This is a genomic window from Kitasatospora sp. NPDC127035 (assembly GCF_042726075.1).
Classification (GTDB): domain Bacteria; phylum Actinomycetota; class Actinomycetes; order Streptomycetales; family Streptomycetaceae; genus Kitasatospora.
The window spans coordinates 1-57671 of sequence record NZ_JBHXDN010000017.1 but is presented as its reverse complement, the minus strand read 5'-3'; the positions used below and the strand labels follow the sequence as shown (position 1 = coordinate 57671).

43 protein-coding genes, 1 tRNA gene, 2 pseudogenes and 1 riboswitch (1 of these 47 running past the window's edge) are annotated in these 57671 nt (G+C 74.3%); of the genes and pseudogenes, 34 read left to right on the top strand and 12 right to left on the bottom strand.

What is annotated here, in order from left to right; translation table 11 throughout:
- Positions 1 to 246, top strand: partial view of a LuxR C-terminal-related transcriptional regulator gene (locus tag ACFWIC_RS14720; protein ID WP_329947837.1) — the 3' end only. Its footprint begins 825 nt before the window's first position; 246 of the gene's 1071 nt are visible here — the last part of the coding sequence; its start codon lies off the left edge, out of view; it ends in the stop codon at positions 244 to 246.
- Between the two features lie 61 nt (positions 247 to 307).
- Entirely contained in the window at positions 308 to 1912 is a 1605-nt protein-coding gene (locus tag ACFWIC_RS14715) for a polysaccharide biosynthesis protein (protein WP_380518583.1), read from the top strand.
- A 129-nt stretch (positions 1913 to 2041) separates the two neighbouring features.
- Here the strand turns inward: ACFWIC_RS14715 and ACFWIC_RS14710 are convergent, their stop codons facing one another.
- On the bottom strand, positions 2042 to 2536 hold the full coding sequence (locus ACFWIC_RS14710) for a MarR family transcriptional regulator (protein WP_329879141.1): 495 nt from the start codon (positions 2534 to 2536) through the stop codon (positions 2042 to 2044).
- Between the two features lie 111 nt (positions 2537 to 2647).
- Between ACFWIC_RS14710 and ACFWIC_RS14705 the strand changes: the two genes are divergently transcribed.
- A complete protein-coding gene (locus tag ACFWIC_RS14705; RefSeq protein WP_380518580.1) occupies positions 2648 to 3514 on the top strand; it encodes a methyltransferase domain-containing protein in 867 nt (288 codons plus the stop codon).
- 6 nt (positions 3515 to 3520) lie between these two features.
- Here ACFWIC_RS14705 and ACFWIC_RS14700 read toward each other — a convergent pair whose 3' ends face one another.
- Positions 3521 to 4123 carry a TetR/AcrR family transcriptional regulator gene (locus ACFWIC_RS14700; protein ID WP_327680125.1) on the bottom strand — a complete coding sequence of 201 codons (603 nt, stop codon included), beginning with the start codon at positions 4121 to 4123 and terminating at the stop codon, positions 3521 to 3523.
- 173 nt (positions 4124 to 4296) lie between these two features.
- The gene (locus ACFWIC_RS14695; protein WP_380518577.1) at positions 4297 to 5322 is read right to left on the bottom strand and encodes an acyl-CoA desaturase; all 1026 of its coding nucleotides are present in this window, start codon (positions 5320 to 5322) and stop codon (positions 4297 to 4299) included.
- Between the two features lie 307 nt (positions 5323 to 5629).
- Between ACFWIC_RS14695 and ACFWIC_RS14690 the strand changes: the two genes are divergently transcribed.
- The 8 genes from ACFWIC_RS14690 (at position 5630) to ACFWIC_RS14655 (ending at position 12341) form a co-directional block, all read left to right on the top strand.
- Positions 5630 to 5703, top strand: a tRNA-Gln gene (locus ACFWIC_RS14690).
- A gap of 138 nt (positions 5704 to 5841) precedes the next feature.
- A complete protein-coding gene (glmU, locus tag ACFWIC_RS14685; RefSeq protein ID WP_380518574.1) occupies positions 5842 to 7311 on the top strand; it encodes a bifunctional UDP-N-acetylglucosamine diphosphorylase/glucosamine-1-phosphate N-acetyltransferase GlmU in 1470 nt (489 codons plus the stop codon).
- 205 nt (positions 7312 to 7516) lie between these two features.
- Positions 7517 to 8494 (top strand): ribose-phosphate diphosphokinase, encoded by a 978-nt coding sequence (locus ACFWIC_RS14680; protein ID WP_329879137.1) that lies wholly within the window; start codon positions 7517 to 7519, stop codon positions 8492 to 8494.
- A gap of 307 nt (positions 8495 to 8801) precedes the next feature.
- A complete protein-coding gene (locus ACFWIC_RS14675) occupies positions 8802 to 9386 on the top strand; it encodes a 50S ribosomal protein L25/general stress protein Ctc (protein ID WP_329947832.1) in 585 nt (194 codons plus the stop codon).
- 148 nt (positions 9387 to 9534) lie between these two features.
- Positions 9535 to 10116 (top strand): aminoacyl-tRNA hydrolase, encoded by a 582-nt coding sequence (gene pth, locus ACFWIC_RS14670; protein WP_380518571.1) that lies wholly within the window; start codon positions 9535 to 9537, stop codon positions 10114 to 10116.
- Positions 10117 to 10498: 382 nt separating this feature from the next.
- A complete protein-coding gene (locus ACFWIC_RS14665; RefSeq protein ID WP_329947830.1) occupies positions 10499 to 10771 on the top strand; it encodes a hypothetical protein in 273 nt (90 codons plus the stop codon).
- Positions 10772 to 10870: 99 nt separating this feature from the next.
- Entirely contained in the window at positions 10871 to 11392 is a 522-nt protein-coding gene (locus ACFWIC_RS14660) for a SigE family RNA polymerase sigma factor (RefSeq protein ID WP_380360720.1), read from the top strand.
- Positions 11382 to 12341, top strand: a complete 960-nt coding sequence (locus ACFWIC_RS14655; RefSeq protein WP_329947829.1) for a hypothetical protein — start codon at positions 11382 to 11384, stop codon at positions 12339 to 12341. The genes ACFWIC_RS14660 and ACFWIC_RS14655 overlap by 11 nt, the downstream gene beginning before the upstream one ends.
- 115 nt (positions 12342 to 12456) lie before the next feature.
- Here ACFWIC_RS14655 and ppc read toward each other — a convergent pair whose 3' ends face one another.
- Positions 12457 to 15270 (bottom strand): phosphoenolpyruvate carboxylase, encoded by a 2814-nt coding sequence (ppc, locus tag ACFWIC_RS14650; protein WP_380360718.1) that lies wholly within the window; start codon positions 15268 to 15270, stop codon positions 12457 to 12459.
- A gap of 263 nt (positions 15271 to 15533) precedes the next feature.
- Between ppc and ACFWIC_RS14645 the strand changes: the two genes are divergently transcribed.
- Complete coding sequence (locus ACFWIC_RS14645) at positions 15534 to 16796, top strand: histidine kinase (RefSeq protein WP_329880019.1); 1263 nt, start codon at positions 15534 to 15536, stop codon at positions 16794 to 16796.
- A gap of 122 nt (positions 16797 to 16918) precedes the next feature.
- Here the strand turns inward: ACFWIC_RS14645 and ACFWIC_RS14640 are convergent, their stop codons facing one another.
- Positions 16919 to 17470 carry an SUKH-3 domain-containing protein gene (locus ACFWIC_RS14640; RefSeq protein WP_380360729.1) on the bottom strand — a complete coding sequence of 184 codons (552 nt, stop codon included), beginning with the start codon at positions 17468 to 17470 and terminating at the stop codon, positions 16919 to 16921.
- A gap of 68 nt (positions 17471 to 17538) precedes the next feature.
- On the bottom strand, positions 17539 to 18003 hold the full coding sequence (locus ACFWIC_RS14635; protein ID WP_380360714.1) for a YwqJ-related putative deaminase: 465 nt from the start codon (positions 18001 to 18003) through the stop codon (positions 17539 to 17541).
- A 393-nt stretch (positions 18004 to 18396) separates the two neighbouring features.
- On the opposite strand from ACFWIC_RS14635, the gene ACFWIC_RS14630 reads away from it, so the two are divergent.
- From ACFWIC_RS14630 to ACFWIC_RS14600, 7 genes are all read left to right on the top strand, one after another.
- Positions 18397 to 19611, top strand: a complete 1215-nt coding sequence (locus ACFWIC_RS14630; protein WP_329947932.1) for a Gfo/Idh/MocA family oxidoreductase — start codon at positions 18397 to 18399, stop codon at positions 19609 to 19611.
- Positions 19608 to 20588 carry an NAD-dependent epimerase/dehydratase family protein gene (locus ACFWIC_RS14625; RefSeq protein WP_329880016.1) on the top strand — a complete coding sequence of 327 codons (981 nt, stop codon included), beginning with the start codon at positions 19608 to 19610 and terminating at the stop codon, positions 20586 to 20588. The genes ACFWIC_RS14630 and ACFWIC_RS14625 overlap by 4 nt, the downstream gene beginning before the upstream one ends.
- A gap of 152 nt (positions 20589 to 20740) precedes the next feature.
- A complete protein-coding gene (locus tag ACFWIC_RS14620) occupies positions 20741 to 21853 on the top strand; it encodes a DegT/DnrJ/EryC1/StrS family aminotransferase (protein ID WP_329947931.1) in 1113 nt (370 codons plus the stop codon).
- 197 nt (positions 21854 to 22050) lie between these two features.
- The gene (locus tag ACFWIC_RS14615) at positions 22051 to 23163 is read left to right on the top strand and encodes a DegT/DnrJ/EryC1/StrS family aminotransferase (protein ID WP_380518564.1); all 1113 of its coding nucleotides are present in this window, start codon (positions 22051 to 22053) and stop codon (positions 23161 to 23163) included.
- A gap of 134 nt (positions 23164 to 23297) precedes the next feature.
- Complete coding sequence (locus ACFWIC_RS14610) at positions 23298 to 24299, top strand: SMI1/KNR4 family protein (protein ID WP_329880013.1); 1002 nt, start codon at positions 23298 to 23300, stop codon at positions 24297 to 24299.
- Between the two features lie 93 nt (positions 24300 to 24392).
- Positions 24393 to 27056: an SUKH-4 family immunity protein gene (locus ACFWIC_RS14605; protein WP_380518561.1), complete on the top strand. Its 2664-nt coding sequence runs from the start codon at positions 24393 to 24395 to the stop codon at positions 27054 to 27056.
- Positions 27057 to 27320: 264 nt separating this feature from the next.
- Positions 27321 to 28721 (top strand): hypothetical protein, encoded by a 1401-nt coding sequence (locus ACFWIC_RS14600; protein ID WP_380518559.1) that lies wholly within the window; start codon positions 27321 to 27323, stop codon positions 28719 to 28721.
- Positions 28722 to 28929: 208 nt separating this feature from the next.
- On the opposite strand, the gene ACFWIC_RS14595 is transcribed toward ACFWIC_RS14600, so the two are convergent.
- The gene (locus ACFWIC_RS14595) at positions 28930 to 30243 is read right to left on the bottom strand and encodes a nucleotide sugar dehydrogenase (RefSeq protein ID WP_329947927.1); all 1314 of its coding nucleotides are present in this window, start codon (positions 30241 to 30243) and stop codon (positions 28930 to 28932) included.
- Between the two features lie 884 nt (positions 30244 to 31127).
- Between ACFWIC_RS14595 and mfd the strand changes: the two genes are divergently transcribed.
- Positions 31128 to 34760 (top strand): transcription-repair coupling factor, encoded by a 3633-nt coding sequence (gene mfd, locus ACFWIC_RS14590; RefSeq protein WP_329947926.1) that lies wholly within the window; start codon positions 31128 to 31130, stop codon positions 34758 to 34760.
- Positions 34761 to 34891: 131 nt separating this feature from the next.
- Here the strand turns inward: mfd and ACFWIC_RS14585 are convergent, their stop codons facing one another.
- Positions 34892 to 35545, bottom strand: coding sequence for a DUF4352 domain-containing protein (locus tag ACFWIC_RS14585; RefSeq protein ID WP_380518555.1), 654 nt, complete (start codon positions 35543 to 35545; stop codon positions 34892 to 34894).
- A gap of 278 nt (positions 35546 to 35823) precedes the next feature.
- Here ACFWIC_RS14585 and ACFWIC_RS14580 point away from each other — a divergent pair, with 278 nt between their 5' ends.
- From ACFWIC_RS14580 to ACFWIC_RS14560, 5 genes are all read left to right on the top strand, one after another.
- Entirely contained in the window at positions 35824 to 38025 is a 2202-nt protein-coding gene (locus ACFWIC_RS14580) for an N-6 DNA methylase (protein WP_380518552.1), read from the top strand.
- 168 nt (positions 38026 to 38193) lie between these two features.
- Positions 38194 to 38958 carry a hypothetical protein gene (locus ACFWIC_RS14575; RefSeq protein WP_380518549.1) on the top strand — a complete coding sequence of 255 codons (765 nt, stop codon included), beginning with the start codon at positions 38194 to 38196 and terminating at the stop codon, positions 38956 to 38958.
- A complete protein-coding gene (locus tag ACFWIC_RS14570) occupies positions 38955 to 40691 on the top strand; it encodes a protein kinase (protein ID WP_380518546.1) in 1737 nt (578 codons plus the stop codon). Before ACFWIC_RS14575 ends, ACFWIC_RS14570 begins: the two co-directional genes overlap by 4 nt.
- Before the next feature lie 94 nt (positions 40692 to 40785).
- Complete coding sequence (locus ACFWIC_RS14565; protein ID WP_380518543.1) at positions 40786 to 42267, top strand: sensor histidine kinase; 1482 nt, start codon at positions 40786 to 40788, stop codon at positions 42265 to 42267.
- Between the two features lie 7 nt (positions 42268 to 42274).
- Positions 42275 to 43000, top strand: coding sequence for a response regulator transcription factor (locus ACFWIC_RS14560; protein ID WP_329947920.1), 726 nt, complete (start codon positions 42275 to 42277; stop codon positions 42998 to 43000).
- 189 nt (positions 43001 to 43189) lie between these two features.
- Here the strand turns inward: ACFWIC_RS14560 and ACFWIC_RS14555 are convergent.
- Positions 43190 to 43888 (bottom strand): annotated as a pseudogene (locus ACFWIC_RS14555) (phosphatase PAP2 family protein); the annotation flags it as partial.
- Between the two features lie 282 nt (positions 43889 to 44170).
- On the opposite strand from ACFWIC_RS14555, the gene ACFWIC_RS14550 reads away from it, so the two are divergent.
- Both ACFWIC_RS14550 and ACFWIC_RS14545 read left to right on the top strand, forming a co-directional pair.
- A complete protein-coding gene (locus ACFWIC_RS14550; RefSeq protein ID WP_380518541.1) occupies positions 44171 to 44770 on the top strand; it encodes a hypothetical protein in 600 nt (199 codons plus the stop codon).
- Positions 44771 to 44886: 116 nt separating this feature from the next.
- Positions 44887 to 45954, top strand: coding sequence for a MazG family protein (locus ACFWIC_RS14545; protein WP_380518538.1), 1068 nt, complete (start codon positions 44887 to 44889; stop codon positions 45952 to 45954).
- Positions 45955 to 46014: 60 nt separating this feature from the next.
- Here the strand turns inward: ACFWIC_RS14545 and ACFWIC_RS14540 are convergent, their stop codons facing one another.
- Positions 46015 to 46437 (bottom strand): SDR family NAD(P)-dependent oxidoreductase, encoded by a 423-nt coding sequence (locus ACFWIC_RS14540; protein WP_329879998.1) that lies wholly within the window; start codon positions 46435 to 46437, stop codon positions 46015 to 46017.
- Between the two features lie 157 nt (positions 46438 to 46594).
- On the opposite strand from ACFWIC_RS14540, the gene ACFWIC_RS14535 reads away from it, so the two are divergent.
- The 7 genes from ACFWIC_RS14535 (at position 46595) to ACFWIC_RS14505 (ending at position 54771) form a co-directional block, all read left to right on the top strand.
- Entirely contained in the window at positions 46595 to 47893 is a 1299-nt protein-coding gene (locus ACFWIC_RS14535) for a cytochrome P450 (protein ID WP_329947916.1), read from the top strand.
- Between the two features lie 230 nt (positions 47894 to 48123).
- Positions 48124 to 48270: riboswitch (cyclic di-AMP (ydaO/yuaA leader) on the top strand.
- 5 nt (positions 48271 to 48275) lie between these two features.
- Positions 48276 to 49229 carry a transglycosylase family protein gene (locus ACFWIC_RS14530; RefSeq protein WP_380518535.1) on the top strand — a complete coding sequence of 318 codons (954 nt, stop codon included), beginning with the start codon at positions 48276 to 48278 and terminating at the stop codon, positions 49227 to 49229.
- 251 nt (positions 49230 to 49480) lie between these two features.
- On the top strand, positions 49481 to 50767 hold the full coding sequence (gene eno / locus ACFWIC_RS14525; protein WP_329879994.1) for a phosphopyruvate hydratase: 1287 nt from the start codon (positions 49481 to 49483) through the stop codon (positions 50765 to 50767).
- A 110-nt stretch (positions 50768 to 50877) separates the two neighbouring features.
- Positions 50878 to 51369: a septum formation initiator family protein gene (locus ACFWIC_RS14520; RefSeq protein ID WP_329879993.1), complete on the top strand. Its 492-nt coding sequence runs from the start codon at positions 50878 to 50880 to the stop codon at positions 51367 to 51369.
- Positions 51341 to 52003: a DUF501 domain-containing protein gene (locus tag ACFWIC_RS14515; protein ID WP_380355576.1), complete on the top strand. Its 663-nt coding sequence runs from the start codon at positions 51341 to 51343 to the stop codon at positions 52001 to 52003. Before ACFWIC_RS14520 ends, ACFWIC_RS14515 begins: the two co-directional genes overlap by 29 nt.
- Positions 52000 to 52941 (top strand): exopolyphosphatase, encoded by a 942-nt coding sequence (locus ACFWIC_RS14510; protein WP_380518532.1) that lies wholly within the window; start codon positions 52000 to 52002, stop codon positions 52939 to 52941. The genes ACFWIC_RS14515 and ACFWIC_RS14510 overlap by 4 nt, the downstream gene beginning before the upstream one ends.
- 438 nt (positions 52942 to 53379) lie before the next feature.
- Positions 53380 to 54771, top strand: a complete 1392-nt coding sequence (locus ACFWIC_RS14505) for an FAD-dependent oxidoreductase (RefSeq protein WP_329879990.1) — start codon at positions 53380 to 53382, stop codon at positions 54769 to 54771.
- A gap of 193 nt (positions 54772 to 54964) precedes the next feature.
- On the opposite strand, the gene ACFWIC_RS14500 is transcribed toward ACFWIC_RS14505, so the two are convergent.
- Together ACFWIC_RS14500 and ACFWIC_RS14495 are read right to left on the bottom strand one after the other, a co-directional pair.
- Positions 54965 to 57523 carry an ABC transporter permease gene (locus tag ACFWIC_RS14500; RefSeq protein WP_380355522.1) on the bottom strand — a complete coding sequence of 853 codons (2559 nt, stop codon included), beginning with the start codon at positions 57521 to 57523 and terminating at the stop codon, positions 54965 to 54967.
- Between the two features lie 53 nt (positions 57524 to 57576).
- A pseudogene (locus ACFWIC_RS14495) lies at positions 57577 to 57671 on the bottom strand (ABC transporter ATP-binding protein); the annotation flags it as partial.

Here is a 57671-nt window from a genome sequence, read left to right as displayed (position 1 = left end):
CCTCGGGAGAAGCAGATCCTGCGCTGCATGGTCGCCGGCCTCGGCCGGCAGGCCGTCGCCGAGCGGCTCTACCTGTCCCCGCACACCGTGCGTACGCACATGCAGAACGTCCTCGGCAAGCTCGGGGTGCACTCCACCCTGGCCGCTGTCGCGGTGGCCCGCCGGGCGGGTGTCAGTCCGTCCGAGCCCGCCGCTCCCGCGGCCCCGTCGTCCGTCGCCACGACCGCAGCTCCCGGCGCCGGCTGATCCGCCCGTCTCACCGCCGTACCGGCTCAGGTCCGTCAGGTCAGGGAACTCCGGAGGACACATGTCGCCGCACAGCACTTCCGCACGCCCGCACACGGCCGGGGAGGGCGCGAACCAGGGCGAGAGCGCCCAGGACGGGCTCCCGGGCGCCTCACTGCCGGCTTCGCGCGCCCCGGCCGCGCCGCCGACGGGGTTGCGGACCCTGGTGGTGGGCGCCGGTGCGGCGGGCACCGCGCTGGTCCGCGACCTGGGCCGCGCACCCGAGTTCGGTCTCGTGCCGATCGGCCTGCTCGACGACGACCCGGCCAAGGCCGGCCGGTCGGTGGACTCCGCCCCCGTCCTCGGCACCCTCGCGGAGCTGACCGGGCTCGCCGTCGAGTACCGGGCCCAGGTCGTCGCCCTGGCCATCCCCGGCCTCGCCCCGCAGCGCGTCCGCGCCCTGGCCACCGCCGCCGCGGCCGCCGGTGCCGCCGTCCGCTACCTGCCGTCCTTCCTGGCGGCGCTCCGCCGGGAGGTGGTCGGCTCCGACATGCGCAGCCTGGACGTCAACCGGCTGATCGGCCGGCACGAGGTGCACGTGGTCTCGGCCGACGTCCGTGACGTGATCGAGGGCCGGCGGGTGCTGGTGACCGGCGCCGGCGGCTCGATCGGCAGTGAACTCTGCCGCCAGGTCCAAGCGTTCAACCCGAGCGCGCTGTACATGCTGGACCACGACGAGTCCAACCTGCACCGGCTCCAGCTGGACATCTGGGGCGAGGCACTGCTCACCGACGAGTCGCTGGTGATCGCCGACATCCGGGACCGGCCGCGGATCCAGCAGATCTTCCGCGACCTGGAGCCCGAGGTGGTGTTCCACGCGGCCGCGCACAAGCACCTGCCGCTGCTGGAACGGCACCCCAGCGAGGCGGTGAAGTCCAACGTGCTCGGCACCGACCACCTGGTGGAGGCGGCGCTGGCCACCGGGGTGGAGCGGTTCGTGCTGATCTCCACCGACAAGGCGGCCGACCCGACGTCGGTGCTCGGCGCCAGCAAGCGGCTGGCCGAACTGATCGTCCAGGCGAACGCCCGGGACGCGCGCAACCTCGGCACGGGCGTGTTCTCCGCCGTCCGGTTCGGCAACGTGCTCGGTTCGCGCGGCTCGCTGCTCTCGGTGCTGGCCGAGCAGCTGCGCAGCGGCGGCCCGGTGACGGTCACCCACCCCGACGTGACGCGGTTCTTCATGACCATCGAGGAGGCCGTCGGCCTGGTGCTGGAGTCCGGCCGGATGGCGCGCGGCGGCGAGGTGTTCGTGCTGGACATGGGGGAGCCCGTGCGGATCGTCGACCTGGTGCACAACTTCGCCGAGCAGGTGCAGCTGGCCCGGGACGAGGTCGAGATCCGCTACACCGGACTGCGGGCGGGGGAGAAGCTCAACGAGGCGCTGTTCTCCGAGGGCGAGGAGCGGCAGCCGACCGCGCACGCCCGGATCTACGCGACCCTGGCCGAGTCCGGCTCCGGGCCGGAGGACCTGGCGGGCGGCCTGACGGGGCTGTACGAGGCGGCGGCGGTGAACAGCGACGACGAGGTGCGCCGCCGGCTGGCCGAGCTGCTGCCGGGCTACCGGACACCGGATCCCGTGCCCGCCCCGGTGCCGGCGCTCAGCGCGCCCTACCCGGACGGCTTCTGAGCGGGGCCCGTCCCCGCGGACCTCCGGGGTTTCCTCCACCGGGTCGGAAGGCCCGGGTCGGACGGTTCCGGGTCGGAAGGCCCGGGTCGGACGGTTCCGGGTCGGGAGGTCCGGGCCGGACGGTTCGGGTCAGGGGATGTTGTCGAAGGGGGCGACCAGCTGCCGGAGCAGTCCGGCGAGTTCGCCCCGCTGAGTGCCGGTCAACTGGGCGAGCAGCTCGCGCTCGTGCGCGAGCAGTCCGGCGAGTGCCTGGTCGGCGCGGTCGCGTCCGTCGTCGGTGAGGCGGACCAGGACGCCGCGCCGGTCGTCCGGGTCGGGTAGCCGCTTGACCAGGCCCTTGCCGGTGAGGCGGTCGATCCGGTTGGTCATGGTGCCGGAGGTGACCAGGGTCTGGGTGAGGAGTTGGCCGGGGGAGAGCTGGTACGGCGAGCCGGCCCGCCGCAGCGCGGTCAGGACGTCGAACTCCCAGGGCTCCAGCCCGTGCTCGGCGAAGGCCGCCCGACGGGCGCGGTCGAGGTGCCGCGCGAGCCGGCTGACCCGGCTGAGCACCTCAAGTGGTTCCACGTCGAGGTCGGGGCGCTCTCGGCGCCATGCTGCGACCAGCCGATCGACCTCGTCCTCCATGGCGATCAGTGTATCGGGGGTTGTGTCGATGTGAAGTCTCTTGACATCGAGAATTCCAGGGCGGACGCTTCGACTGGATATCTTGATGTCGAGAGACTTGGGAGGTGGGCCATGTCCGCACCCGTCTGGGACCCGGACCAGTACCTGCGCTTCGCCGACGAACGGACCCGCCCGCTGCGCGACCTGCTCGCCCGCGTCCCCTCCGTGCCGAACGAACCCGCCGCCACCGTCCTCGACATCGGCTGCGGCCCGGGCAACTCCACCGCCGTCCTGCGCGAACGCTGGCCCGGGGCGCGGATCACCGGGGTCGACAACTCCGCCGAGATGCTCGCCGCCGCCCGCGCCGGGGGCGGGGAGCCCACCGCCGACTACCTGCTCGCCGACGCGGCCGGCTACGACCCCGCGGCGGCGGCCCCCGACCTGATCGTCTCGAACGCGGCCCTGCAGTGGATCGGCTTCGAGCCGGGCGGCCGGTCCGGGCCCGGGGACTCCCCGGCGGGGGACGGCGGGCGGGGAGCGGCCGGCGGGCACCTCGACCTGCTGCGGCGCTGGGCCGCGGCGCTCAGGCCCGGCGGGGTGATCGCCTTCCAGGTGCCCGGCAACTTCGGGTCGCCCAGCCACGTGCTGCTCGCCGAGCTCCGCCGCAGCCCGCGCTGGCGCGAGTCCGTGGGCGGGAACGCCGTCCGGGCCGGCGTCCACCGACCGGACGAGTACCTCCGGACGCTCGCCGAGGCCGGCTGCACCGCCGACGTCTGGGAGACCACCTACAGCACCCTGCTCACCGGCGACGACCCGGTGCTGGAGTGGGTCAAGGGCACCGCACTGCGGCCCGTGCTCACCCGGCTCGCCGACCCGGCCGACCGTTCGGCCTTCCTGGCCGAGTACGGCGCGCTGCTCCGGGAGGCATACCCGGCCGGGCCGCACGGCACGGTCTTCCCGTTCCGCCGGATCTTCGCCGTCGCGGTCCGGCGGGGCTGAGCGGGCTCAGGCCTTGCGGTCGCCGACCAGCTTGGGGTGCCGCTCCATCCCCTCCAGGCCGTGCCAGGCCAGGTTCACCAGGTGGGCGGCCACCTCGGCCTTCTCCGGCTTGCGCACCTCCAGCCACCACTGGCCGGTCAGTGCGACCATGCCCACCAGCATCTGCGAGTACATCGGGGCGAGCCGGGCGTCGAACCCCCGCGCCTTGAACTCCAGCCCCAGGATGTCCTCCACCTGCGTCGCGATGTCGCTGATCAGCGACGCGAAGGTGCCCGTCGACTGGGCCACCGGCGAGTCCCGGACCAGGATCCGGAAGCCGTCCGTGGACGTGTCGATGTAGTCCATCAGCGCGAACGCGGCCTGTTCCAGCAGCTCCCGCGAGTGCCCCCCGGTCAGCGCCCCGGTCACCATGTCCAGCAGCAGCTGCATCTCGCGGTCGACCACCACCGCGTACAGCCCCTCCTTGCCGCCGAAGTGCTCGTACACCACGGGCTTGGACACCCCGGCCCGCTCGGCGATCTCCTCCACCGAGGTGCCGTCGTAGCCGCGCTCCGCGAACACGATGCGGCCGACCTCCAGCAGCTGCTCCCGACGCTGCTTGCCGGTCATCCGTACCCGGCCGCCACGGCGGCGCGGTGCCGGCGCAGCACCGTCCGCCCCGGCGGCGGCACGCGGACGGGCCTGCGCCGGATCGGGCGCCGCGTCCGTCCGCGTGCTCCGGTGGCCGCCTGTGCTGTCTGCGCTGCTCCCGTTCACCCCTACATCATGCTGCAGGCGGGCCCTCATGCGGCGCGGCGGGCGGCGATCCGCTGTGCGTCCGGCCAGCGGACGTCCCTGGCCCAGCCGGCCAGCTCGAACCAGCGGATCAGCCGGGCCGAGGAGTCGATCTGTCCACGAAGGACGCCGTGCCGGGCCGAGGTCGGGTCGGCGTGGTGCAGGTTGTGCCAGGACTCGCCGCAGGAGAGCACGGCCAGCCACCAGACGTTGCCGGAGCGGTCGCGGGAGCGGAACGGCCGGTGGCCGACCGCGTGGCAGATCGAGTTGATCGACCAGGTGACGTGGTGCAGCAGTGCCACCCGGACCAGCGACCCCCAGAAGAAGGCGGAGAGCGCGCCCTGCCAGGAGAGCGTGACCAGCCCGCCGACCAGCGGCGGGATGAGCATCGAGAGGGCGGTCCAGAGCCAGAACAGCCGGGAGATCCGCCTTATGGCCGGGTCGCGGATGAGGTCGGGGGCGTACTTGAGCTGGGAGGTCTGCTCCTCGTCGAAGAGCCAGCCCATGTGGGCCCACCAGAGGCCCTTGAGCAGCGCCGGGACGGACTCGCCGTAGCGCCAGGGCGAGTGCGGGTCGCCGTCCTTGTCGCTGTACCGGTGGTGCTTGCGGTGGTCGGCCACCCAGCGCACCAGCGGCCCCTCGATCGCCAGCGAGCCGGCGATCGCGAGGGCGATCCGCAGCGGCCGGTTGGCCTTGAAGGCGCCGTGGGTGAAGTAGCGGTGGTAGCCGACGGTGATGCCGTGACAGGTGAGGAAGTACATCACCGCGGCGATCGCGAGGTCGGTCCAGCCGAGTCCCCATCCCCAGGCCACCGGGACGGCGGCGACCAGGGCGGCGAACGGGACGGCGATGAAGAGGCCGAGTGCGATCCGCTCGGCGGCCCCCTGCCGCTCCCCGCCGCGGGTGGCGGAGAGCTGCGGCGGGCCGGGGTCCGGGGAGTCGGCGTCCGGGGAGTCGGAGTGCGGGGGGTCGGCGTGGGGGGTGGCGGTGGAGCGCGTGGAGTCGGCGCGCGCCTCGCCTGCCTGGATGCTCATGGGTGTCCCTTGCGGGGGAGAGGACGGGAGGCTACGTTCGCGTAACCTACGGAATCGTAGGTTGTGCCCCGCCAACAAGGGAATACGCCGCCGGGCGGCGCATGGGTGAATTCACCCGACTGGATGGCTGACGTCCCGATCCGGCCCGTGTCCACCCGCCCGGCCGCGGAACACCGGTGACGCCCACCGCGGCTGCCTGGTCATCACCGCGCGGGGAGGCGCCCGTCCCTGCCGTCGGATCGGGGTCGGAGGATTGGTGCAGCGGATACCCAGGACGAGGTCGACTCGGGTAGGGTTTCAGCGACTGTCCGCCGTGGTGTAATGGCAGCACAGGGCCCTTTGGAGGCCTTTGTCTGGGTTCGAATCCTAGCGGCGGAGCCACCCCGCGCCTCGACTGCGCGTGTCACCCGGCCGCCGGTATTGTCTGGGCTGTCCGGCGGACTGTGCGAAGGCGACCGGCCTGTTGTCCCGGCCGGGCTGCTCTGCCCTCTCTGTGAACCGAATGAGGAGCCTCCCCCCGTGAGTGCCAATTCGCCCGCCGCCGTTGTCGTGCTTGCCGCCGGTGGCGGGACCAGGATGAAGTCGAACAGCCTGCCGAAGGTGCTGCACGAGGTGTGCGGACGGTCCCTGGTCGGCCATGCGGTGGCGGCCGCGGAGGAGCTGACGCCGGGCCAGCTTGTCGTGGTGATCGGCCACCTCCGGGAGAAGGTCCGGGAGCACCTGGCGGCCCGTCATCCGCAGGCCCGAGCCGTCGTGCAGGAGGAGCAGAACGGCACCGGGCACGCCGTGCGGACGGCGCTGGAGGCGCTGGCCGCCGACGGGATCGAGCTGGACGGCACGGTGATCGTCACCACCGGGGACGCGCCGCTGCTGACCGGGGAGACGCTGCGCGCCCTGGCCGACGCGCACGACGCGCAGGGCAACGGCGTCACCGTGCTGACCGCCGTGGTGCCGGACCCCTTCGGCTACGGCCGGATCCTGCGCGACGGCGTGGACGGCGCGGTCGCGGCGATCGTCGAGGAGAAGGACGCCTCGGACGCCCAGCGGGCGATCGACGAGATCAACTCGGGGGTCTTCGCCTTCGACGCCGGGCTGCTGGTGCAGGCGCTCGCCGAGGTGACCACCGACAACTCGCAGGGCGAGGAGTACCTCACCGACACCCTGCAGATCCTGCGCAAGGCGGGCCACCGGGTGGGCGCGGTCGTCGCCGCCGACTACCGGGACATCCTCGGCATCAACGACCGGGTGCAGCTGGCCCACGCCCGCCGGCTGCTCAACGACCGGCTGCTGGACCGCGCGATGCGGGCCGGCGTCACCGTGGTGGACCCGGCGACCACGTGGTTCGACGTCCAGGTGTCGTACGAGCCGGACGCGGTGGTGCTGCCCAACACGCAGCTGCAGGGCGGCACGCACCTGGGCGAGGGCTGCGAGGTGGGCCCCAACTCGACGATCAAGGACACCCGGATCGGCGCCGGCGCGCGTGTGACCAACACCACGGCGGACGGCGCCGAGGTCGGTGACCTCGCCGTCGCCGGGCCGTACGCGTACCTGCGGCCGGGCGCGAAGCTGGCCCGGAAGGCGAAGGTCGGCACCTACGTCGAGGTGAAGAACTCCGAGCTGGGCGAGGGCGCCAAGGTGCCGCACCTCTCGTACATCGGCGACGCCACCATCGGCGAGGGCGCCAACGTCGGCGCGGCCTCGGTCACCGTGAACTACGACGGGGTCCACAAGCACCGCACCGTCATCGGGGCGCACTGCCGTACCGGTTCCGACAACATGTTCATCGCTCCCGTGACGGTCGGTGACGGCGCCTACACCGCGGCCGGTTCGGTGATCACCAACGACGTTCCGGCGGGCGCGCTCGGCGTGGGCCGGGCACAGCAGCGGAACATCCCCGGCTGGGTCGAGCGCAAGCGCCCCGGAACGACATCGGCGCAGGCCGCGGCGGCTGCCACGGCCGCCGGCCGGGAGGGCTCGCCGGAGGCCTGACCGGTCGGGTGCCGGTCCGGCAGATGGTCCCGGGGCGGACGGTTTCTGTGCGGGCGCGTAACCTTGGGGTCATGCGTGCGCCGCAGGGCCTACCGCCCGTGTCCAGGCGTACCGACAATTCCCCGACTCCCTCCCGCAGGCAGGCGCGAGCCTGCCTGTGCGGTGCGGACGGGTTCAGCGTCAGCAACGCGAGGAGACGGTGGCAGTGAGCGGGATCACCACGTCGGGCGAGAAGAAGCTGAAGCTCTTCTCCGGCCGTGCCCACCCCGAGCTGGCGAGGGAGGTGGCCGAATCGCTGGGGACCGAACTCGTCCCGACCAAGGCCCTGGACTTCGCCAACGGTGAGATCTACGTCCGTTTCCTGGAGTCGGCGCGAGGCGCGGACTGCTTCGTGATGCAGAGCCACACGGCTCCCATCAACCAGTGGATCATGGAACAGCTGATCATGATCGATGCTCTCAAGCGGGCCTCGGCCCGGAGCATCACCGCGATCCTGCCGTTCTACGGGTACGCCCGCCAGGACAAGAAGCACCTGGGCCGCGAGCCCATCTCGGCCCGCCTGGTGGCCGACCTGCTGCGCCAGGCGGGCGCCGACCGGCTGATGGCCGTGGATCTGCACACCGCGCAGATCCAGGGCTTCTTCGACGGCCCGGTGGACCACCTGTTCGCGCTGCCGCTGCTGGCGGACTACGTGGGCGGCCGGGTCGACCGGGCGAAGCTCACCGTGGTCTCGCCGGACGCCGGCCGGGTGAAGGTCGCCGACCAGTGGTGCGACCGTCTGGACGCGCCGCTGGCGATCATCCACAAGCGCCGTGACATCACGCAGGCCAACACCATCCTCTCGGCCGACGTGGTCGGTGACGTGCAGGACCGGGTCTGCGTCCTCGTCGACGACATGATCGACACCGCCGGCACGATCTGCGCCGCGGCCGACGCGCTCTTCGAGAACGGCGCCGCGGACGTCCTGGTGGCGGCCACCCACGGTGTGCTCTCCGGCCCGGCGGCCGACCGGCTGAAGAACTCGCGGGTCAGCGAGTTCGTGTTCACCAACACGCTGCCGACCCCGGCCTCGATCCAGCTCGACAAGATCACGACGCTGTCGATCGCCCCGTCGATCGCGGCCGCCATCCGCGAGGTGTTCGAGGAGGGCTCGGTCACCAGCCTCTTCGAGGGCGTGCACTGACCTTCGCGGGTGCGCACCGACCGAGCCCCGTGCAGGCGGCCCCGGTTCCCTCGGGAGCCGGGGCCGCCGCCGATTTCGCGAGAGGCCACCGGTCCGGTTAGACTCGTGAAACTGCTCGGCGAGGGATGCCGTGTGCCTGCTTGCCGGGTGCCCGCTCCGTGATCGACGCGCTGCCGGCGCCGGATTTTCCGGGCACCGGCAGAAGTCGTTGCGCCGCCGAGTGACCCCCGAATGTTACGAGGGTGTGGTCCCGGCGGTTTTTTCGCATTGCCTGCACCCCGCGCCAGCTTTTACGAGGAGTGCAGTCGTGTCCGAGATCCGCATCGCCGCTGAGACCCGTTCCGAGTTCGGCAAGGGTGCCGCCCGTCGCGCCCGCCGTGCCGGCTTCGTCCCCGGTGTCGTCTACGGCCACGGCCTCGCGCCGGTTCACCTGAACCTGCCCGGCCACGACCTGATGATGGCCCTGAAGACCCCGAACGCCCTGCTGGTCGTGCCGATCGAGGGCAAGGACGAGTTCGTCCTGCCGAAGGCCGTCCAGCGTGAGGCCATCAAGCGCACCATCGAGCACGTCGACCTGCTGCTGGTCAAGCGCGGCGAGAAGGTCACCGTCGAGATCCCGGTCCAGGCCGAGGGCGAGCTGGCCCCGGGCGGCAACCTGCTGGAGCACGTCCTGCAGGCCCTGCCGGTCGAGGCCGAGGCCACCCACCTGCCCGAGGCCGTCACCGTCTCGGTCGAGGGCCTGGAGGCCGGTGCCTCCATCCACGCCAAGGACATCACCCTGCCGTCCGGCGTGACCCTGGCCGTCGACGGCGACACCGTCGTGCTGCAGGTCATCGCCGCCCAGGCCGCCCCGGCCGAGGCCGAGGCCGAGGCCGAGGGCGCCGAGGCCTGAGCCTTTCGGCAGGCTTCCCGGCAGGCCCTTCGACCGGCCTGTCGACCAGCTTGAGACCGCTGCCCCGGTCGCTCCCCGTACTGGGAGCGGCCGGGGCAGCGGTGCGTCCGGGATGATGGCGGTGCAGGTGACCACGAGGAGCGGTGGGATGAGCGAGGACGTGTACGAGGGCCCCTGGCTGGTGGTGGGGCTGGGCAACCCGGGGGAGCAGTACGCCAGGAACCGGCACAACATCGGGTTCATGGTGGTGGACCTGCTGGCGCAGCGGATGGGTGCCAGGTTCAAGGCGCACAAGAGCCGGGCCCAGGTGGCCGAGGGGCGGCTGGGCGGGCACCGGGTGGTGCTGGCCAAGCCGATGTCGTTCATGAACCTCTCCGGCGGCCCGGTCACCGCGCTGCGGGACTTCTACAAGGCGCCGACCTCGGCGCTGGTGGCCGTCCACGACGAGCTGGACGTCGACTACGCGGCGCTCCGGCTGAAGTCGGGCGGCGGGGACAACGGCCACAACGGGCTGAAGTCGATCACCAAGTCGCTGGGTCCGGAGTACCACCGGGTGCGGTGCGGGATCGGCCGCCCGCCGGGCCGGATGGAGGTCGCGGACTTCGTGCTGAAGGACTTCTCCGCCACCGAGCGCAAGGAGCTGGAGTGGTTCGTGGACCGCTCGGCGGACGCGGTGGAGGCGCTGCTCTCGGAGGGTCTGGAGCGGGCCCAGTCGACGTACAACTCCTGACCGCCGCCGTGTGAGTCGCGTCACGGCCCGGGCCGGTCGGGGCAGGTCCGGCAGGTTCGTCGGGGCCGGTCGGGCGTCGTCCGGCCGGGTCCGCGCCGGGGCCGTCGGCGTGCGGCGGGGCGGGCCCGACCTGCCGTGCGGCACCGTCGGGGCGGCCCGGCGCCGTGCCGCGGGCTGCGTACGAACGGGCGGCGGGGGGCTGCACAACAGTCGTGCAACGCTTGGTCGTCCAAACCTGAATGCGTGTGAGAAGGCTGTGCGGATCGGATAGCGTCAGGCCAGTACGCGAACGGGTTCTGGGGAGTTCTCGATGCGGAGTTTGCGGCCGGTCCGACGCCTTCGGCGGATCCGGGTGGTTCGACTGAGGAAGCTCGGACGGCGGGTGGGCACGGCGGGTGCGCTGGGCACCGCCGGCGCCCTGGGTGCGGCCGGCGTGCTGCTCTCCGGCGGTGTGGCGCACGCCGATCCGGTGGCGGATCCCGATCCGGGTGTGGTGTCCCCGGAGCCGGTCTCGGCGCAGTTCGTCGGCCCGGTGCTCGGCGGCTCGGTCGGCGGTGACGCGGGCCTGCTGGCCGTCGGCGGCGGCCTGGTCGTGGCCGCGGGCGGCGCGGCCCTGTGGGTCAAGCGCCGGCGCGCGGGCGATCTGACGGAGTGACGGAGAACGGAGGGGCCGGGTCCGAGGTGCGGACGCCGGCCCTTCCGGCATTTTCCCGCGGCTGTCATCCGTTCCCGGCGGCCGGGGCGTCCTGTGGGCATGAAGCGCGAATCGATGCGGCCGGACGGCACCACGGGTGACCCGTTCGACGAGTTCGTCGCGGCGCGGTACCAGGCGCTGCTGCGTGGCGCGTTCCTGATCACGGGGGACGTCCACGACGCACGGGACCTCCTGCACGACGCCCTGGCCCGGGTGTACGCCCGGCGCGGCGCGATCCGGGACCCCGGCGCGACCGAGGGCTACGTCCGCAAGGCGATGGTCCGCACGCACGTGTCGCGTTGGCGGCGGACCCGTCGTGAGGTGCTGACGCCGCAACTGCCGGACACCCCGGTGGCCGCGGTCGACGCACGGGACGAGCAACTGGAGCGGGCCCTGAGATCACTGTCGCCGCGTCAGCGGACGGCGGTGGTCCTGCGGTACTACGCCGATCGGTCGGTGGCCCAGGTGGCCGAGGAACTCGGGTGCTCACTGCCGACGGCCAGGACCCACCTGGCCCGCGCGATGAAGACGCTTCGACAGGAACTGGCACCGGCGAAGGAGATGGTGGGCCATGACGGCTGAGGACAGGGACGGTCGGGGCGCCGCGGACGGCGCTGCGGACCGGTTCGAGGAGGAGCTGGTCGTCCGGCTCGGGGCACGGGCCCGGTCGGCGGGGGGCAGCCCGCCGCTGGCGGAGCTGAGGGCCGCCGGCCGGCGCCGGTCGCGGCAGGGGCTGGCGCTGCGGGTGGCGGCGGGGGCGGCGGTGCTGGCGGTCGGCATCGGGGCGCTGACGCAGGTGGGGGTCGGCGGGGCCGGGGCCGCCGGGCCGGCGGGTCCGGCCGCGGCCGGGGCCACCGGCTGGGGACCGCCCCCGCCGACCCCCGGAGGGACGTCGTCGCAGACCCTGCACCCGCAGCCGTCGACGTCGAGCTCCATCGACACGGGAGGGATGCTCGGGGTCTGCGCGGGGGGCCCGGCCGCGCTGCGGCTGCCCACCTGGGAGGAGGCGCACGCCCCGTCGACCCCGCCCTCGACGCCGCCCTCGACCCCGCCGACCACCACCGCGGGGCCGACCCTGCCCGCGTCGCCGAAGCCCGGGTCGAGCACGAGCGGGGGCCAGGTCAACCGCCACCCGATCGACGTGTCCGCCGACATCAGGCGAATCGGCTCGGGGAGCTACCCGGAGCACTACTTCGGCGTCTGCAGTGACCTGGGGACCGGCGAGGTGTACGTGATGCGGGTCCCGGGGAGCGAGCTCGACCAGGTGGTGCTGAACACCGTTCCGCACCTCGGGGTGGGGATCAACTTCGTGGACGTGCCCGGATCGCGGAAGTTCTTCCACGCGCTGGCGCAGCGGATCGAGGTGGACGACCGGGACTACTGGGCGGAGCGGAACGTGACGATCTCCGACGTGTACGTCTCGGAGGACGGCACCGGCGTGCTCGTCGTCACCGCGCAGGCCCCGACCGCCCGGGCGGACGTCCTGGCCCGGTACGGGCCGCTGGTGATCGAGGTGCGGCCGCTGGACTGACCGGCAACGGGCGGGCCGGACGTCGCCGGACCGGCCGGGCGCCGCTCGTCCGGCCGGGGACGGCGGAGGGCCCCGCGGCACGCGCCGCGGGGCCCTCCGGGTGTTCCGGCCGGGGTCAGCCGGTGTTGCGCAGACCGGCGGCGATGCCGTTGACGGTCAGCAGCAGGGCCCGGGCCCGCAGCGGGTCCTCCTTGCGGCCGGTCGAGGCCTCCTCGCGCTGGCGGCGCAGCAGCGCGACCTGGAGGTAGGAGATCGGGTCCAGGTAGGCGTCGCGGACGGTGAAGGTCTGCTTGAGCACCGGGTTGCGCTCCAGCAGCTCGCTCTCCCCGGTGAGCCGGAGGACCTCGCGCAGGGTCACGTCGTGCTCGGCCACGATCTGGTCGAAGACGTGGTGCAGCTCGGCCGGGACCAGCTGCTCGACGTAGTGGCGGGCGATCCGCAGGTCGGTCTTGGCCAGCGTCATGGCGACGTTGGACAGGAAGTTGCGGAAGAAGTGCCACTGGCCGTACATCTCGTCGAGCACGTCGCCGAGACCGGCCTCGCGGGCGGCGGCGAGGCCGGCGCCGACGCCGTACCAGCCGGGGACGATCTGGCGGGACTGGGTCCAGCCGAACACCCACGGGATGGCGCGCAGGCCGTCCAGACCGGCGCCCGAGTCGGGGCGGCGGGACGGACGGGAGCCCAGGTGCAGCGAGGCGAGCTGGTCGACCGGGGTCGCGGCGAAGAAGTACTTCGGCAGGTCCTCCTGCTCGACCAGGGCCCGGTAGGAGGTGTGCGCGGCCTCGGAGACGCGGTCCATGGCGGCGTCCCAGCGGGCCAGTTCCTCGGGGGCCTGGCGCGGGGCGGTGTGCAGCGCGGAGGCCGCCAGGGTGGCGGAGATGGTCAGTTCGAGGTTCTCGCGGGCCAGCGAGGGCAGCAGGTACTTGTCGGAGATCACCTCGCCCTGCTCGGTGACCTTGATCTCGCCCTCCAGGGTGCCCCAGGGCTGCGCGAGGATCGCCTCGTGCGAGGGGCCGCCGCCGCGGCCGACGGTGCCGCCGCGGCCGTGGAAGAGCCGCAGCCGGATGCCGTACCGGTGCGCGACGTCGCGCAGCCGGCGCTGGGCGCGGTGGATCTCCCACTGGGAGGTGGTGATGCCGCCGAACTTGGAGGAGTCGGAGTAGCCGAGCATGACCTCCTGGACGTCGCCGCGCAGCGAGACGAGCAGCCGGTAGGAGGGGTCGGAGAGCATCTCGTCGAGGATCCGGTCGGCCTGCTGGAGCTCGTCGGTGGTCTCCAGCAGCGGCACGATGCCGATCTTGGCGATCCCGGCGTGCAGGTCGATCAGGCCGGCCTCGCGGGCGAGCACGGTGGCGGCGAAGACGTCGTCGGCGCCCTGGCACATCGAGATGATGTAGGACTCGACGATCTCGTCGCCGAAGCGCTCGAAGCCCTCGCGGATGGTGGTGAAGACGCCCAGGGTCTTGGCGCCGGCGGGGTCCAGCGGGGCCGGCGTCGGGGCGAGCGGGCGCCGCGAGCGCAGCTCCTTGGCGAGCAGCCGCTGCCGGTACTCCCGCGGCATGTCGGCGTAGCGCCAGGCCTCCTCGCCGAGCCGGTCGAAGAGCTGGCCGAGCGCGTGGTGGTGGGCCTCGGCGTGCTCGCGGACGTCCATGGTGGCGAGCTGGAGGCCGAAGGCCTCGACGGTGCGGATGGCGCGGGCGAGCCGGCCGTCGGCGATCAGCTCGCCGCGGTGGGCGCGCAGCGAGTCCTGGATCAGCCGGAGGTCGGCGATCAGCTCGCGGGTGCCGAGGTAGTCGCGGCCCTTGACGTGCGGGGTGCCGTTGGCGAGCCGCTCGCGGGTGTTCTCCAGCTTGAGCCGGACACAGGTGGCCTTGAGGCGGTACGGCTCCTCGGCGTTCATCCGCTTGTAGCGCGGGCTCAGCTCGGGGAGCAGCTGCAGATCGGCGTTGAGCGAGGCGAGCAGCTCGACCGAGGCGCCGGCCAGCCGCTCGGAGGTGGAGAGCGAGTTGCGCAGGTCGTCGACGGCGGCGAGGGCGTCCTTGATGCCGTACTCGTGCTGGAGGTTGAGGACGTCCCAGGTGACCTGCGGGGTGACGTTGGGGTTGCCGTCGCGGTCGCCGCCGATCCAGCTGCCGAAGGTCAGCGGACGGACGCCGTCGGGGAGGGCGAGGCCGACCCGGGCCAGCTCCTCGTGCAGCTCCTCCAGGACCGCGGGCACGGCTTCGCGGTACAGCTCGTCCAGGTAGTAGACGGCGTTGCGGGCCTCGTCGGTGGGCTCGGGGCGGGCGATCCGCAGCTCGTCGGTCTGCCAGAGCAGGTCGATGACCTCGGCGAGGCGGCGGTCGGCCTGGCGCCGGGCCGAGGAGGTGCGCGCCGGGTCGGCGTGCGAGAGGCCGGCGGCGATCTCCTCGCGGTGGATCCGGTCGAGCAGTTCGCCGATCCGGCGGAGCTTGTTGAGGACGCTGCGGCGGGCCGCCTCGGTGGGGTGCGCGGTGAAGACCGGGCGGACCGCGAGGTGGGCCAGGGTGTTCTGGAGGTGCTTGGGGTCCGCCTCGGCGAGCTGGTCGGCGGTCTGCTCCAGCAGCGAGCCCTCGCGGGCGCGCCGGGTGGCCAGCTCGCGGCCGCGGTGCACCTGCTCGGTGACGTTGGCGAGGTGGAAGTAGGTGGAGAAGGCGCGCACCAGCTTGGCGGCGGTCTCCAGGTCGATGTCGGAGAGCAGTTCGGCGGTGGCCTCGCCGTTGGTGCGGCTCAGCAGACGGACCTGTTCGACCAGGCCCAGCAGCTGGGGGCCCTCCTGGCGGACCAGAGTCTCGCCGAGCAGGTCGCCGAGGCGGCGGATGTCCGCGCGCAGGGCTGAGTTGTCGGCGACCGGGCCGGCTGCGCCGACTGCGGTTTGGCTGTCCGCCGGGGTGGGGACCGGAGCGGTCACGGCTGGCTCCCTCGGGGTGGTGGGGTGTTCGGCAACGGCTCATCGTCACAGGTCCGCCCGCGTGTGGCGGGTGTGACGCGTGCGGACCGCGCTGTCCGACGCGACCAGCATAGGTGTCGGGAGGGTCGCTGTCCGCGAGGTGGCCGGATGGCGGACACGGATGCCCCGGGCCCGTATGTGGTCTGGACCACTTGGGGCGCGGTCGAGGTGTCGGGGCGGAACCGGGTGGGGAAGGGGCGGTGATGCGCCGTAGTCTGTGAGCCATGAGCAAGTCGCCTGGGGAGCGCGCGCGGGACCGGTCGTTCTTGTGGTGGCGGCGTCGGCGCAGCGCCCTCCTGGACGCCGGGCTGGCCGCCCTCGCGGCGCTGGAGTGTGCGGCCAGTTCGGTCGCCTTCCTGGGCGCCCGGTTCCACCTGGGAACCGCGACGATGTTCGGGGTCGCGCTGTTCGGCGCGCTGGCCGGCGCCACCCTGGTGCTGCGCCGCCGCTGGCCGGCCGTACCGGTGCTGGTCGCCCTGATGGTGATGCCCGGGATCCCCGGCATGGTGCTGCTGATGGTGGCGCTGTACACGCTGGCCGAGACGTGGGAGTGGCCCTCGCGCCGACGGCGGGTGGTGGCGCTCTCCGCGCTCGCCTACGCCGAGGTCGCCGGGGTGATCCTGCTGTCGATGCTGACCCCCGGCGACGTCGAGCAGCCGCCGTTCTGGGGCCAGCTGGTGCTGGCGCTGCTGGTGTCCGTCGGCCTGACCGTGGCCCCGGTGGTGACCGGCCTCTATGTCGGGGCGCGCCGGCGGCTGATCGAGTCGCTCAAGGACCGCGCGCACGGCCTGGAGACCGAGCTGGACCTGCTGGCCGAACAGGCCCGGGAGCGGGCCCGCCGGGCCCGGCTGGAGGAACGGACCCGGATCGCCCGCGAGATGCACGACGTGGTGGCGCACCGCGTGTCGCTGATGGTGGTGCACGCCGGGGCCCTGGAGCGGATCGTGGCCAAGGACCCGGACCGGGCGGCGCAGAGCGCCAAGCTGATGGGCGAGGTCGGCCGGCAGGCGCTCAACGAGCTGCGCGAGATCCTCGGGGTGCTGCGGATGTCCGACGAGGCGGCGATCGAGCCCGACTCGCTGGCCGCGCTGCCCCGGCTGGTCGACCAGTCGCGCGCGGCCGGGATGGCCGTCACCCTCACGGTCAGCGGCGGCCGGCAGGAGTTCACCGCCGAGGCCGAGCAGACCGCGTACCGGGTGGTCCAGGAGGGGCTGACCAACGCGCACAAGCACGCCGGCGGGGCGCAGGTCTCGGTGCTGCTCGCGTACGCGCCGAACGGGGTGCGGGTCAGCGTGGTGAACGCCTGTCCGGGGGGCGAGCGGGCCGCGGCCGCGCTGCCCAGCGGCGGCAACGGGCTGGTCGGGATGCGGGAGCGGGTGGTCGCGCTGGGCGGCACCTTCTCGTCGGGACCGGAGCGGGACGGCGGGTTCCGGGTGGAGGCGGTGCTGCCGTCGCGGCTGGCGGTCCGGACCGACCGGCTGGTCTGAGCCCCGACGCCCGTCCGCCCTCCCGCTGCCGGTCCCGGCCGGGCGCCGGTGCGGTCGGGTGCCGGGCGCGGTGGGGCGCGGTCCGGGGCGAGCCCGGGGAGGCGGCCGGGACCGGCCCCGGTCTACGGCTCGTCGGGCGCGCGCAGCCGCTCGGGGGCGGTGCCGAGTACCAGCGCGGTGATCGCCTGGTCGACGCCGTGACCGAGGAACCACTCGCCGGTGTGGTCCAGGCTGTAGACCCGGCCCTCCTCGTCCACCGCCAGCAGCGCCTGTCCGTACGCCTCCTCGCCGAGCGGGGCGAGCCGGGTGTCCAGGGCGCGGCCGAGGTCGGCCAGGGTGCGCGGCTGGTGCAGCCCGCACAGGGGGTCGACCAGGAACGGGGTCCGGGCCAGCTGCCGTCCGGGGCCGGCCAGGTCGAAGGCGAGGCCGCCGAACTCGGCCCAGGCCTCCACCGCTGCCGGGAACACCGAGTGCTGGACGCCGGCCGGGCTGCCGTACCCGACCAGGGCGTCGGCCCACTCCTCGGCCTGCCGGATCTGCCAGCGGCCGGGGTGCCAGCCGGCCGTCTTGAGCTCGGCGGCGACGTCGGCGGGGAAGCGCGGACGCGTCCGCGGGGGCGGTCCGGTGAGGGTGGACGGCGGGGGCGGGGGCGGGGGCGGACTGGGCGGATTCAGGACGGGCTCCGGCGGGTCGGGGACGGGGGACGGTGCGGGTGCGCGGTCGGGGACCGGGCGGTGGCCGGTCAGCGGCCGGCGGCCGGGCCGACGGCGACGCTCTGCACGGTGAAGTGCTCCAGCAGCGGCGAGCAGGAGCGGCACGGCGGGGCGTGGGTACCGTGCGCCGGGTCGTGCTCCTCCCGGATCCGTACGGTCGTCAGCCGCGCGCCCTTGAGCGCCTTGCGGGCCTCGGGCAGGCTCATCGGCTTCCGGGAGGCGCGCTTGGAGCGCCTGCCGTCCACCGCCACCAGGTACTGGGACAGCAGGACCGCCTCCGGGCAGCGTCCGGTGAACCGCTCCCGGTGCTCCGGCGGCAGCGCGTCCAGGAAGTCGCCGACCAGCGGGTGCAGCACGGGCCGGCGGGCGGACTTGTCGCCCGCCAGGGTGTGCACCTCGCCGCCCTTCAGCGACAGGGCGGCGGCGACGGCGGGCAGCAGGCTGTCGCGGTGATGGCGCAGCGGCGGCGTGCCGGCCGGTTCCCCGGTGGTCATGGCGTCGTCCTCCCTCTCGCTCCCCGGTGCTGTCGGTACCAGTGGGGCTGGCGGGGCCGGCCCGGAGCAAGCCTGTCAAATGGCACTGACAACCGCACAACCGGGGTGCGGCGCCGGGCCGGGCCGGCCCGTCGACCCTCCGGCAGGGCCCCGCGCCCGGGCGGACGGACACGCGACGTTGGCCGGATCCGCACGGCATCGTCACGACTCGTCCCCGGGTTTCCCGAATCCACCCCCGGGCGGTGGTGGCGGCCGGTAGCGTTCCAGCAGCGAGCCGAGGGGTCGTTCGGCCGGTGGGGAACCCCGTGGGGTACTGGCAACTCCTTTGCCTGCCATGATCGTTGAGGGCGCCGGGGCGGGGGAGTCGCGGCGCCGAGCAAGGGGGGTCCTGCGATGACGGCGGAATCCGCCAGCGAGGCGCCCGGCGAACACGTGCCCACACCGGGCGCGCCGCCGGAGACCGTGCCGGTGAACCGGATCGGGATCGCGGTGGTCGGGGCCGGCTACTGGGGACCGAACCTCGTCCGCAACGCACAGCAGACGCCGGCACTGAGACTGCACTGGCTCTGCGACCTGGACGAGGCGAAGTCCCGCCGGGTGCTGGGCGAGTACAGCACCGTCCGGTCCACCGCCTCGTTCGAGGAGGTGCTGGCCGACGAACGGGTCGCCGCGGTGGCGGTGGCCACTCCGGCCGCCGCCCACTACCGGCTGGTCCGGGCCGCGCTGGAGGCGGGCAAGCACGTCCTGGTGGAGAAGCCCATCACCACCTCCGCCGCGGAGGCCGCCGAACTGGTGGCGCTCGCCGAGGAACGCGGGCTGGTGCTGATGTGCGACCACACCTTCTGCTACACCCCCGTGGTGCGCCGGATCCGCGAACTCGTGCACGGCGGGGAGATCGGCGACGTCCAGTTCTTCGACTCGGTGCGGATCAACCTCGGGCTCGTCCAGCCGGACGTCGACGTGCTCTGGGACCTCGCCCCGCACGACCTGTCCATCCTCGACTTCGTCCTGCCGCCGGGCGTCGAACCGGTCGGCGTCTCCGCCCAGGGCGCCGACCCGATCGGTGCCGGACGGGCCTGCGTCGCGTACCTGACCGTCCGGCTGAGCAACGGCGCGCTCGCCCACTGCCACGTCAACTGGCTCTCGCCGACCAAGGTCCGCACCACGCTGATCGGCGGGTCGCGGCGCACCCTGGTCTGGGACGACCTCAACCCGCAGGCCCGACTCGCGGTGCACGACCGCGGCGTCGACCTCACCCCGCCCGACGAGCTGACCGACGCGATCCGGCACCAGACGCAGATCTCCTACCGGGTCGGCTCGATGGTCGCCCCCGCGCTGGTCGAGCAGGAGGCGCTGCGCAACGTGATGGCCGAGTTCGCCGCCGCCATCACCGAGGGCCGGGACCCGCTCACCGACGGCCGGTCCGGCCTGCGGGTGCTCCAGCTGCTGGAGGCGGCCTCGCTCAGTCTCGAACTCGGCGGTGCCACCGTGCCGGTGGGCGCCGGCCTCGACGGCGCACTGCCCGAAGACGGCGCACTGCCCCAAGACGGCGCACTGCCCCAAGACGACGTACTGTCCGAAGCTCAGGAAAGGGCCGCCACGCGGTGAACGCTGTAGAGATCGAGGGCTCCCGCTGCCTGGTCACCGGTGGAGCCGGCACCATCGGCTCCACCGTGGTCGACCAGCTGATCGAGGCGGGTGCCCGCGAGGTCGTGGTGCTCGACAACTTCGTCCGCGGCCGGAAGGCCAACCTCGCGTACGCCCGGGAGGCGGCCGCGCCCGGCCGGCTGCGGGTGGTGGACGGCGACATCCGCGACCGCGCCCTGCTGCGCGAGCTGCTCCGCCCCGGCACCGACCTGCTCTTCCACCTGGCCGCGATCCGGATCACCCAGTGCGCCACCGAACCCAGGCTGGCCCTGGAGGTCATGGTGGACGGCACCTTCGACGTGGTCGAGGCCGCCGCCGAGGTGGGCGTCGGCAAGGTGGTCGCCTCCTCCACCGCCTCCGTCTACGGCCTCGCCGACGTCTTCCCGACGCCCGAGACCCAGCACCCCTACAACAACGACACGCTGTACGGGGCCGCCAAGGTCTTCAACGAGGGCCTGCTCCGTTCCTTCCACGCCATGTACGGCCTGGACTACGTGGCGCTGCGCTACTTCAACGTGTACGGCCCCCGGATGGACGTGCACGGCCGGTACACCGAGGTGTTCATCCGCTGGATGGAGCGGATCGTCGCCGGACAGCAGCCGCTGATCTTCGGTGACGGCGCGCAGACCATGGACTTCGTCTACACCGAGGACATCGCCCGGGCCAACCTGCTGGCCGCCGCCGCGCCCGTCACCGACCGGGTCTACAACATCGCCAGCGCCGGTGAGGTCTCGCTGCGCGGCCTCGCCGACGCGCTGCTCGCCGCGATGGACCGGACCGACCTGGGCGTCGAGCACGGCCCGGCGCGGGACACCGCCGGCGGCGTGGTCCGGCGGCTCGCGGACATCGCCGCCGCCGAACGCGACCTCGGGTGGAAGCCCGAGCTGGGCCTCGACGAGGGCCTGCGCCGGCTGGTCGCCTGGTGGCGCGAGCAGTAGCCACCGGGCCGCCGCGTCACCGGGCCGCTTCGCCGCGGCCCGCCCGCCGCCCGCCGGGGCCCGCCGCCGGGGCCGCTCCACCGCTCCTGCGGGCTCCTCCCCGCCGTGACCGCACGGCAGTTCGGAGTACACCTGTGTCCACCATCCCCGTCATGATCCCCTGGCTCGGCGAGGAGGAGGCCGAGGCCGCCGCCGAGGCCGTCCGCTCCGGCTGGGTGGCCCAGGGCCCCCGGGTCGCCGAGTTCGAGCGGGCCTTCGCGGAGCACCTCGGGGTCGAGCACGCCGTCGCGGTCTCGTCCTGCACCACCGCCCTCCACCTGGCGCTGACCGGCGCCGGCGTCGGGCCGGGGGACGAGGTGGTCGTTCCGTCGCTCTCCTTCGTCGCCACCGCCAACGCCGTCACCTACGTCGGTGCGGTGCCGGTCTTCGCCGACGTCGACCCGGCCACCGGCAACCTCACCGCCGCCACCGTCGAACCGTTGCTCACCCCGCGGACCAGGGCGGTGGTCGTGGTCGACCAGGGCGGCGTCCCGGTCGACCTGGACGCCGTCCGGGCCGTCGCCGGACCGCGCGGCATCACCGTGGTCGAGGACGCCGCCTGCGGGGCCGGCTCGGTGTACCGGGACCGGCCCGTCGGCAGCACGGCCGCGATCGCCGCGTACTCGTTCCACCCGCGCAAGCTGCTCACCACCGGCGAGGGCGGCATGGTCACCTGCCGGGACGGCGAACTGGCCGCCCGGCTGCGGCGGCTGCGCGAGCACGGGATGAGCGTCTCCGCCGCCGACCGGCACGCGGCGGCCGGCGGGGCGAACCTGCTGGAGACCTACGACGAGATCGGCTTCAACTACCGGATGACCGACATCCAGGCCGCCGTCGGCCTGGTGCAGCTGCGCAAGCTGCCGGCCATGGTCGCGCGGCGGCGCGAACTCGCCGGGCGCTACCGGGAGCTGCTGGCCGGGACCGGACTCCGGCTGGTCGACGACCCGCCGCACGGCACCACCAACTACCAGTCCTGCTGGGTGCTGCCGCCGGACGGCGCCCCCGACCGTGCCGAGCTGCTCGCCCGGCTCGCCGAGGCCGGCGTCTCCGCCCGGCGCGGCATCATGGCGGCCCACCTGGAGGCCCCGTACGAGGGCACCGCCCGGGTGCCGCTGCCCGCCACCGAACTGCTCACCCGGCGCTCGCTGATCCTGCCGCTCTACCACGCGCTGACCGAGGAGCAGCAGGACCGGGTGGTCGGGGCCCTGCGGACCGCGCTCGGCTGAGCGGGCCGGGCGAGCGGCTCGCGGGCCCGGACGCCCGCCCGCCGTTCCACCGGGCCGGTTCCACGGCGCCCGCCCGACGGCGCCCGCCCGACGGCGCCCTCCCGACGCCGCCCGCTCCGGCCAGGCCCGTTCCCGTGTCCAGGCCCGTTCCCGCGTTCCGACCGTTCCCATGTCCGACCGGCCCAGGGGAGACCACGATGACCACCGACCAGCCCGTACCGCTCGTCGACCTCAGGGCCGCGCACGCCGAGGTCGAAGCCGAGGTCCGGGCCGGCTTCGACCGGGTGCTCGCCGGCGGCGGCTACGTCAAGGGCCCCGAGGTGACCGGCTTCGAGGAGGAGTACGCCGCCTTCTCCGGTACCCGGCACTGCGTCGGCGCCGCCAACGGCACCGACGCCCTCGAACTGGCCCTGCGCGCCCTCGACCTCCCGCCCGGCGGCGGTGTGGTGCTGCCCGCCAACACGTTCGTGGCCACCGCCGAGGCCGTCCAGCGGGCCGGACTGCGCCCGGTCCTGGTCGACGCCGACCCCGACCACCTGCTGATCGACCCGGCGAGGGTCGCCGACGTCCTGCCGGACGCGGTCGCGCTGCTGCCCGTCCACCTCAACGGCCAGCTCGCCCCGATGGCGCCGCTGCTCGACCTGGCCGGAGACCGGCCGGTCGTGGAGGACGCCGCGCAGTCCCAGGGCGCCCGGCAGCACGGCCGGGCGTTCCACGGCCGGATCTCCGCGACCAGCTTCTACCCCGGCAAGAACCTGGGCGCGTACGGCGACGCGGGCGGCGTCGTCACCGATGACGACGGACTGGCCGCCGCGGTCCGGCTGATCGGCGACCACGGCTCCGCGCGCAAGTACGTGCACGAGCGCTTCGGCTTCAACTCCCGGATGGACGCGCTGCAGGCCGTCGTGCTCCGGGCCAAACTGCGCCGGCTGCCCGCCTGGAACGAGGCCCGCCGGGCCGCAGCCGAGCGGTACGACCGGCTGCTGGCCGGCCTGGACGGGATCACCCCGCCGCGTACCGCCCCCGGCAACGAGCACGTCTGGCACCTGTACGCGGTGCGGGTCGGCGCCGGCCGGGACCGTGACGCGCTGCTCGGCGCCCTGAACGCGGCCGGCATCGGCGCCGGCGTCCACTACCCCGTCCCGGTCCACCTCCAGCCCGCGTTCCGGCACCTCGGCCACGGCGAGGGGGCGTTCCCGGTCGCCGAGCGGGCCGCGCGTGAACTGCTGACGCTGCCGCTCTACCCGCAGATCGGGGAGGCGCAGCAGGAACGCGTGGTGGAGGCGCTGGCCGAGGCACTGGCGGCCTGAACCCGGTCCGGCCCCCGTCCTGTCCTGGTCCCGTCCCGGTCTCCCCGGGCGGGGGACCGCGGCCGGGACGCACCCCCTACCCTGGTGTCCAACAAGCGCACCGAGAATTTGCAGCAGCCAGTGGGGGCTCCCAGATGACGACAGGTCGGCCCGGCGTCGCCGCCGCACCGAACGCGGCGTACGCAGGTCAGGTGGTGCAGTTCCCGGACCCGGTCCGCGCGGAGCGGCACCCCGCCGGGGTCCAGGTGGACGAGTACGGCTACCCGGACTTCGGCCCGTACGCCGCCGCGGCGGCCGAGGTCGCCGACCCGCCCGTCGGCTTCGGCGTCGACGAGCTGAGGCTGACCGACTACGTGTCGGCCAACGCCGCGCTGTTCACCCAGGGCCACCCGCTCTGGGCCGACCTGGAGACCGCCGTCGCCACTCCGCCCGGCTGGACCTGGCACCACGCGGTCGGCCGGGCGGCCCCCGGCTGGCGCCGGATGGAACTGGTCCCGGTCGAGGTCAAGGCCCTGCTGCGGCACCACGGCGGCCTGGCCACCTCCTCCGCCGACCACTTCCGGCGCGGCACCCGGCCGCTCCAGGAGAAGCGGCCGGTGCACTTCTCGCTCGCCAAGGACGGCGGCGACCCGATCGGCGTCACCGAGGACCTGGTGCAGCGCGCCGAGGAGCGCCTCGGCTACCGGCTGCCCGGCGCCTACCGGACCTTCCTCAAGCTCGGCGGCGGCCACGCCCCGGTCGGGGTGGCGCTCGACCCGGAGCTGGGGCTGCTGCTCGACCAGCCGTTCCTGACGCTCAGCGAGGAGTACGGCACCGAGGACGTCGTCTACGCCAACAAGTGCCTGCGTGACCACCTCACCAAGGACTACCTGGGCATCGCCTACGCGCAGGGTGGCATCGTGGCGCTCAAGGTGCGCGGCGAGCGGACCGGCTCGGTCTGGTTCTGCCTCTACGACGACGCCCGCGACAACGGCGCCGCCGAGTCGCCGGAGGACCGGGCCGGCCGGCTGCTGCTGCCCTGCGGCGAAGACTTCGACGCCTTCCTGCTCCGGCTGGCCGGGAGCCCGCCGGAGCTGGAGACGGTCGCCGAGCTCATGGTGGACGGCGGGTTCGCGCGCGCCGTCCCGGTGGGCTGACGTGGCGGCGGTGGCGCGGCCGGGGCCGGCCCCGGTACCGGTGGTCGAAGGTGCGGAACAAGCGGGGACGAAGGGGACAGGGGTGAACCGGGCGTGGTGACGTACGCGCAGGCGCAGGAGCTCGCCGAGGAGTGGATCAACGGCGGGGTGCCGCAGGAGCGGCAGCGCGAGGTGCGGGTCCGGGAGTTCGACCTGGGCTTCGTCTGCTGGGCGGTCCAGCCCGGCGGGGGCGCGGACTCCGCGGGCCGGTCCGGGGCCGGTGCGACCGGATCCGAGGGCGAGGCACGGCTGGTGATCGCCCGGGACTCCGGCGCCAGCACGCTCTGGCCCGCGCTGCCGGTCAACGAGGTGGTCCGGCAGTACGAGGAGGCCTACGGCCGGCCGGTCGCGGCCAACCCGGCCGGGGCGGCCCGGCCGACGCCGGGGCCGGTCGAGGCGACGTCCTTCCTGCTCAGCCCGCCGCAGTGGCTGCAGGAGGCCGGTGCGGCGGCGCTCGTCGCCGAGGCGGAGCGGCTGGGTACGCCCGCCGAGCCGGTGCCGCCCGCCGCGCCCGCCGAGCCCGTCGTGCCGCCGGTGCTGCCCGCCGAGCCCGTCGTGCCCGTCGTGCCGCCGGTGCTGCCCGTGCCGTCGGCTCCGGTGGGCGCCGAGCACGGGCCGGCGCCCGCCGTCCTGACCACGCCGCCGGTCTCCGAGCGGCCCGCCGGGGACGCCCCGACCATGCTCGCCCCGCCGCCCGTGTTCGACGACCCGGCCGACGCGCCGGTGTCCGCCGCGGGGGCCGAGGCGGCCACCGTGCTGCTGCCCGAGGGGCTGCGCACCAACGGCGCGGGCCTGCCCGGCGCGCCCAGCGCCGGTTCGGAGGCGGCCACCGTGCTGCTGCCCGAGGGCGGCCTGCAGGTGGTGGTGCCGCCGTCCGGTCCGGCCGCGGAGCCGGCGCCGACGGTGCTCGCCCCGCCCGGGGGCCTCCCCGGTCTGGCCGGTCTGCCGGGTGCGCCCGCGCCGGGCGCCCCCGGTGCCCCGGTGCCTCCGTACTCCGCTCCGGGGGCCGGCCCCACCGTCGAGCACGCCCCGACGATGCTGGCCTCGCCCGACGGTGTCCCGGGTCTGGCCGGTCTGCCGGGTGCGCCCGGGCCCGGCGCTCCCGTACCGCCGCCCGTCGGCCCCGCCGCCGACGGGCCGCAGGGCGCCCGCGGCCGCAACCCGGCCTCGGCCCCGCCGCCGCCCCCGCCCGTGGGGCTGCGCGGCGGCCCGGGCGCTTCCGGCGCACCCGGTGCCCCTGCGCCCGGCGCTCCCGCCCCCGGCGCCGTCGGCCGCAACCCGGCGTCGGCCCCGCCGCCGCCCCCGCCCGCGGGGCTCCGCGGCGGTTCCGGCCCGGCCGCGTCCGGCCCCGGAGCCGGCCCCGGCGGCCGAGGTGCGGGCAGTACCCCGCCGCCCCCGCCCCCGGGGGCCCTGCGCGGCGGCGACGCCCCGGCCGGGCCGCCCGGCGCCCCCGCCCAGCCGGCCGGCGGCGTGGCGTACGAGCGCACTCAGCTGGCGGGCGCGATCGACCCCGCACTGCTCGGCGGGCTCCCCGCCGACCCGGGAACCCCGCCGTCCGGCGGCCCCGCCGTCCCGCCGCCGCCCGGTCCGGGTGGCCCGGCCGGAGCCGGGTACGGCTACCCCGGCGCGCCCGCCCCCGCCGCGCAGGCGCCCGCACCGGCCCCGGCCGGGCCGCCGGTGCCGCCGGCTCCCGTCCCGCCCGCCGCGGTGCCCGGACCGCCGCCGGGGGCCCCGGTGCCGCCCGGGGTGCCGGCGGTCGGCCCCGGCTACTTCGCCGCGCTCAGCTACCGGGGGCCGGACGGCTCGGAGCAGAAGCTGCTGCACCGCAGCGAGCCCGGCACCCCGCACCCCGAGTGGAAGATCCTCCAGGACCTCCGCCGGCTGAACGTGCCGCCGGAGCAGGTGCTGGAGCTCTACACCGAGCTGGAGGCGTGCGACCTGCCCGGCGGGTACTGCAACCGGATGATCGCGGCCTCCTGGCCGAACGTCCGGCTCACCCACACCGCCGACTACGGCCGTGACCACCACTCCCGGCAGGCCGGGATGGCCCAGCTGCTGGACCACCTGGACGAGCTGCACCAGCTGGCCTCCGGTCCGCAGCGGGTCCGGCCGTTCCGGGTGCCGCTGCCCGCCCCGGGCACCGTCCCGGTGCTGCCGCCGCTCCCGCCGCAGCAGCTCGGACAGGAACTCGGCCAGGCCTTCGGTCCGAACGTGTTCCACTTCGAGCAGCGCGCGGTGGCCCGCCAGGGCGTCCCCGAGCCGGTGGCGCAGACCCTGATGTGGGCGGGCCTGCCGCGAGAGTTCGGTCCGTTCTTCTGGGCGCAGGCCCAGGAGGGCCGCCCGATCCCGACGCTCTCCGAGCTGGCCGCCGAACGCGGCCTGCCGGGCGGCCCCGACTTCGGCGGCTACCTGGTGCTCGGCAACGACTACGGCCGCCAGCTCTGTGTGCAATACGGCACAGCGCACGTGGTCGCGGTGGATCTCGAAGGAACCGGGGAGCCGCCCCGATTCGTCAACACGGGTGTACCGGAGTTCGTCCGCTCGATGGCCCTGCTGGGCCGGATGTGGCGGCTGCGGTACGGGCTGACCCCGGATCAGGCCGGTCGCTGGACCACCGACTTCCAGGCTCAGCTCGCCGCGATCGACCCGGCTGCGCTCCAGTCCGCGGACACCTGGTGGGCCGTGCTGCTGGAGCAGTTCTGGGACGGCCTGCTCTAGCGGGCCGTCGCGGATCCGTGCAGATGGAGGGGTCGTTCCGGTGTTCGGAGCGACCCCTTCGGCGTGCTGGTGCGGCTCTGCTTCGTTGGGGTTTCGCCACGATCTGCGCAAAATAGGTCAAGAGGATGGTCGCAACCGGCCACCCTCGGTACGTTTCGATCCGTTCGATGCCTGATTCCTGACCGGATCTCCCGACCCGGTTCCGGAACAGGCCGATCCGTCCGATCATGGGCTCCGCAGCCCGCGACACGAGGGGAAGAGCCCATGAGCGACGCCGTCCCCCAGTACGGCTTCACCGTTGCCCGGCGCGGTTACGCGCCCGAGCAGGTCGACCGCGCCCTGACCGCACTCACCGCCCGGCGAGACGAGTCGTGGGAACGGCTGAGCGTGCTCGGGGCCGGGATCCGGGAGATGGAACGCCGCCTGGCCGAGATCCAGCAGGCCGCCGCCGACGCCCCGGAGCCGGACTACCAGGTGCTCAGCGACCAGGCCGCCGGTCTGGCCAGGACCGCCGAGAACGAGGCCCTGGCCGTCCGCGAGAAGGCCGAGCGCCACGCCGAGGACCTCCGCGACGAGGTCTACGAGGCCGGCCAGGCGCTCGACCGCGCCGCCAAGGAGTACGCCACCACCACCCGGACCGACGCCGACGGGGCCGCCCGGCGCACCGACGAGCGCACCCGGGCCGAGGCCGAGGCGATCCGGGCCGACACCGACCGCGAGGTCCGGTCCGTCCGCGACTCCGCCACCGCCCATGCGGCCAAGGTCCGGGTCGCGGCGGCGGAGGCCTCCGAGCGGGCCGAGGCCAAGCTGGCCGAGCTGCGCCGCAAGGCCGACGAGACGTTCGCCGAGGCCCAGGCCAAGGCCGACACCGAGGACGCGGCCGTCTCTGCCACCGCCGAGCGGCGGCTCAAGGAGGCCGAGCAGCACCGGGAGACCGTGCTCGGCCAGATCAAGCAGGCCGACGCCGAGGCCCAGGCCCGGGCGGACCAGCTGATCGAGCAGGCCCGGCGCGAGGCCGAGCGGATCAACGCGGCGAGCGAGCGCGAGCAGCGCGAGTTCGCGACCAGGCTGGAGACGGTGCAGCAGCACCTCGACCACATCAAGGGGACCCTGGCCTCGCTCACCGGCGCGGCGGTCGGGGCGATCGAGCCCGGGGCCAGGTCCCTGGCGGGTGCGGCCCTGGCCGCGGGCGTCCGGGCGGACGGCGGTGCCGACGACGGCCGCTTCGGCGCTCCGGCCGACGGCGCGGCCGTCGTCCTGGCGGACGCCCCCGCGGACGTCCCCGCGGACGCCCCGGTGGTGGACCCGGACGCGGACACCGGGGAGATCCCGCTGCCGGTCGCCAACCTGCGCAAGGACGACGCCCCGGTGGTCCCGGCGGCGTCGACCGAGCCCGTCCCCGAGCCCGTCCCCGTCACGGCACCGGCCGTCGGTGAGGCGACGGCGGTGCTCCGGGTCACCCCGGGACCGGTGGACGCGCCGGTGGCCACCGGTCCGGTGCCTCCCCGGCCGGCCTCGCCCCCGGAGGCGTCGGCGGTCGAGGACGCGGTGGCGGGCGCCGGGCAGCCGGTCGAGGACGAGACGCGGATCATCCCCAAGATCGTGATCGTCGACGACGGCAGCGGCTACGCCACGCCCAACACCGTCTCCTACCGTCGCCGCTGACTCTGGTGCGACACCGGTCGGGGGAGGCTTCCCCGGGGCCCCGGCCCCGGCTTCGGCTCCGGCCCCGCCCCGGCCCCGACGGACCGCAGGCCCCGAGCGCCCCACCGGGCACCGGGGCCTGCGGTCCGTCGGCCCGTACGCGATCGGGGCTCCCCGCCGAGCCGCGGACGACCGTGCGCAGGGCGGTGCCCGCCGCGACGGGTCGGAGTCAGAGCACCTCGACCGTGGCGCCGGTCAGCCGGCGCCGGCAGTCCAGGACGTACCGGGCGTGCGTGGCGACCGCCTCGTAGTCGAACTCGTCGTGGTCGGCGAGCAGGACCACCGCGTCCGCCGCCGCCAGCTCCTCCGGGCTCGCCTCCACCCGGTGGACGGCGGCGAACGGGTCGCCGTGCCGGTCGTGCTCGGCCGCGCGCTGGCCGGGGATCACCGGCTCGGGCACGTGCACCCCGACCACCACGTGGGGGTCGGCGGCCCGGACCTCGGCGCCCATCCGGACCAGCAGCTCGGCGACCCTGGCGGCCGGGGTCTCCCGGGCGTCGCCGGTGTTCTTCTTGTAGGCGAGCCCGAGCAGCAGCACCCGGGAGCCCTTGACGGAACGCTGCCGCTCGTTGAGTGCCTCGGCGAGCCGCCGGACCACGTAGTCGGGCATGTGGCTGTTGACGTCGTTGGCCAGCTCGACGAACCGGAACGACTGGCCGAGCGCCCGTTCCACCCGCCAGGACAGGTAGGACGGGTCGATCGGCAGGCAGTGTCCGCCCACGCCGGGCCCGGGAGTGAAGCGCAGGTAGCCGAACGGCTTGGTGGAGGCCGCGTCGATGGCCTCCCAGACGTCGATCCCGAGGTCGTGCGCGAACATCGCGAGCTCGTTGACGAGCGCGATGTTCACGTGCCGGAAGGTGTTCTCCAGCAGCTTGGTCAGTTCGGCCTCCTTGCAGGAGGAGACCGGCACCGTCCGGTCGACCAGCTCGCCGTAGAAGCCCTCGACCGCGGCCAGCGCCGCCGGGTCGATCCCGGAGACCACCTTCGGGGTGTTCTCCAGCCGCCAGGTCGGGTTGCCCGGGTCGATCCGCTCGGGGCTGTAGCCGAGGTGGAAGTCCCGGCCCGCGGTCAGCCCGGAGCCCTCCTCCAGCAGCGGCGCGAGCAGTTCCTCGGTGGTGCCCGGGTAGGTGGTCGACTCCAGGACGACGGTCGCCCCCGGCTTCAGGTGCTGGGCGAGCAGGGCGGCCGAGGCCTCGATGTAGGAGAGGTCGGGCGCGCCGTCGCGCAGCGGTGTCGGCACGGTGATCACCGCGATGTCGAAGCCCGCCACGTCGGACGGATCGGCGGAGGGCAGGTAGCTTCCGTTCTCCAGCAGCGGCCGCAGCCGCTCGGCGGGGATGTCCTCGACGTACGACTCGCCGACGGCCAGCCGCTTGATCCGGCGCTCGTCCACGTCGTAGCCGACCACCCGGTGCCCGACCTCGGCGGCGCGGACCGCCAGTGGCAGTCCCACGTAGCCCTGGCCTGCGATGACAACGCGCATGACGAAGAACCCCCTCCATCGCGACGCCCCTGGGCCCCTCCGGGCGTCCCCACACGGTCTTCACCACAGGGTAGGGAGCGGCGCCGGACCGCGTGGGTTTTCCCGGCATCGCGCCGGGAGGTGCGGAAGGTGGCCCTCCGGGGCGGATCGCGGAGCGGTCCCGCCGGGAGGAGGCGCCGCACGTCGCTCGCAACGGCCCGGAAGCGGCTGGTGAACGGTTCCGGGGAGAGGACGCGGGGAGCGGCCACGGGGAGCGGAGCCGGGGAGCGGACTCGCAGACGGTCGCGGCCTGCGGACCCCCGAAACACTGGAGGCCGAGACCCGTGGCGCCCTCCAGGAAAGGGCGCCACGGTTCCCGGCGCTTGGGCGGGCGCCCCCACCCAGGGTCGCCCGGCCTCGCACTCCCGACCCCCATCGGGTGTGCGACCGTGCCTTCCGCAGCCATCCCCCACGGTTGGGTGCGGCGGGCACATTCACCATGGTGCGCGATCTCCATGGACGGGCAGTGACAGGAGTATGTCCAGTTCGTGGCAGATCGCGACGGCGAGGGAACAATGCGGCGAAACAGCCGGAGCGGCAGCGTGCGGCCGGTGGTTCGTCCGCGCCCGGCCGTCGGGCGGCCCCCGTTCCGGATCCGGACCGTCGACGCCCCCGTCGACGCCCCCGGCTCCGTCCGAACGCCGTCGGGAGGCCGTCCGAACGCCGTCGGGACGGCGTCCGGTGAGGGCCGGTCGCGACCCCCGGCCGTGCGCCGCGTGCGCGTCTGCCTCGCGGCGTAGTCTGGAGACCCCCGGCCGCTCGGCGCGCCGGGCCGTTCGCGTTGCCCGGGCGGGCCTTCGAGGCCCCGGGGCAGCACCAGCCACGGGACGAAGAAGAGACTCCAGATGAGCCTGACCGGACTGCTCGATGTCGTCGCGCGGGACGCGGCGCTCGCCGAGGCGATCGAGGCCGCGACCGCCACCGGCACCGCGGCCGGAGGCCGCCGCCACCTCGACCTGGTCGGGCCGCCCGCCGCCCGGCCGTTCGCGATCGCCGCGCTGGCCCGCGCGCTCGCCGGGCAGGCCGCGGGGGAGCGGGGCCGCCCGGTGCTGGCCGTCACCGCCACCGGCCGGGAGGCCGAGGACCTCGCCGCCTCGCTGCGTTCGCTGCTGCCGCCGGACGCGGTCGCCGAGTACCCCGCCTGGGAGACACTGCCGCACGAGCGGCTCTCGCCCCGTTCGGACACCGTGGGCCGCCGGCTGGCGGTGCTCCGCCGGATCGTGCACCCCCGCGCGGACGACCCGGCGGCCGGTCCGGTGCAGGTGATCGTGGCGCCGGTCCGTTCGGTGCTCCAGCCCCAGGTGAAGGGGCTGGCCGAACTGGAGCCGGTGGCCGTCCTGCGGGGCGAGTCGCACGACCTGGAGGAGGTGGCCCGCAAGCTCGCCGGCGCCGCCTACTCCCGGGTCGAACTGGTCGAGAAGCGCGGCGAGTTCGCGGTGCGCGGCGGCATCCTGGACGTCTTCCCGCCGACCGAGGAGCACCCGCTGCGGGTGGAGTTCTGGGGCGACGACGTCGAGGAGGTCCGCTACTTCAAGGTGGCCGACCAGCGGTCGCTGGAGATCGCCGAGCACGGCCTCTGGGCGCCGCCCTGCCGGGAGCTGCTGCTGACCGACGAGGTCCGGGCCCGGGCCGCCGCGCTGGCGGCCGACCACCCCGGGCTGGCCGAGATCCTGGACAAGATCGCCGAGGGCATCGCGGTCGAGGGCATGGAGTCGCTGGCGCCCGTCCTGGTGGACGACATGGAGCTGCTGCTGGACGTGCTGCCGCTCGGCTCGGTCGCGGTGGTCTGCGACCCGGAGCGGGTCCGCACCCGGGCCGCCGACCTGGTGGCGACCAGCCAGGAGTTCCTGCACGCCTCCTGGGTGGCGGCCGCGGCCGGCGGGGACCGGCCGATCGACCTGGAGGCGATCGACGTCTCGGCCGCCTCGCTGCGCTCACTCGCCGAGGTGCGCGAGCACGCCGCCGAGATCGGGCTGCCCTGGTGGTCGGTCAGCCCGTTCGCCACCAGCGAGTCCTCGGTGCACGAGGTGCTGGAGTTCGACGCCAACACCCTGACGCTGGGCATGCACGCGGTCGAGGCGTACCGGGGCGACACCGCCCGGGCGATCGCCGACGCCAAGGAGCGGCTGGCCGCCGACTGGCGGGTCGTCATGGTGACGGAGGGGCACGGACCGGCGAGCCGCCTCGCCGAGGTGCTCGGCAACGAGGGCATCCCGGCCCGGCTGGTCGCCGACCTCGCGGAGGCGCCGACCCGGGACGTGGTCTACGTCGCCTGCGGCTCGATCGAGCACGGTTTCGTCGACGAGACGCTCAAGCTGACCGTGATCACCGAGACCGACCTGTCCGGCCAGAAGTCCTCGACCAAGGACATGCGGCGGATGCCGTCCCGGCGCCGGAACGCGATCGACCCGCTGGCGCTGGCCGCCGGCGACTACGTCGTCCACGAGGCGCACGGCGTCGGCCGGTACGTCGAGATGGTGCAGCGCACCGTGCAGGGCGCGACCCGCGAGTACCTGGTGCTGGAGTACGCGCCGGCCAAGCGGGGCCACCCCGGCGACCGGCTCTTCGTGCCCACCGACCAGCTGGACCAGGTCACCAAGTACGTCGGCGGCGAGGCCCCGACGCTGCACCGGCTCGGCGGCGCGGACTGGGCGAAGACCAAGCAGCGGGCCAAGAAGGCGGTCAAGGAGATCGCCGCGGACCTGATCAAGCTGTACTCGGCCCGGATGGCCGCGCCCGGCCACACCTTCGGGCCGGACACCCCCTGGCAGCGCGAACTGGAGGACGCCTTCCCGTACGCGGAGACGCCCGACCAGCTGACCACCATCGCCGAGGTCAAGGCGGACATGGAGAAGTCCGTCCCGATGGACCGGCTGATCTGCGGCGACGTCGGCTACGGCAAGACGGAGATCGCGGTGCGGGCCGCCTTCAAGGCGGTACAGGACGGCAAGCAGGTGGCGGTGCTGGTGCCGACCACGCTGCTGGTGCAGCAGCACTTCTCGACCTTCGCGGAGCGGTACGCCAACTTCCCGGTCACGGTGAAGGCGCTGTCCCGCTTCCAGAGCGACTCCGAGGCGAAGGCCGTGCTGGAGGGCCTGTTCGAGGGGTCGGTGGACGTGGTCATCGGGACCCACCGGCTGTTCTCCTCGGAGACCCGCTTCAAGGACCTCGGACTGGTCATCGTCGACGAGGAGCAGCGGTTCGGCGTCGAGCACAAGGAGCAGCTGAAGAAGCTGCGGGCCAACGTGGACGTGCTGACGATGTCCGCCACCCCGATCCCGCGAACCCTGGAGATGGCCGTCACCGGGATCCGCGAGATGTCCACCATCACCACCCCGCCGGAGGAACGGCACCCGGTGCTGACGTTCGTCGGCCCGTACGACGAGAAGCAGATCTCGGCCGCCATCCGGCGTGAACTCCTGCGCGAGGGCCAGGTGTTCTACATCCACAACCGGGTGGAGTCGATCGACAAGGCGGCGGCCCGGCTGAAGGACCTCGTGCCCGAGGCGCGGGTCGCCACCGCGCACGGGCAGATGGGGGAGACCCAGCTGGAGAAGGTGGTCGTCGACTTCTGGGAGAAGGAGTTCGACGTCCTGGTGTCGACCACGATCGTGGAGTCGGGCATCGACATCTCCAACGCCAACACCCTGATCGTCGAGCGCGGCGACACCTTCGGCCTCTCCCAGTTGCACCAGCTGCGCGGCCGGGTGGGCCGTGGGCGGGAGCGCGGGTACGCGTACATGCTGTACCCGCCGGAGAAGCCGCTGACCGAGACCGCCCACGAGCGGTTGGCGACCATCGCCCAGCACACCGAGATGGGTGCGGGCATGTACGTCGCGATGAAGGACCTGGAGATCCGCGGGGCGGGCAACCTGCTCGGCGGTGAGCAGTCCGGGCACATCGCGGGTGTCGGCTTCGACCTCTACATGCGGATGGTCGGCGAGGCGGTGGCCGAGTTCCGGGAGTCGCTGACCAACGGCGGCGAGCCGGAGGAGGAGCCGCTGGAGGTGAAGATCGAGCTTCCGGTCGACGCCCACGTGCCGCACGACTACGCGCCCGGCGAGCGCCTGCGGCTCCAGGCGTACCGCTCGATCGCGGCGGTCAACTCGGAGGAGGACATCACGCAGGTCCGGGACGAGCTGGTCGACCGGTACGGCAAGCTGCCCGACGCGGTGGAGAACCTGCTGATGGTGGCGGCGCTGCGGCTGTACGCCCGGCGTTGCGGGATCTCGGACATCACGTTGCAGGGCTCCAACGTGCGGTTCGGTCCGGTGGAGCTGAGGGAGTCGCAGCAGCTGCGGCTGAACCGGCTCTACCCGCGGAGCCAGGTGAAGGCGTCCACCCGGCTGCTGCTGGTGCCGCGGCCGGCCACGGGCCGGATCGGCGGCAAGCCGCTGGTCGGGCGGGAGCTGCTGGCGTGGTGCCGGGAGTTCCTGTCGGCGATGTTCGACGACCTGGCGGGGGCGAAGAAGCAGTAGCCGGGGATCCCCGGTGGGCGGCGGTCTCGGGCGGTGACGCCCGGGGCCGCCGTTCGCGTTCGCGCCGTTCGCGTTCGCGCCGTTCCCGCCGGGCCCGGACCGATGCCGCCGCGGGGCTGTGCACAGGGCCGTCAGCCGATCTTCCACTGGCCGACCTGCTGGGCGAAGCCGTTGTCGAGGGAGAACTGGACCTTGTCCAGCTTGGTGCCGTTCGGGACCTCGAAGACGACGAAGCCCTTGCCCGTCTCGCCGCCGGCGATGTTGGTCGGGGTCTGGAAGGACTGGCCGGCCTTGGTCTCGGCGAGCGTCGGGCCGTAGGACTGGCCCTGGGCGTCGACCACCTTGGCGCTGCTCCACGGCGCCTCGCTGTAGGCCTTCGAGCCGGTCGGCTTGATCTGGAACTGCACGGCCACGTAGTGCTTGCCGTCCTCGGCCTTGAGGTACGCGTTGGCGCTCTCGGCAGGGTCGACCACCTTCACCGCGGTGACGTCGGCGGTGTTGCCCTTGTCCAGGCTGCCCTTGAGCCCGATCGTGTCGCCGATCTTGGCGGGGGCCTTGGCCGCGTCGGGCGCCTTGGCGGCCTCGGCCGGCTTGCTCTCGGCGGCGGGCTGACCGTCGGCCGGCTTGGCCGGGGCGGAGCCGCCCTCGGCGGCCGGCGTCGCGGCGGCGGTCTGCTTGGCCTCGGTGGAGACGGAGCCGCCGCCGCCGGCGTCGCAGGCGGTCGCGGTCAGGGTGACGAGCGCGGCGCCGAGCAGCAGGGCGGCGGTGCGACGGGTGGTGGACATGAGGCTCTCCTGGTCTTCCGGTGTGCCGCCCGGTGCGGCGGTGACAGGAGAAATCACACCACTGACTGTGAACAATGTCAACGACGAGTCGTGAAACCTCTCTGTTCACGTGTGAACGGCCCGGAGGTCGGTGCTGGCTATGCTGTGTGATCACACCGGCCGGCCCGGTGCCCCGCCCAGCCCGCCCCCGCCCAGCCCGCCCCCGCGCGCGTCGCAGCCCCGGCGCCGCCGAGGCCGTAGTAGCCGTAGTAGTCGTGGCCGTCGCCGAAGGAGCCCCCATGCCGGACCGTCCCGAGGTGACCGCCGTCGAGATCGCCCGGCTGGCCGGGGTGGGCCGGGCCGCCGTCAGCAACTGGCGCCGCCGGCACCCCGACTTCCCGCGACCGGTCGGCGGCACCGACAGCAGCCCGGCCTTCGCCCTCGCCGAGGTCGAGACCTGGCTCCGCGCCCAGGGCAAGATCGCCGAACTGCCCCTGCTCGAACGCGTCTGGCGGCTGGTCGAGACCCTCCGCGACCCCGCCGGCCACCCCGCCGCCCCGCTGGTCCAGGCCGGCGCCGTCCTCCTGCTGCACCACCGCGAACCGGGTCGCTGGACCGCACTCGCCGCCCAGTCCGAGGCCCGGCTCGCCACCGGCCTGCCCCGCGCGCTGGCCGACGCAGCCGACACCGCCCTCGGCCCCCACGGCGCCGCCGGCCTCCACCTGCCCGGGCTGCTCGGCTCCACCCAGCTGGACCTCGCCCGCCTGCTCGCCGAACTCTCCGCCGCGGCCGGACCGCCCGCCGCCTTCGAGCAACTGCTCACCCGCTACGCCGAGGCCAACACCCGGCAGCTCAGCCCGACCCCGCCGGAGGCCGCCGGCCTGCTCGCCGCCGTCGCCGGTGTGCCCGCCACCGTGCTGGACCCGGCCACCGGCCTCGGCGCGCTGCTGCTCGCCCTGCCCCCGACCACCGGCCGGTACGGCCAGGACGCCGACCCGGTCACCGCCGCGCTCGCCCGGCTCCGGCTCGCCCTGCACACGCCCGCCGCCGACCCCGGGCCGCTCCCGCTCGACCTGCGTGCCGGCGACGCCCTGCGCGCCGACGCCCACCCCGGCCGCACCTTCGACGCGGTGCTCTGCCAGCCCCCGTACAACGAGCGGGACTGGGGCCACGACGAGCTGCAGTTCGACCACCGGTGGCCCGGCGGTCTCGTGCCGCCGCGCGGCGAGTCCGAACTCGCCTGGGTGCTGCACTGCCTCGCCCACACCCGCCCGGGCGGCCTCGCGGCCCTCCTCCTCCCCCCGACCGTCGCGACCCGCCGGGCAGGCCGCCGGGTCCGGGCCGAACTGTTGCGCAGCGGCGCCCTGCGCGCCGTCGTCGCGCTCCCCGCCGGCGCCGCACCCCCGTACGGCGTGCCGCTGCACCTCTGGGTGCTGCGCGCCCCGCGCCCGGGGGACGACTTCCGGCAGGTGCTGCTGCTGGACGCGACCTCCGCCCCGGCCTCCCCGGCCGACACCGCGGAGGGCGGCCGGGACAAGGTCCGCTGGCCCGACCTGCACCGGACCGTCCTGGACGCCTGGCGCGCCTTCGACCTCGCCGCCCGTGAGAGCCTGCCGCTCCCCCCGGACCGCCCCGGCGAGTACCGGACCATGGCGGCGATCGACCTGCTCGACGACGAGACCGACCTCTCGCCCACCCGCCACGTCCCGCCCGCCGCCCCGCTCGGCGGCGCGGCCGAACTGTCCCACCTCAGCGGCCGGCTGACCGAGATGCTCGACGCCCTGGGCGACCCCGGCGCGCTGCTCCCGGAGCCGACCGGCTCGGGCTTCGGGACGGGCTCCGAAGCGGGCTCCGAAGCGGGTTTCGGGGCCGGTTCCGGGGCGGGCGCAGGCGTGGGCACCGGCGCGGTCGTCACGCTGGGGGAGCTGGTCCGGGCCGGCGTCCTGGAGGTGTACTCCTCCGGCAGCGGCGCACCCGGCCGGCCGGTCGACGCCGACCCGACCGGCACGCCCGTGCTCACCGACCAGGACCTCGCCGCCGGTACCCCGCCCGGTGCCGTTCTCGACCGGTCGGCCGCGACCGCCGACGGCCCCCCGCTGACCAGGCCCGGCGACGTCGTCGTGCCGGCCCTCGGCGGGGCCGGTGCCCGGGTCGTCGGCCCCGCGGGGCCGCCGGCCGGCGCGGCCCTGGGTCGCCAGCTCCACCTGCTCCGGCCCGACCCGGACGCCCTCGACCCGCACTTCCTGGCCGGCCACCTCCGCTCCACCGCGGCCACCCGGCGGGCCGCCAGCCACGCCTCCACCACGACCCGCCTCGACATCCGGCGCGTCGAGCTGCCCCGCCTCCCGATCGCCGAACAGCGGCGCCTCGGCGAGGCGTTCGCCCGCCTCGCCGCGTTCGACACCACCCTGCAGCAGGCCGCCGTGCTCGGCCGCGTCCTCACCCAGGCCCTCACCGACGCCCTCGCCACCGGGACGGCCGCGCCGCCGCACACCCCCTGACGGGCCGTCCGGCGGACCGGCCGCGGCAGACCGGGGCGGGTGGGAGGTCCACTGCCCGGGCTGCGGAGGCGGTCCGAGGGATCCCGGCCCGTCGGGTGGGGGCGGTACGGTGTGCGGGGTCGCTCCGTGACCCGGACGGCCGCCGTACTCACCCGCTCAGGAGCGCGCATGTCAGGGCAGTACCCCGGGCAGTTCGGCCCACCGCCCGGCGGCGCCTTCCCTGGCGGTGGGCCCGCCGGGGGCATACCGGGCGCGGTGCCCTACCCCGGGCCGCCGACCGTCATGGGCCCGGTGCCGTCCGGGCCGCGGCCCGCCGGCCCGTACGGGGTGCTCGGCCGGGTGCTGGTGGTGCTCGCCCCGCTGCTCTCGATCGGCCTGCTCGGCATGGTGCCGTCCCTGCTGCTGGCGGTCCGCCGGCGCCGGGCGTACGACATCGTCGGTGCGGTCGCCTTCGCCGGGCTCTTCCTCGCCTACATCGTCGCGATCGGGGTCGCCGGCAACGGCCCCAAGGGCAGCGCCCCCACCGCCGACACGGTCGGCATGGTGATGATGGTGCTGATGTGGTTCGTCCCGCCGGCGCACTTCCTGGTGATGGACCGGCATGCGGTTTGGGAGGCGGGCCGCCCGCACCCGGCGGCGCCGGGCGGTCACTACGCCCCGCAGGCCGTCACCGCCCCCTACCCGGCCCAGCCGGCGTACGGCTACCCGGCCCCCGCCGCGCCCACGGCCGCCCAGCCCTTCACCGCCCCCGCCCAGCCCTTCGGCGCCCAGCCCTTCGGCACTCCGGCGCCGTTCGGGACTCCGGCCCAGCCGTTCGCCGCCGCCGCGCCGTACCCGCCCGCGCCGGCTCCGGACGCCGGCCCCGCGACCTCCGACGAACTGCGTGAGCTGGGCGAACTGCTGCGCCGCCAGGCCCGCGAGGGCCGGCCGTGACGGTGGCCCGGGTGATCGGGGGCCGCTACCGCCTCACCGAGAAGATCGGCCACGGCGGCATGGGCCAGGTCTGGGCGGGCCACGACGAACGGCTCTTCCGCCCGGTCGCCGTCAAACTGCTCCGCCCCGACCGGCTCCTCGCCGCCACGGGGGCCGACGCCGGGCGCGGCGGGGACCACCGCGCGCCCGGCGACGACCTCCGCCGCCGCTTCCTCCGCGAGTGCCGCACCACCGCGGCCCTCGACCACCCGGGCCTCGTCACCGTCTTCGACGCCGGCGAGGACGGCGGCGAGCTGTACCTCGTCATGCAGCGGGTCACCGGCGTCAGCCTGGCCGACCTGATCGCCGAGGACGCGCCGTTCCCGGTCGAGCGTGCGGTCGCCGTGGCCGCGCAGCTCTGCACCGCGCTGGCCGCCGTCCACGCGGTGCCGGTCGTCCACCGCGACCTGAAACCCAGCAACGTGATGGTCCGTGAGGACGGCCGGACCGTCCTGCTCGACCTCGGCATCGCCACCGCACTCGACCCCGAGGCCACCCGCCTCACCCTCACCGGCGTCCCGATCGGCAGCCCGTCGTACATGGCCCCCGAGCAGGCCCTGGCCGCGACCGTCGACCCGCGCAGCGACCTGTACGCGCTCGGCTGCCTGCTGCACGAGATGCTCGCCGGCGAGGGGCCGTTCCGCGCACCCACCGCGCTGGGCCTGCTGCGCCGTCACGTCGACGACCCGCCGGTGCCGTTGCGCGAGCTGCGCCCCGAGGTGCCGGCGCCGTTGGAGCGGCTGGTCCTCGACCTGCTCGCCAAGCGGCCCGAGGAGCGTCCGGCCGACGCGCAGGAGGTCTACGGGCGGCTGCTCCCGCTGCTTCCTGCCGCCGTCCCGGTGCCGCAGCCCCGGTACGGACCGCTGCCCGACCCGTCCCGGCCCTACCGGCACCCGCTCCAGCCGCAGCCCCGGGCGGCGGAACCCGCGCCGCAGCCGGGTGGGGCGGCGGTGCCAGCGGCGCCGCCCGCTCCGCCGCGTGCCGCTCCGCCGCGTGCCGAGCCGCCGCCGTTCCTGATGGCCGCCGTGCCGATGCCGCCCACCTCGCAGGGCCCGCCGCCGGCCGGCCCGTTCGCCCCGCCCGGTCCGGTCTCCCCGGTGGAGGGCGACCTCGCGGCAGCCTGCGCCCGGCTCTCCGACCTGGTCGACGCCGGACGGCGTGCCGAGGTGATCGACCTCGCCGCCCGGCTGCTGCCCCGGGTCCGGGCCGAGCTCGGCGACGGCTCCGGGCTGGCCGGCACCGTCCGGGCCATCTACGCCCGCACCCTCCTGCAGGAGCGGCGCCACCGCGAGGCGCTCCCGGAGTACCGGCAGCTCGCCGCCACCGCCGAGGGCGGTCCGCGCGGCCGGGCGGCCGTGGAGTACCGGTACCGGGCCGCCGAGTGCCTCGAACAGCTCGGCCGGGGGGCCGAGGCACTCGCCGAGTACCGGGCGCTGCTCGCCGACTGGCCGGACACCGACCAGGAGCGGGTGCTGGACCTGCGCGAGCGGATCGGCGGACTGCTCGCGGCGCTCGGTGAGGCCGAGGCGGCCTGGTCGTGGCTGCTCCAACTGCTCTTCGACCGTGAGCGCCGCGAAGGCCCGCACCACCCGGCCGTGCGCCGGCTCCGCCGGACCCTCGACTCGCTGCAGCCCCACCACGTCACCACCGCCGATCCCCGCGCCACGCCCTGGCCTCCGTCGCACCGTCCCTGATCGCCTCCGGGGGCGTCCGCCGGTCCGACTTCCTGCGTGCGGGCATGACTTTCGACAGATCCGCCGCCCCCGCGTTTTCCGTAGGGTCGTGCGGATGTGGACGAGCGCGCGATGGGCGGACCGGGGGTTGCTGGCGGTGGCGGCGGCCGGGATCGGGCTGAGCCCGGTGGCCCTCTGGTGGGTGGTGCCGGCGATCGGGGCGGCCTTCCTGGCCGGCCGGCGGACGGACCGGGCGCGCCCGGCGGTGGTGGTGCTGGCCGTCCTGGTCGCCGCCGGGGTGCTGGCCGCGGTGGCGGTGCCGGCGTGGATGGTGGCGGGGACGTCGTTCGTGTCGCTGCTGGTCTGCGCCGGGATGGCGCCCTGGATGGTGGGCCGGTTCTGGCGGCAGTCGCAGGAGCTGGTGCGGGCCGGTTGGGAGCGGGCGGAGCGCCTGGAACGTGAGCAGCGGCTGGTGGCCGAGCAGGCCCGGATGCGCGAACGGGCCCGGATCGCCCAGGACATGCACGACGCCCTCGGTCACGACCTGAGCCTGATCGCCCTGCGGGCCGGCGCCCTGAAGCTGGCGCCGGACCTGGCCGGGCCGCACCGCGAGACGGCCCAGGAGATCAGGGCGGGTGCGGCGGCAGCGGTCGAGCGCCTCGGCGAGGTGATCGGGATCCTGCGGGACGAGGCCGACGAGCACGACGCCCGGGGTCCCGCCGACGCGGGTGTCCCGCAGCTGGTGGCCGAGGCGGCGGCGGCCGGTCTGGAGGTCCGGCTGACCGTGACCGGCGAGCCGGACGGCCTGTCGCGGGCGGCCGAGCACGCCGCGTACCGGGTGGTCCAGGAGGCGCTGACCAACGCTGCCAAGCACGCGCCGGGGGCGCCGGTGGAGGTGCGGGTCGCGTACTCGGCGGACGGCGCCCGCGTCCTGGTGGCCAACGGCCCGTCACCGTCGGCCCTCGCGCCGTCGCCCCTCCGGTCCTCGACCCTGCCGTCGTCAACACGTCCGTCGTCGGCACCGGGGGCCGTGCCCGGGAGCGGTGGCCGGGGTCTGATCGGCCTGGCCGAGCGGGTCCGGTTGGCGGGCGGCACCTTCGACCACGGGCCGTGCGCCGCAGGCGGGGGCGGGGGCGGGGGCTTCGAGGTGTCCGCCTCCCTGCCGCGGTCCGGCGCCCCGGCCGTTCCGCCACCCGGGCCGGTCGTCGTGTCGCCGGCCCGCGAACTGCGGCACGCCCGCCGGCGGGTGGGCCGGATGATGGCGGCGGTCGTCCTGGCGCCGCTGGCGACCGCGCTGGTGCTGACCGCGGGCCTGCGCGCGTGGACGATCTACTCCACCGGCCGCGCCGTGCTGGACCCGGCGGACTACGCGTCGCTCCGGGTCGGCCAGGACCGCGCGACCGTGCAGCGGTTTCTGCCGGACCGTCAGGTTCCGTACCATCCGTCCGTGGGCGATCCTCCGCCCCGGGGAGAAGGAGTGACGTGCGAGTACTACGCGATCACGGCCGAGCCGTTCAACAACGACCGCTCCGGGGACGCGTACCGGCTCTGCTTCCGGGGGGACGTGCTGATCTCCCTGGACGCCCTCGTCTCGTGAGCGCCGGATGAGCGGCCCGGAGCCGGCCACGACCGGTCTGCCGATCCGGGTGGTGATCGCGGACGACGAGCCGATGGTGCGGGCCGGTGTGCGGGCGGTGCTCACGACCGACCCGGGGATCGAGATCGTCGCCGAGACCGGGGACGGCCGGGAGGTGGTCGAGCTGGTGCGGCGGCACCGGCCGGACGTCGCCGTGCTGGACATCCGGATGCCCGGTACCGACGGCATCACCGCCGCCGCCGAGATCCGCCGGACGGCCGTGACCACCCGGACCGGGTCCGCGACCGGGATCGTCATGCTGACGACCTTCGGCGAGGACGACTACATCCTGCGGGCCCTCGGCGGCGGCGCCAACGGGTTCCTGATCAAGTCGGGCGAACCGGAGGAGCTGATCGCCGGCGTCCGGGCGGTGGCGGACGGCGCGGCCTACCTCTCACCCCGGGTGGCCGCGCGGGTCGTGGCCCACCTCGCCGCCGCCGGGTCCGGCGGGCCTGCCGACCGGCGTGCCGCCGCCCGTGAACAGGTGGCCGGACTCACGGCCCGGGAGCGGGACGTCCTGGCGCTGGTCGCGGCCGGGTTGTCGAACGGCCAGATCGCCCGCCGGATCGGTGTGGTGGAGGGGACGGTGAAGGCCCACGTGAGCTCCGTCCTGGCGCGGCTGGGGGTGGCCAACCGGGCGGCCGCGGCCGTCCTCGCCCACGAGGCCGGTCTGACCGCGGCCTCCGGAACCTGACCCCGCCGCCGGGTCCGTGTCCGGACCCGGGGCGGCGGCCGGCGTCGTGGCCCGGGCCAGCAGCAGCGGCCCGAGCGGCCGGACGCCGTTCTGCGAGTCGACCAGCGCCGTCGCCGAGGGCAGCAGCGCGACGACCAGCGCGGCCGTGACCGTTCCGCCGAGAGCGGCCCCCGCGACCACGTCGTGCGGGTAGTGCACGCCGGCCGCCACCCGCAGCGCCGCCGTCCCGAGGCCGACCGGGACGACCAACCAGGCCCGGCGCGGGCTCAGCAGCACGAGGCCGGTGGCCAGCGAGACGGCCAGGGTCGCGTGGTTGCTGGGGAACGACCAGTCGCCGGGCGGAGGGCAGTCCGCGAGCACGGTGGCCGGGAGCCCGACCAGCGCGCGGCAGGGCCGCTCCTCGTCGATCACGGTCTTCAGCACCTCGCTCGCCCCGTACGCGAGCACCGTCCCGAGGCCGGTGAGCACCACCCCCGCGACCGTGCGGGCGTCCCGTCGCCCCCGCGCCGTCCACCAGCCGAGCGCCAGCAACAGGCCCAGCACCAGCAGTCCGGCCTCGGTCGCGGGCTCCACCAGCTCGGCCGCCGGGCGCGGCGCGTCGGCGACGGCCTCCACCACCCGCCGGTAGCCGGTGGCGGACGCGCCGGCGACCACCCGGACCGGTCCTTCCCCACCCCCGTGCGCGGGGGCCAGCAGGCCGACCAGACAGGCCCCTGCCGCCGGAAGCGCCACGGCGAGGGTCACCCGCAGACCCGCCGTCCGTCCTGCGGTCCGTGCTCCCGCCCTCCGTCCGTTCCTCGTCCGCCCGCCCGATGCCCGACCGCTCCCGGTTGCCCGGCGCTCGGCCGCCCGCCTCCCGGCAGCGTTGTTCCTGACCGTTTTCGACATGATCGGGACGGTAGGAGCAGCAAGTGGGCCACGACCTGACCCGAAAGGCAGACGGCGACCTGGACGATCGTCAGGGTTTACGCCCGAAGCCCGAAGCCCGAAGCCCGAGACACGAGGCCCGAAGCCCGCGCCGCCCCGTGTGACCCGTTCGGGCCACGGTCCGCGCCTGGCCGCCCGCCCCGGCCTAGGCTCGGGAGGAACGCCCGGCCGCCCCCTCGCCGCCCAGCCCCGACCCCGCCGCGCGCCTTCCCCCGTAGCCACGGAAGCCTCCCGGAGATCGCCATGCACCGTCGTCGGACCGCCGCCGCCGGTGCCCTGCTGGCCGTTGCGGGCCTGTCCGCGTGCGGGAACGCCGGGCTGACGGCGGGCACCGCGGCGGTGCTGGACGGCCGGCGGATCCCGGTCGGGGCGGTGGAGGCGCGGGTGGCCGCACTGCGGCACGTGTCCGGCGGCGCGTCGGCCGATGCCCGGCAGGAGTCGGACGGACTGGTCAGGCGGGCCGTCACCGATCTGGTGCTCGACGCGGTGGTGGCCCGGGCGGTGGCCGACCGGGGGCCGGCGGTCGGTGCGGCCGAGGTGGCGGCGGCCCGCGCGGCGGAGGAGGTGCGTTACGGCGGCGCGGAACCGCTGGCCGGGGCGCTCGCCGGGCTGGGCGTGCCGGGCGGGGCGATCGACGACCACCTCCGCCGCCGGCTGGGGATCCACCGCCTCGCCGCGGACGCCGGCCAGGACGCCGGCACCCCGACGGGAGACAGGGCGGTCCGCCGGGCCCTGGCCGCCGCCGCCGTCGCCCTCCACCTGCGGGTCAACCCCCGGTACGGCACCTGGGACCCGGACCGCGTCGGCCTCGCCCCCGCCGCCCACCCCTGGCTCGCGCGCTGACCGCTCCGGACGGCGCGGGCGGGGTGCGGAGCGGCGGACGGCGGCAGGCACTCCCGGGCGGCCGGGCGCCGAAACCCGCGAGCGGGGAGACGACGGCGCCGGGTAGGTTCGGGGATGTGACGACGAATCCTCCGGGCGCGAAGCTGATCCTCCTCACCACCACCCACCGGGTGGCCCCCGGGCTGCTGTCCTGGTCCGCGTGGGAGGCCCTGCGGTCGGCGGGGCGGGTGCTGGCGGGGGACGCCGGGCATCCGCAGCTCGCCCCCGTACGACAGGCCGGCGTCGAGGTGGAGGTCGTGCCGGCCGGCTCCGCGCCGTCGCTGGCCAGGCTCCTGACCGGGCAGCAGGCCGGGGAGGGCCCGACGGTCTGGCTGGGTGGTCCGGACGGGGACCCGGGGCTGACCGACGCGCTGGCGCGCCTCGCGGTGGAGCACGCGGGCGAGGTGCCGGAGATCGAGGTGCTGCCGGGCTCGTACGACCTGCCGGGCGCCCGCCTGCTGGACCTGGCCTCCGTGATGGACCGCCTCCGCTCGCCGGGCGGCTGCCCGTGGGACGCCGAGCAGACCCACGCCAGCCTGGTGAAGTACCTGGTCGAGGAGGCCTACGAGCTGGTCGAGGCGATCGAGGAGGGGGACCGCGACACGCTCCGCGAGGAGCTCGGAGACGTCCTGCTCCAGGTGTTCTTCCACTCCCGCATCGCCGAGGAGCACCCCACCGACCCCTTCTCGGTGGACGACGTGGCGGGCGACATCGTCGAGAAGCTGATGTACCGGCACCCGCACGTGTTCGGGGACGCCGAGGCGACGGGCGCCGCCGAGGTGGAGGCGAACTGGGAGACGCTGAAGGCCGCCGAGAAGTCGGAGCGCGAGTCGGTGCTGGACGGCGTGCCGGCCGGGCTGCCGTCGCTGGCGTACGCGGCGAAGCTGGTGTCGCGGGTGCGCCGGTCCGGGTTCGCGGGCGTGTCGGACGAGCCGTACGAGCTGCCCGCGGAGCTCACGCCGGAGTCGGCGGGCGGGCTGCTGCTCGCGGTGGCGCAGCGCGCGCACGACGCGGGGGTGGACGTGGACGCCGCGCTGCGGGCGGCGGCACGCGGCTACCGGGACGCGGTCCGCGCGGCCGAGGGCCTCAAGCCCGAACAGTCGGAGCAGTCGGAGCAGTCGGAGCAGCCCGAGCAGCCGGAGTAGTCGGAGTCGCCCGGGCCACCCGCGCGCGGCGGACCGGGGCGCCCGGCCCGCCACCGCGGGTCAGACCCGCGCGACGTCCTTCGCCGGCCGCCGCTGCGCCGGGACGACCTCGCCGATCGCCTCGCCGACCAGCGCGACCAGTTCGGCGAGCCGCTCCAGGTCGAGGTGGTCGGGCAGGTCGGCGAGCGACACGATCCGCTCGCCGTCCGGTCCGGCCACGCAGAACAGGTCGATCGGGCCGAGGTGCTTCTCGGCGGTGTCGACGAGGGCGGCGACGTCGCTGGGGCGGCGGATGTCGCCGCAGACGCCGACGACCGGGCAGCCCGGCCGGTCGAGCTCGGTGGCGAGGTCCTCGGCGATGCCGACCTGCTGGTCGGCGATGAGGATCCCGGCTGCTCCGGCGGCGGTGAACCTGCGGGCGAGGTCGGCCCCCGACCCGCCGTGGAGTACCGCGATCACGACGACCGAACCGGTGTCCCGCATGGTGTTGCTCCTCCCTGTGGGCGGCCCCGCACCGGCGCCCACGGACATCTTGCGGAGGATCGTAGGCACGTCCTGACCCTCCGCAACAGGGAATACCCCTCAGGTGACCAGACTCACGCCTGTCGTGTCCGACTTGCACCCGGGATACCGTCGTTCCATGCCAGTCCAGCCCGCCTCCGCCCGCCCTCCGCTCTTCACCTGGGACTTCGCCGCCGACCCGTACCCGGCGTACGCGTGGCTGCGCGAGCACGAGCCGGTGCACCGCACCACCCTGCCGAGCGGCGTGGAGGCGTGGCTGGTGACGCGGTACGCGGACGCCCGGCAGGCGCTGGCGGACGGCCGGCTCTCCAAGAACCCGGCGAACCACAGCGAGCAGGCGCACCGCGCCGGCCGGGTCGGCATCCCGGGCGAGCGCCAGGCCGACCTGATGACGCACCTGCTGAACATCGATCCGCCGGACCACACCCGGCTCCGCCGTCTGGTGTCGAAGGCGTTCACGCCGCGCCGGGTGGCGGCCTTCGAGCCCCGGGTGCAGCAGCTGACCGACCGGCTGATCGACGGGTTCGCGGAGCGCGGGAGCGCCGACCTGATCCACGAGTTCGCCTTCCCGCTCCCCATCTACGCGATCTGCGACATGCTCGGGGTGCCCGCCGAGGACCAGGACGACTTCCGGGACTGGGCCGGGATGATGATCCGGCACGGCGGTGGCCGGCGCGGCGGTGTGGGGCGCGCGGTGAAGCGGATGCGCGAGTACCTGGCGGAGCTGATCCACCGCAAGCGGGCGGACCTCGGGGACGACCTGATCTCCGGGCTGATCCGGGCCGGTGACCACGGCGAGCACCTCACCGAGAACGAGGCCGCGGCGATGGCCTTCATCCTGCTCTTCGCCGGGTTCGAGACGACCGTGAACCTGATCGGCAACGGCACGTACGCGCTGTTGCGCAATCCCGGCCAGCGCGCCCTGCTCCAGGAGTCGATCGCCCGTGGCGAGAGCGGTCTGCTGGAGACCGGGATCGAGGAACTCCTGCGCTACGACGGGCCGGTGGAGCTGGCGACGTGGCGGTTCGCGACCAGCCCGCTGACCATCGGAGGGGTGGACATCCCGGCCGGGGACCCGGTGCTGGTCGTGCTCGCGGCGGCGGACCGGGACCCGGCGCGGTTCGCCGACGAGAACACCCTCGACCTGGCCCGCGCGGACAACCCGCACCTGGGCTTCGGGCACGGCATCCACTACTGCATCGGCGCCCCGCTGGCCCGGTTGGAGGGGCGGTCCGCGCTGGCCACGCTGCTCTCCCGGCTGCCCGACCTGCGGCTCGCCGAGAGCCCGGAGAACCTGCGGTGGCGCGGTGGTCTGATCATGCGTGGACTTCGTGAACTTCCCGTGGAATTCACCCCCGAGAAGATGCCCGAAAGGGCCTCTTCCGGGCAGTCGTCCGGTGCTCCGTCCGATCGGTGAGGCGACCCGCGACACGCTGACGGAAGGTCTCCGACCAGGCAGGACGGCGAGATTGAACCGCCACCAACCCGGACATAGCGCCCCCGTTGGTGAGCGATCCATCACCTGACGTGATTTCCGTGTGATACCGACGATATGAGCTTGTGATTGCTCTACGGATCTGTCTACTCTCCGTGGAGTTCGCAGCTGCGAGCCCCGAGCACGGAACGCCGAGTCCTGCCCGTCGTGCCCCGGGAAACCGACCAGACCCTGGGCAGGGGCGGGGGAACCAGGTTTGTTGCCGTCCCCCACGGCTTGGGGTGAAGCCGCCTCGCGCGGCCGGGCCACCTCCCGGTCCGAACCCGACAGCTCACCTCGCAGGCGTGCGGAGAGGGACCTCTTCATGCTGTTCGTCGGAACCGGCCGTCATCGTCGTCGTACCCAGACCGAGAAGGCCATCGCCGTCGCCGGCGTCGCCGGTGTCGGGCTGGCCCTGCCGATCCTCAGCGCCACCGGTGCCTCCGCCGCCCCGGTCTCCACCTGGGACGCGGTCGCCCAGTGCGAGGCCGGCGGCAACTGGAGCATCAACACCGGCAACGGCTTCTACGGCGGCCTGCAGTTCACGCCCAGCACCTGGAAGGCGTTCGGCGGCACCTCGTACGCGCCGCAGGCCAACCAGGCCTCCAAGGCGCAGCAGATCTCGGTGGCCGAGAAGGTCCTCGCCTCGCAGGGGCCGGGCGCCTGGCCGGTCTGCTCCAAGAAGGCGGGCCTGAGCAAGGGCGGCGCCCCGGCGGCGGTCGACACCTCGGCGGACGCCAAGCCGGCCGTCCCGCAGGCCGCCACCCAGCCGAGCGCGCCGCAGACCACCGCCCCGCAGACCACCGCGCCGAAGCACGCCGCGCCGAAGTCGGCCCAGCAGGAGAAGCCGGCCCAGGCGGCCAAGCAGGCCCCGAAGCACGCCGCGCCGAAGCCGCAGGCCCAGCAGGACCGGCCGCAGGTGCAGCAGTACGGGCAGGCCCCGTCCTTCTCCGGCACGTCCGGCTGGGACGCCGACGCGAAGGTGTTCTGGTACGAGAACAACGGCGGCTGGTACTGGACCAGCCACCAGAGCGTCTACCAGCAGTACGCCGGTCAGGCCGCGGTCCAGGACGCCCGTCCGGCCGCCGCCCAGAGCGCCCCGGCCGCCCAGCAGGGCGCGGGCCACGGCTACACCGTCCGGGCGGGCGACACGCTCGCCGGCATCGCCGCCGGCCAGGGTGTCTCCGGCGGCTGGCAGGCGCTCTACGACGGCAACCGCGGCACCGTCGGCGGCGACCCCGACCTGATCGTCCCCGGCCAGGTGCTCACCCTCGGCTGATGCCGTTTCGCCGGTGGATCGCGAGGGGGGCCGGGTTCGACCGGGTCCGGCCCCTTCGTCCCGATCCGGCCCCCTTCCGTGGGGCAACCAGGTGAACTACCGGCGGGTAGCCGTGCCACACGCTGAGACGGGACCCGGGCCGACGTGGCCCGGAGAGCCCGTGCGGTTAGGCTCTGGTCGTAACGACTCCGCAATCGTCCGGCCGACAGCACCCACCGTCAGCCGAACCTGTTTCCGCTAGGAGATGCCTCGTGCCGTCCATCGATGTCGTCGTAGCCCGTGAGATCCTCGACTCGCGTGGCAACCCCACGGTCGAGGTCGAGGTGGGCCTCGACGACGGCAGCACCGGCCGCGCCGCTGTCCCGTCGGGTGCCTCCACCGGCGCCTTCGAGGCGCTGGAGCTCCGCGACGGTGACAAGAACCGCTACTTCGGCAAGGGCGTGGAGAAGGCCGTCCTGGCCGTCATCGAGCAGATCGGCCCGGAGCTCGTCGGCTACGACGCCACCGAGCAGCGCCTGATCGACCAGGCCATGCTCGACCTGGACGCCACCCCGGACAAGTCCTCGCTCGGCGCCAACGCCATCCTGGGCGTCTCGCTGGCCGTCGCGCACGCCGCCTCCGAGGCCAGCGACCTGCCGCTGTTCCGCTACCTGGGCGGCCCGAACGCGCACGTCCTGCCGGTCCCGATGATGAACATCCTCAACGGCGGCTCGCACGCGGACTCCAACGTCGACATCCAGGAGTTCATGATCGCTCCGATCGGCGCGGAGTCCTTCTCCGAGGCCGTCCGCTGGGGCGTCGAGGTCTACCACACCCTCAAGGGTGTGCTGAAGGAGCGCGGCCTCTCCACCGGCCTGGGCGACGAGGGCGGCTTCGCCCCGAACCTGGACTCCAACCGCGAGGCCCTGGACCTCATCGTCGAGGCGATCCAGAAGGCCGGCTACGTGCCGGGCAAGGACGTCGCGCTGGCGCTGGACGTCGCCTCCTCCGAGTTCTACGAGGACGGCGCCTACCAGTTCGAGGGCAAGGCGCTCACCTCCGCCGAGCTCATCGAGTACTACGCCGGCCTGGTCGCCGCCTACCCGCTGGTCTCCATCGAGGACCCGCTGGACGAGTCGGACTGGGACGGCTGGAAGGCCATGACCGACAAGCTGGGCGACAAGGTCCAGATCGTCGGCGACGACCTGTTCGTCACCAACCCGGCCCGCCTGGCCCGTGGCATCGAGACCGGCACCGCCAACGCGCTGCTGGTGAAGGTGAACCAGATCGGCTCGCTGACCGAGACCCTGGACGCCGTCGAGCTGGCCCAGCGCAACGGCTACCGCTGCATGATGTCGCACCGCTCCGGCGAGACCGAGGACGTCACCATCGCCGACCTGGCCGTCGCGACCAACTGCGGCCAGATCAAGACCGGTGCCCCGGCCCGCTCCGAGCGCGTCGCCAAGTACAACCAGCTGCTGCGCATTGAGGAGATCCTCGACGACGCCGCCGAGTACGCCGGCCGCGGCGCCTTCCCGCGGTTCAAGTACGAGGGCTGACACACACAGCTCCCGCCGGTGCCCCGCCTGTTCACCCCGTAGGGTGGACGGCGGGGCACCGTCGCGACCAGGAGGGGACACCGGAGATGGCAGGCTGGAGGATCCCGGGCTTGGCGGCCCGGCCTCGGTTCACGAGCCGGGCGACCGTCCTCGTGCTGGTGCTCTGCTCGCTGGTGGCGATCCTGGCGTACCCGACGCGGCAGTTCATCTCGCAGCGTTCCGAGATCTCCTCCCAGCGGGCCAAGGCCGAGCACGCCCGGCAGCAGGTCGAGCAGCTCCGCCGGGAGAAGGCCCGCTGGCAGGACCCCGAGTACGTCAAGGTGCAGGCCCGCGCCCGGCTGCACTACGCGATGCCGGGGGAGACCCCGTACATCGCGGTGGACCCGGCCGCCGGGGAGGCGACCAGGTCGTCCGTCGGCGCGCCGCCGCCCGCACAGGGCCCGGCCACCGGGCCGGCCAAGGCGGCCAGGCCCTGGTACGCCGGCATCTGGGACTCGGTGGACGCCGCCGCAGCCCCTGCCGCCGCCCCGGCCGCCGCCTCCGCCCCTCCCTCACCACCCGCCCCCGCCCCCGCTGGAGACAGCTCCTCCCATGACCACTGAGAACCACCCCACCGTCTCCGACGAGGACGTCGCGGCCATCGCCGCGCAGCTCGGCCGGGTCCCGCGCGGCCTGCGCGGCGTGGCCCACCGCTGCCCCTGCGGCAACCCGGACGTCGTGGAGACGGCCCCCCGGCTGCCGGACGGCACGCCGTTCCCGACCCTGTACTACCTGACCTGCCCCAAGGCCGCCTCGCTGATCGGCACCCTGGAGGCGGACGGCGTGATGAAGGAGCAGAGCGCCCGGCTGGCTGAGGACCCGGAGCTGGCCGCCGCCTACCGGAAGGCGCACGAGGACTACATCGCCCGGCGCGACGCCATCGAGGTGCTGGAGGGCTTCCCGAGCGCCGGCGGCATGCCGGACCGGGTCAAGTGCCTGCACGTGCTGGTCGGCCACTCGCTGGCGGCCGGCGAGGGCGTCAACCCGCTCGGCGACGAGGCGATCGGCCTGCTGGAGGACTGGTGGGCCAAGGGCCCGTGCGTCTCCCCCGCCGAGGTCACCGCGGCCGGTGAGCGGGTGGCCCGCAACCGGGCCAAGGCGAAGGACGACGCGGCCGTGATCGCGGCCAAGGAGCAGAAGACCGCCGAGCGCGCCGCCAAGCGGGCCTCCCAGGAGGCCGGGGAGGACGGCGCGTGACCGTCACCAGGGTCGCCGCGATCGACTGCGGCACCAACTCGATCCGGCTGCTCGTCGCCGACCTCGACCCGGAGACCGGCGCGATCACCGACCTCGACCGGCGGATGGTGATCAACCGGCTGGGCCAGGGCGTGGACCGGACCGGCCGGCTGCACCCGGACGCGCTGGCCCGCACCTTCGCGGCCTGCCGGGAGCACGCGGAGGTCGTGTCCGGCTTCGGGGTGGACCCCGGGCGGATCCGCTTCGTGGCGACCAGCGCCTCCCGGGACGCCGAGAACAGCGCCGAGTACATCGAGGGCGTGCGCGCCGTCCTGGGCGTGGAGCCCGAGGTCGTCAGCGGCGAGGAGGAGGCGCACCTCTCGTTCGTCGGCGCCACCAAGGAGTTCACCGGCGGTCAGTTCCCGGCGCCGTACCTGGTCTTCGACCTGGGGGGCGGCTCGACCGAGTTCGTGCTCGGGGACGAGGACGTGCGGGCCGCGCGTTCGGTGGACATCGGCTGCGTCCGGCTGACCGAGCGGCACTTCGGCGGCGCCGAGCTGCCCTCGGCGGAGCAGGTCGAGGAGGCGCGGGCGCACGTCCGGGCCGAGCTGGACCGGGCGGCGGAGAGCGTCCCGCTGACCGGTGCGGCCACCCTGGTCGGCCTGGCGGGCACGGTGACCACCCTCTCGGCCATCGCCCAGGACCTCCCCCGGTACGACTCCGAGGCGATCCACCACTCGCGGATGAGCCGCGCCGAGGTGGCCGCGATCGCCGAGCGGCTGCTGCGCGCCACCCACGCGGAGCGGGCGGCCATTCCGTCGATGCACCCGGGCCGGGTGGACGTGATCGCCGCCGGAGCGCTGGAACTGCTGGAGATCATGGAGCGGACCGGCGCCGCCGAGGTGGTCGTCAGCGAGCACGACATCCTGGACGGGATCGCCTGGAGCATCGTTTCCTGACCGGGCCCCGCCCCCCTGCCACGCCGTTTTCCCGGCCCCGGCACCCCGTTGCGGGTGCCGGGGCCGGGGCGCGCCCGGGGCCGTGCGGGAAAGTTCGTGAATTTCTTCACATGGAGATCCCGCCATTCGCCCCGGGGACGGGCCCGGTCCGTCCGATATGTGGGACCGAAGGCCCGCCCGGCATGACAGCCGCTGGATCGCAGGTCCCGTCCCGCCAGAGGTTTGAAAATCGAAATCCTGTGGGGGAACCCGGGCCCCGTACGGATCGTTGCTGCTCAGCGGGGCCGTTCGAACGGACGTGCTCACGGAGGGGCCGGACGGGCCGCGAGGAGTCGACCGGGAAGCGATTTTGGGGGCGCGAAGTGTAGCACGGGGTGTCCAGAAGCTTGTGAGCGGGCTCACGAAGGCTGCTCCGAACGGTGCTGGATACTTTCGGATATGAGCACCACGGAGCGTCCTCGCATCCTCATTGTCGGCGGTGGTTACGTCGGCCTGTATGCCGCGATGCGCATCCTCAAGAAGATGCGTTACGGCGAAGCGACCGTCACGGTCGTCGACCCGCGGTCGTACATGACGTACCTGCCCTTCCTCCCCGAGGCGGCCGGCGGCAACGTCGCGCCCCGCAACCTCGTCGCGCCGCTGCGCAGCGCCCTCAAGCAGGCGGAGGTGCTCACCGGTGCGGTCACCGGTGTGGACCACGCCCGTAAGGTCGCCACCATCCAGCCCGCGGCCGGCGACTCGTACGAGCTGCCCTTCGAGTACCTGGTCGTCGCGACCGGCTCGGTCTCCCGCACCTTCCCGATCCCGGGTCTGGCGGAGCACGGCATCGGCATGAAGACCGTGGAGGAGGCCATCAGCCTCCGCAACCACGTCATGGCGCAGCTGGACAAGGCCGAGTCCACCACCGACGAGGCGATCCGCCGCAAGGCGCTGACCTTCGTCGTCGTCGGCGGCGGCTTCGCCGGCGTCGAGACGATCGCCGAGATCGAGGACATGGCGCGCGACGCCGCCAAGATCTACAAGACGGTCAGCCGCGACGACATGCGCTTCATCCTGGTGGAGGCGGCCAACCGCATCCTCCCGGAGATGGGCCCGGACCTCGGTCTGTGGACCAAGGAGAAGCTCGAAGAGCGTCAGATCGAGATCTACATCGAGACCTCGATGGACTCCTGCGTCGACCAGCACGTCGTGCTGAAGAACGGCGTCGAGGCGGACGCCTCCACCATCGTGTGGACCGCCGGCGTGAAGCCGAACCCGGTGCTGGCCGAGTTCGGTCTGCCGCTGGGCCCCCGCGGCCACGTCGACACCGCGCCGACCCTGCAGGTCCAGGGCTTCGACTACGTCTGGGCCGCCGGCGACAACGCCCAGGTGCCGGACCTCGCCGCCGGCGAGGGTGCCTGGTGCCCGCCGAACGCGCAGCACGCCGTCCGCCAGGCCGCCGTCCTCGGTGACAACGTCATCTCCGGCATGCGCGGGTTCCCGCAGCAGGAGTACAAGCACAAGAACCTGGGTGCGGTCGCCGGTCTCGGCCTGCACAAGGGCGTGGCGATCCTCTTCGGCAAGTACAAGCTGAAGGGCCGTCCGGCCTGGTGGTTCCACCGCCTGTACCACGGCGCCATGGTCCCCACCATGAACCGCAAGGTCCGCGTCTTCACCGACTGGACCCTGGCCGTCTTCCTGAAGCGCGAGGCCGTCGGCCTGTCGCAGATGGAGAAGCCGTTCGAGGCGTTCCAGGAGGCCGCGGCGCCCGCGCCCAAGCCGGTCGAGGCCGCCAAGCCCGCCGAGGCCGCCAAGCCTGCTGCCGACAAGGAGCTCGCCGGCAGCAAGTAGGCGACTGCGGACCCCGGTGTGGGAGCACCGGGGTATGAGTCGGAGGCCCTCCGCCCGGCAGCGTTGCCGGACCACGACCTCCGTGGTGCTCAGCCGGCTGTGCGAGTCGGGCGGAGTACGAGAAGTACGAGAAGGCCCCCGCCGAACCCTCTGGCGGGGGCCTTTCCGTGTCCGGTGCCGAACCGGCCCGGGGTCAGTCCGTCTTGATGCTGGCGAGGATGTCCAGCTTGGACGCCCGGCGGGCGGGCCAGAAGGCGGCGACCAGGCCGACCAGGCCGGCCAGCACCAGGAAGATCAGCAGCTGGCCGAACGGGAGGACCGTGGTCAGGCCCTGCAGGTCGGACTTCAGCGTGCCGTTGATCGCCCAGGCCATGAAGGCGCCGAGCAGGACGCCGATGCCGGCGCCGAAGACCGAGATCACCACGGACTCCAGGCGGACCATCCGCTTGATGCCGCCGCGGTCCAGGCCGATCGCCCGCAGCATGCCGATCTCGCGCTTCCGCTCGAAGACCGACATCGCGAGGGTGTTGATGACCCCGAGGATCGCGACGATCACGGACATCGCCAGCAGGCCGTACATCATGTTCAGCGCGAAGGTGATGATCTGGCTGAAGTCGTCACGGACGTCCTGCTTGGACTTGACCTCGATCACCGGGTTGGCGCCGGTGGCGCTCTTCAGCGACTGCTTGAGGCTGTCGCTCTCCCCGTCGGCGCCCTTGACCAGGACGTTGTTCAGGTACGGCTGCGGCTCGTGCTTGACGATCTCGCTGTTGGCCAGCATGACCGGGCCCAGCAGGCCGCCCTTGGTGTAGACGCCGCCGACGGTCAGGGTGCCGGTGGTCTCGTCGGGGAAGGTGACGTTCATCGTCGAGCCGGTGGTGACGCCGAACTTCTTCGCGACGTCCTCGTCGACCAGCAGCTGTCCCTTGCCGACGGCCGCGACGGAGCCGCTCTTCAGCTCCACGGACACCAGCTTGTCGAAGGTGTCCGCGTTCAGGCCGGTGATCGCCTTGGAGGTGCCGTTGAGCTCCCAGTAGACGGTGGTCAGCGGCGATGAGGCGGTCACGCCCGGGGCCTTGGCGATCTCGCCCGGGACCTTGTCGGACAGGCTCATGCCGTTGGCGGCCGAGACCAGGAAGTCGGCCTTCATCGAGCTGGTGACGGCCTTGTCGAGCGTGTCGGAGACCGAGGCGCCGATCACCGTCAGCCCGGTGACCAGGGTCATGCCGATGGTGAGCGCGGCCGCGGTGGCCGCGGTGCGGCGCGGGTTGCGCACCGCGTTCTGCCGGGCTAGCTTGCCCGGCATGCCGAACAGCCGGCCGAGGACCGGGCCGACCAGCGCGATCATCGGGCGGGAGAGCAGCGGCAGCAGGATGAAGACGCCGAGGACGGTGAGCACGGCGCCGATCGCGACCGGGATCCGGCCGTCGGAGTTGCCCTTGGCCGCGCCGAAGGCGACCAGCGCCATGCCACCGGCGGCCAGCAGCGAGCCGATCACGTTCCGGACCACCAGCGACTTCTGGGAGGCCGGCTGGTCGCCGCTGCTCATCGCGGCCACCGGGGCGATCCGGGAGGCGCGCATGGCGGGCATCAGGGCGGAGAGCACCGTGACCAGGACGCCGACGACCAGGGTGACCGCGACGGTCAGCGGCTTGATGACCAGCGAACCGGTCGGCATGCCGTCGCCCAGCGAGGCGATCAGGGACTGCATCCCGGCGCCGATGCCGACACCGGCGACCAGGCCGGCCAGCGCCGACACGGTGCCGATCGCCAGGGCCTCGACCAGGACGGACCGGGTGACCTGCTTGCGGCTGGCGCCGATCGCGCGGAGCAGTGCCAGCTCCTTGGTGCGCTGGGCGACCAGCATGGTGAAGGTGTTGGCGATGATGAAGATGCCGACGAAGAGCGAGATGGCGGCAAATGAGAGCAGCATCATGCGCATGCCCTCGGTGCCGCTGGTGATCATCCGCTCCTCCTCGGCCTTGAGCTGCTCGCCGGTGCGGACCTCGATCTGCTGGCCGGGCTTGAGCTTCTCGTCGACCTGGGAGAGCAGGGCGTCCTGGGCGGTGCCGGGCTTCGCGGTGAGCACGATGCCGCTGTAGCGGCCGGGCTCCAGCAGCAGCTGCTGGGCGGTGGCGCGGTCGAACAGGGTGAGCGTGCCGCCGGTGCTGACCACCGGGTCGTCGGTGGTGAAGACGCCGGTGAGCTTCGCCTCGACGACCGGGCCGTTGGAGCCGACCCGGACGGTGTCGCCGACCTTGTAGCCGGCCTTGTCGGCGGTCTTCCGGTCGAGGGCGATCTCCTTGGCCGTCTTCGGGCCCTGGCCCTCGACCATCGGGTACCGGGTGTCCTTGCCGTCCGGACCGGGCGCGAAGTTGCCGCCCTTGGCCGACCAGGCCTGGCCGATCAGGGTGCCGTCCTTGTCGGCGACGCCGGTGAAGCCGCTCACCACGCCGCGGGCCGAGGCGGCGCCGGGCAGCGCGGCGAGCTGCTGGACGGTCGCGTCGGTCAGGGTCGCCGGGCTCTTCTCGCTCTTCTCCCGGGCGCTGGCGGTGGCTCCGGCGGAGTTGTCGACGACCTGGACCGCCACGTCCGAGTAGCTCTTGGAGTTGCTGTCCCGCATGGCCTTGCCGAAGGTGTCGGAGAAGACCATGGTGCCGGCGACGAAGGCGGTGCCGAGCATGACGGCGAGCGCCGTCATCAGCAGTCGGCCCTTGTGGGCCAGCACGTTGCGCAGTGCGGTGCGATACATGGGGTTTCCCGGGTGTCCTGGGGTCGGTGAGGGGGCGGTCGGCTGTCGCGGTGTCAGCTGGTGCGGCCCTTGGCGTCGAAGCGGCGCATGCGGTCCAGGACGGTGTCGGCGGTGGGCTGGTGGAGTTCGTCGACGATGCGGCCGTCGG

Bases quoted from the DNA above. Each gene is read 5' to 3' on its own strand.
- ACFWIC_RS14715 (WP_380518583.1), top strand. From the start codon at position 308: ATGTCGCCGCACAGCACTTCCGCACGCCCGCACACGGCCGGGGAGGGC.
- ACFWIC_RS14710 (WP_329879141.1), bottom strand. From the start codon at position 2,536: ATGGAGGACGAGGTCGATCGGCTGGTCGCAGCATGGCGCCGAGAGCGC.
- ACFWIC_RS14705 (WP_380518580.1), top strand. From the start codon at position 2,648: ATGTCCGCACCCGTCTGGGACCCGGACCAGTACCTGCGCTTCGCCGAC.
- ACFWIC_RS14700 (WP_327680125.1), bottom strand. From the start codon at position 4,123: ATGACCGGCAAGCAGCGTCGGGAGCAGCTGCTGGAGGTCGGCCGCATC.
- ACFWIC_RS14695 (WP_380518577.1), bottom strand. From the start codon at position 5,322: ATGAGCATCCAGGCAGGCGAGGCGCGCGCCGACTCCACGCGCTCCACC.
- pth (WP_380518571.1), top strand. From the start codon at position 9,535: ATGAGCGAGGACGTGTACGAGGGCCCCTGGCTGGTGGTGGGGCTGGGC.
- ACFWIC_RS14660 (WP_380360720.1), top strand. From the start codon at position 10,871: ATGAAGCGCGAATCGATGCGGCCGGACGGCACCACGGGTGACCCGTTC.
- ACFWIC_RS14655 (WP_329947829.1), top strand. From the start codon at position 11,382: ATGACGGCTGAGGACAGGGACGGTCGGGGCGCCGCGGACGGCGCTGCG.
- ACFWIC_RS14645 (WP_329880019.1), top strand. From the start codon at position 15,534: ATGAGCAAGTCGCCTGGGGAGCGCGCGCGGGACCGGTCGTTCTTGTGG.
- ACFWIC_RS14635 (WP_380360714.1), bottom strand. From the start codon at position 18,003: ATGACCACCGGGGAACCGGCCGGCACGCCGCCGCTGCGCCATCACCGC.
- ACFWIC_RS14630 (WP_329947932.1), top strand. From the start codon at position 18,397: ATGACGGCGGAATCCGCCAGCGAGGCGCCCGGCGAACACGTGCCCACA.
- ACFWIC_RS14620 (WP_329947931.1), top strand. From the start codon at position 20,741: ATGATCCCCTGGCTCGGCGAGGAGGAGGCCGAGGCCGCCGCCGAGGCC.
- ACFWIC_RS14615 (WP_380518564.1), top strand. From the start codon at position 22,051: ATGACCACCGACCAGCCCGTACCGCTCGTCGACCTCAGGGCCGCGCAC.
- ACFWIC_RS14610 (WP_329880013.1), top strand. From the start codon at position 23,298: ATGACGACAGGTCGGCCCGGCGTCGCCGCCGCACCGAACGCGGCGTAC.
- ACFWIC_RS14600 (WP_380518559.1), top strand. From the start codon at position 27,321: ATGAGCGACGCCGTCCCCCAGTACGGCTTCACCGTTGCCCGGCGCGGT.
- ACFWIC_RS14595 (WP_329947927.1), bottom strand. From the start codon at position 30,243: ATGCGCGTTGTCATCGCAGGCCAGGGCTACGTGGGACTGCCACTGGCG.
- mfd (WP_329947926.1), top strand. From the start codon at position 31,128: ATGAGCCTGACCGGACTGCTCGATGTCGTCGCGCGGGACGCGGCGCTC.
- ACFWIC_RS14585 (WP_380518555.1), bottom strand. From the start codon at position 35,545: ATGTCCACCACCCGTCGCACCGCCGCCCTGCTGCTCGGCGCCGCGCTC.
- ACFWIC_RS14580 (WP_380518552.1), top strand. From the start codon at position 35,824: ATGCCGGACCGTCCCGAGGTGACCGCCGTCGAGATCGCCCGGCTGGCC.
- ACFWIC_RS14575 (WP_380518549.1), top strand. From the start codon at position 38,194: ATGTCAGGGCAGTACCCCGGGCAGTTCGGCCCACCGCCCGGCGGCGCC.
- ACFWIC_RS14565 (WP_380518543.1), top strand. From the start codon at position 40,786: ATGTGGACGAGCGCGCGATGGGCGGACCGGGGGTTGCTGGCGGTGGCG.
- ACFWIC_RS14560 (WP_329947920.1), top strand. From the start codon at position 42,275: ATGAGCGGCCCGGAGCCGGCCACGACCGGTCTGCCGATCCGGGTGGTG.
- ACFWIC_RS14550 (WP_380518541.1), top strand. From the start codon at position 44,171: ATGCACCGTCGTCGGACCGCCGCCGCCGGTGCCCTGCTGGCCGTTGCG.
- ACFWIC_RS14540 (WP_329879998.1), bottom strand. From the start codon at position 46,437: ATGCGGGACACCGGTTCGGTCGTCGTGATCGCGGTACTCCACGGCGGG.
- ACFWIC_RS14535 (WP_329947916.1), top strand. From the start codon at position 46,595: ATGCCAGTCCAGCCCGCCTCCGCCCGCCCTCCGCTCTTCACCTGGGAC.
- ACFWIC_RS14530 (WP_380518535.1), top strand. From the start codon at position 48,276: ATGCTGTTCGTCGGAACCGGCCGTCATCGTCGTCGTACCCAGACCGAG.
- ACFWIC_RS14505 (WP_329879990.1), top strand. From the start codon at position 53,380: ATGAGCACCACGGAGCGTCCTCGCATCCTCATTGTCGGCGGTGGTTAC.
- ACFWIC_RS14500 (WP_380355522.1), bottom strand. From the start codon at position 57,523: ATGTATCGCACCGCACTGCGCAACGTGCTGGCCCACAAGGGCCGACTG.